Raw genomic sequence first — 57671 nt, forward strand, 5'->3', positions numbered from 1 at the left:
TAGTTCGCCTTCAACTCCGCTTCGATCACCTGGATCTGATCGCGAACTTTTGCAGCTTGTTCGTAGAGTTCTTCATCGACTGCCGATTTGAGTTCGTTTCTCAAACGAATCAATTCATGCTGCCGACGACTGTTCTCGGAAACCTCGGGAGGGAACTTCCCGACGTGCTGCGTCTCACCATGGATACTTTCCAGCAGCGGAACAATTTCGCTGTGAAATACTTCGTAATCACGTGGGCAACCGAGTCGCCCCTGGCTACGAAACTGCTTGAAAGTAATCCCACAAGAGGGGCAAGTCTTGGCTCCAACCTCGGGCTGATCATCTTCGAGCACTGGATCTTTCGATGGAGCTGGAGAATACGTGGCTGAATATTCTTCAGGAATCCCGCCAACTTCAACAGTACTCAAGTATTCCTGAGCGCAAGTCTCGCACAGATGCAACGAAATCGACTTCCCCGACTTGATCTCGGTGATGTGAAGTGTGGCCTGTTTAGTACAACGCAAACATTTTTTCACAGCAGACCACCTCAAACGCACATCAAATCATGTCTTGAATTGAATTCAACTGACTCAAGTGCTCCAGACTTCGACAAGTAAACCCTACATCCATTTTAAGATGGGCGCATTATGTGTCAATTGCGGGCATCTTCCGCCAAGAAGAGAAGATAAAGCGATTTGACAAACCGGACCGTGCTGACGACAAAGTAGAAGATGTTGTTACGCTGGCAGTTCCGGCGAAATTCCTTCTTTTTCGTACTCAGAGATCCAATCGGCTCGTGGCTCAACAAACATCTTTCGACGAAAGTTCTCGAGTTGTTGTCGTGGGAGGCGGACTCGCAGGAATTGCTGCTGCTGTCCGACTCGCCCAGAACCATCTCCCAGTGACGCTTCTGGAATCGCGACAGTTTCTCGGCGGGAGAGCCACTTCCTACACCGACGTAGAATCTGGGACAACCATCGACAATTGCCAACATGTCAGCATGGGCTGTTGTACGAATTTGCGTCATCTCTGCAAAACGCTCGGTTTGGCAGATATTCTGCAGACCGAGCAGACCCTGTATTTCATTTGCCCTCACGGGAACTGCACCCCGTTTTCAGCAGATCCGCTCCCTGCCCCGCTGCACTTAACCCGGGGTTTCTGGAACCTTCCCTACCTGTCATTTCGCGACAAACTTTCGTTTGCCACATGTGTTCGTAAGCTGGCAACGAGTCGAAGGGACGATCTACGTGGACAGAATTTTGAGCAATGGCTGCGAGATCAACGCCAAAGCGATCACCTGATCCGAAACGTGTGGGAAGTGGTTCTCGTCAGTGCACTCAGTGAATCGCTGGACCGCATCGACGCAGCCTACGCTCATAAAGTTTTTGTTGATGGGTTTCTTCTCAATACAGAAGGATGGAAGGTTGAAGTTCCTCAAATCAAACTGGATGAATTGTACTCCGATCGAACTGCCAACTGGCTTCAACAGGCAGGCGTAACGATTCACAGGCAGGCAAGAGTTACTTCAATCGACATTCGGAATGACTTCGTTCATTCAGTTCAATTGCCATCCGGGGAGCAGTTCGGCGGCAGCGACTTCATTATCGCAGTCCCCCATCACCAGTTAACGGGCATTCTACCGGAGATCCCAGCCCTCACACCGCTGATTGATCAGGCATCGCGGATTGAAACTGCACCGATTACGAGTGTTCACCTTTGGTTTGACCGCGCGATCACATCCTTACCACATGCTGTTCTTCTCGAACGCATGGGACAATGGATGTTCAATCGCGGACCTGCCACGACCCCCGCTGGTCCGGGATTCCTATATCAGGTCGTCATCAGCGCGAGCCGAAACCTCGCAACCCTTCGTCAAACTGATGTGACAGACGCTGTCACGCAGGAATTGAAAGCAATCTGGCCAGAGTCTCGCGAAGCTCGGCTGATTCACAGTCGCATGATCACAGAACGCAGAGCCGTTTTCTCTGCTGTTCCGGGAATTGATCAATTCCGCCCTGCACAGCAATCAGCAATCTCGAATCTGCAGGTCGCTGGAGACTGGACGCAGACGGGATGGCCTTCGACCATGGAAGGTGCTGTTCGAAGTGGTTATCTGGCTGCTGCGAACGTGCTGGAGAAACGGGGAATTCAGGTGAATCGAGTCGAACCCGACCTACCTAATGATTGGCTCGCAAGACTTCTGTGGAGAATTCGGTAACCTCTTACAATCCGAATTCCTCCGGTCCAATTTCGCTGCTCATTGACAGCGTCCATTTCGAACGCATTGAACACGACTCAGGATTGCGGTCGTTTCCAGCTGAAAGCCTCAAATGTCACATCAGGATGCAAATCGTCAGGCGTGGGACGACCTTGCCAAAGCCAACAGCAACTTCGCTAATGTGGCAACCGACGCTGAATGTGCCCAACCATTGTTGACGCTCGACCGTCGTGGCTGGCTTCCAGGATCTGTCGAAGGTCTCGACGTTTTGTGCTTGGCATCTGGCGGTGGATGGCAATCGATTTTGTACGCTTCCGCAGGAGCACGGGTCACTGTTCTCGATATCAGCCCGGAAATGCTTAAACGGGATGAAGTGGAAGCCAAACGTCGGAACCTGAAGGTCAACGTCGTCCGTGGTGTCATGGAAGACCTCTCACAATTCGGGGAGGCCTCCTTCGATATCGTCCATCACCCGGTCAGCACCTGTTACATCCCACGTATTCGGGATGTCTACCAGCAAATTGGCTACGTGCTACGCGACAACGGACTCTATATCAGCCAACATAAACAGCCCGGAAGCTTGCAGGTTGTCGAACGAGATTCACAAAATCGCTACATCATTGGCATCCCCTATTACCACACAGACCCACTTCCGCTTGTCCCCGACAGGGCCTACCGTGAGCCCGGGGCGGAGGAGTATCTCCATCGATGGGAGCAGCTGATTGGGGACCTGTGCCGATCCGGATTTGTGATTGAAGATGTCGTCGAGCCGAAGCGCGGCGATCCGGCAGCCCGTCCCGGTCACTTTCGCCATCGCGGTATGTTTGTCGCCCCCTACGTACGCATCAAGGCACGTCGAATTCGCACAAAGCCCCCCGAACCACGCTCTGCGATCTGGGTTCCTGAAAACGCAGAATAGAGAAGATAGAGCATTTTCCCACAGCGAAGATCAGGGAAGAAAAAGCAAAATCGGCCTATTCCGAATTGTTCCCCTCCCCTCGCTGAATGCCCATCCCAGCAATACCGAAATTGCGGTAGTTTGAATCCGGTCTTCAGCAAAAACGGCTCGCGGATGCCACAACATTCGGTTTCATCAGCAGTTAAGAAATCAAAAGGGGGATCACCCTCGCCAAACACTGACTATTTCGAGCGATTTGTGACTGGAGATGCGGGAGACTCTCCTCGTATACTTCCAGCACAGCTTGTGTGACGGTGTCCAATCACTGCCGCGCAAGCCGAAACTGTCTACCGGGACCTCAATGGAATTGAGTGCCGTCCCGGTGACTGGACCTGAAAGCCAACGGCTTTCAAACAAAATCGACGCTGCCTGATTCTTTTGTCGTCCTCACGGAACTGATGAAAGGAAATGGCAATCGAGAAGGGAAGCTCAGATGAGTCGAACGATTGCGCCCGAAGTCCCCGCGTCTGCACCTGACTTGTGCCCGCTGGATTTCACTCAATCAATGGCTAGGCTCTGCCACGATATCACCGAACGCCATGAAGCGTTTGCGCACATCGATATCTCACGCGTCGCGATCTGCTTTACGCAAACCCGATCCCGCACGCTCCACGGGCTACAGGCGAAGCTCACTCCAATGCGTTTTGAAGATGGTTCACTCACCACTACGCGCCGTGGAAAACAATACACCATTCAGCGACTGATGCTCGGCAAGCGTGAGATGTCCTACATTCTGACATTCTATCTGCCACGATTTTTCGATCAGTCGTTCTCGGAAAAGTTCATCACCATTCTCCACGAGCTGTATCACATCAGTCCGCTGTTCAATGGTGACATCCGACGATTCAGTGGTCGTTGCCACGTCCACACCGAAAGCCAGCACGAATACGATGAGAAGATGGCAGAGTTTGCTCGCGAATACCTCAAGATGAATCCGCCAGCACATCTCTACGATTTCCTGAAAATGGACTACGACGAAATCGTCGAGCAATATGGCGGGGTGATGGGGCTTCAGGTTCCAATTCCCAAGCTGATCCCGCTCGAAGTCCGCCCAGCGATGCCAGCCAAAGTTGCGTAGATCCTGGCCAGACGCTTTCATCCGCAGCGACAAAGGCGGACTGAGTCGTTGACCAGTCCACGCTGCGGAACTGGTCGTACGGATGACCCCGAAGTGACGCAGGCTACTCCTGCTTCTCGTCGACGTTGTTCAATTGATTGAGCATGCGTGTGAATTCGGGCAGCAGGGATTGCAGCCCGATCCAGGCATCTTTGTGAAGACGCACGAAATCTCCGTGCGTTGTGTGGATGTCGTCTGTGGGGAGCGTGAGCAGGTTCAGAAGATTCGTCCGATAGTACTCAAGCAGATCGACTAGTTCGGCTGTCTGTAACGGGGTGAGTTGTTCAGGAACTGGTGGAGTCCCTGTCGGAAATGCGACGTTCAAATCGCTCGCTTCCAGAAGAGCTGCGGAGTCTTCACCACTTTCATTTCTGGCGGCCTCATTCACCTGATTGAGGCGTTTACGCAGATTCTGGTACTCCTCGGGCCCGCCCATGAGAAGTACACACCGACCGATCATGATCAAATCGCCGTTTCGCAACACTCTCAAGCGAATGGGATGCCCGTTGACTCGTGTGCCGTTCGTACTATCGAGGTCGGTCAGAATGACGCGGCCAGCTTCTTCCTGAATTTTCGCATGAAATCGACTGATGCGCTCATCGTTGAGCTGAATGTCGTTGTCGTCTTCCCGGCCTATCGTCACTGGCGGTGTGAGATCACGGAAGATACGTCCGGCTTCAATACCTTCAACAACCTGAAAGGAAACTTGAGTCATGGAAGAATCTTGACGTTGTGGACAGGCTGGGCCTGTCCATGTGAAGCGAGAAAAAGACGATCGTGAACCCGTTTCGTACGACGTGAATGTATTTAAAACGGTCAGATCTCTAAAGCGCAATGGATCGTGTCGAGCAGATGAGCACGGCGCGGCGGTTTACGGATCACGCTGAAGGTCTCCAGTTCGCGGGCCTGAATCTCGATTTCTGCAGTAACGTCGGAACTCATTAAGATGCAAGGAAGTTCCAAATGATGTTCGCGGAACCAGCGGATGGCATCCAGACCAGTGAGGATTTCCATATTCATGTCGAACAGCGCGAGGTCGACCGGGGTCGTCCTCACAACATCAATCGCTTGTTCCCCCGATGGAACCTGAATCACTTCGAAATACGGACTGAGAATCGCAGCAACGGTCTGACGAAATGCAACGTCGTCGTCTGCAAGAAGCAATCTCGCACTTTCGCGTCGTCCAGCTACCACCGTCTCACTCCTGTCGTTCCAAAATCGAAATCATCCTCTGATTCGAAATAAGCTCCTGAGAAAAGTCCGCCGTAAAAATCTCGATAAATTCTAGCGTGAACTTCTCGTAAGTCGCCATGTCAATTTGACAAACCTTTTAAAATCAGGAACGGAGGCCCGGTTGAAAAGGTGAGTCTTCTAAAATTTCGCGGTTTTCGCGGCAATCAATCGGTGACGAGGTCACCAAGTATCAAGACCTGACCAACTCGCACTGAAGTTCCTTGATACTTTGGCTGTTTCAACTCGTTTTCCGGGTCTTTCAAGCGGAAGGCGACGGGAGAGCGATCTGGTTGTTCAGGGTGAATCTCGACCGTCACCGTATGAACAGCGTCCTGTTGAAGGCCATGAGCAATCGGGAGAGTGGCAATTCGAGAGTAGGTGCAAAAACTATCGAATCGCGGAACGGGGGTCGGTTGTGTGATACCGTCGACCGTGATGATCAATTGTCCTCCATCTGGCGCCAGGATGTCATAGAGCATGCAGGTCGAGCCTCGAAACTGAAACTCCAATCGACTTCCGGGTTCAGATGCTTCCCAGAGCGGGCCTGTCCGATTTGCGAAATATCGAGTGAGTTCTGCGTCCACTGGAAGCTCGACCCAGTCACCCGTCATCATTTCTGTGGTCACCGGAACCATCTTCGCTTGTTCCCAATTGTCTTGAATGAAAGGGAGTTGCAAGGACGATTCGTGACTGAAAGGCTCGTGCTTCGGTTCCCAGAGCTCGAACGCTTCGCGAACGAGATCCGCATAAATCTGATGGCCGGCGTCAAGAGGATGGACACCATCTGTTGAGAAATGGATCTTTCCATCAGTCGGTGCTTCGGGAGCAGCGAACACGAGTTTTTGATCACTTTGCAACGCGACGATCCGTTTGGCAAAGTCGATCGATGGAATGCCGTAGTGCTCTGCGAGCTGCTCCATTGCGGAGGTGGAACGGGGAGCCCCCCCCTCTCGATAAGCGTCTTCATAACCTGTTCGAAACGTGTAGACAAAACAGAGGTCAGTTTCGGGAGACTTCTTCCAGGTCTGTCGCACAATTCCTTCCATCGCCCGCCAGATTTGCTCGGGAGAGGCCCCTCCATCGTTCACAGCAAACTCTACGAATAGCAAGTCTGGTTCATAGCGGAGAATGTCGTGTTGAAGGCGAAACACGCCGAGATCACTTCCGGTCCCGCCAATCGCTCCGTTGATCTCAACGATCTGAGCATTCGGCCATTCCGTGTTGAGCCAGCTTTGTAGCTGCACTCGCCACCCTTCTGCCGCAGTGATTGATCCTCCGAGGAAGCCCACTTTGACCGGTCCACCGGCACGCAATTTCGCAAAGAAGTTTCCAAGACCTTTGCGGGGGGTATAGAGTTCCGTTTTAATCGGCTGAAACACTGGAGCGGCTTGTGGAGCGGAAGCATGCTTCTCAATGAACTCCACAATCGGCGTCGAATCTTCGAGTCCGTGCGGGTGATGTTTGACGCCCGGCTTGACGATTAACTGAATCTCGCCTCCCAACTCCTTGTATCTGTCGGCGAGGAGCCCCGTGTTTTCCTCCCACGGAACAACTTCGTCAGCGTCCCCGTAGACATGCAACAACGGAACTTTCGCCTGAGCCAGTGGAGTCAGGTTGTCCACGGGATTTTTGTCGTACGCCAAGGCCTGATCCTCCATCTTGAAGCCATACTCTTCAAAGACGAGCTTCCAATCCTGAGGACTTCCTGGGCCGACTCCCAATCCTCCGGGCCAGCTTTTAAAGTCGCAAACCGGTGCATCACCATAGATGCAGGCGACTTTCTCTGGATTCGCTGCAGCCCAGTTGTAGCAATAGAGTCCACCACGACTCAGCCCCACCAAAGCAACCTTCGGCGCGAGGCGATAGGTACTTGTCAGTTCCGCGTAACACTGGTTCCAAAACCCAACCGCTCGTGGAGAGCCGAGCATGTTGGGGACTGACATGTAAACGATATGAAACCCCTTGCCGAGCAGGGCGATATCCGGGGCTGGCTTATGACCAAAAAACTCGCCGTGCCAGACCCAGGGTCGACCCGGAGCACATTCTTTCGGGGCGACGACAAGTACCGGTTTCCCAGCGATCTCAAAGTCGAATCGGTCATACCCATTCCAGTCTGACTTCTCACCCGGAAACGGAGGCACATCATTGGCTTCGATCGATGTGACGATGAAAAGTGCGCAGAAGATCGAGAGAAGGGCCGGAAAACGCATGCGGATGCCTCTGGGTGCAACATGGATGTTGTGACCTCTGACCAAGTCAGCCAGATCATGAGAAGCATAACCAACAGCAAATGCGTTTCAAACAGACGTCGAGGATGTCGCTGACTGCTCAGTTCTCGACGCGAACCGGATTCACTTTCCGCATGTCCACCACGCGAATGAGAATCAACCGTTCGAGTCCCGAAGATATGTCACTGCGAAAAAAGCATGACGCGAGGCCATCTGGAGTCGCGGGGTCGAGGCCAATTGCAACAACTTCACCAGTGTTCAATTCAGCCGAGATGCGGTGCTGATAGAACGGGAGGTGGCTCTGGGTCTCGTTCAACTGCCACGATTGATCTGTTGCAATTGGTCGAAGCAACTTCGAACCGTGTCGCACCTCAGGAAGAATCGTGAGTTTCGCCCAGTTGTCATCCACTCGTTTTGCAGTAACTCGCAACAGACACTGCGCGTTATTGAGCTCATTGATCCGCGCTTCTGCGTCTCCCTTGAGGACCAGCGGAGTTCCATCGGGAACCGAAGAAACCATTACGACTGCTTCCTGCCCAGAAGGAACAGTATACCGCTGCGGGGCGATGCGCCGGTTGGGGTCTTCTTCATCAGACATCTTCAGGAGAGATTGCAGCTGTCTCGGAAGACGGGAAGAGGCCATTCCGAACCTGAACCCTTCTGCTTTCAGGTTAGCCCGATTTTCCGAGTTCACTGCGGAAACTCCCGAGAGTGAACTCCACAATCCATCTCCAATGAGCGGGTCTCCAATACGTCGGTCGATGAAGATCACTTCAAGATCGATCGTGTCCCGGGAATCGACGATCGGAGGAAGAATGGGCTTACTCGTCGACAGAATGGACGGGTCCGGCTGAATCAACGTGCATCCGTCCTGCCCAATCATCATGATCAGCAGCACGAGAGTCGTGAATCTTTTGGACAAGATGGACATTTGGAATCGATACGGAATCGATGACTGAACTTGAAGTTTCGTGATCTGGATGAAGTCTAGCGCAGCATTGATCACAGGATTTGGCCACAATTCCGGCGAAACTAAGACGATGCCGATTGCAGGTCAATCGGGGTGGTTCCCCAAGAGCCTCTTTTTCATCGTGACCGGCAGCTGATGCCGGATTTCAGCTGTCATTTCTGCAGCACTCCTAAGCTGAATCGCAATCAGCAACTCCAACATGTCCTTTTGTTCAGGGCGAGTTCAACGCACTCCGAGGAGGGATATCAGAGAAAATTTTGTCGAAAAAACCTGAACAGAAAATATGAAAAATCTGCGTCTACGTTCGGACTCCACCCCGGCGTATACTTTCAATGACATTTGAACCGGATGGTTGGAAGTCGCTTGGTCAACGTGAAACAGAAAGGCCGGGATCGTGAACATCGACAGCACCAGGCCAAAAATCTCTGAGACCTCCTATCGGTTCTTCAATCGACAGCTGCATCCAGAGTTGTTCAACCCCGCAGTGACGGGTCGGATTCGGACATCCCGCTTCTCAGCGTTGATCGGAATCTGTGAAGGGGGACATTTCCTGCAGGTTTCGTCTGACGGGAAGTCGATCACGGAAATCACTTCAGCGGGTGATCAAGTTTTCTCCGCAAACTCGCTCCAACAGACCTTCTTCTTCAACAACGAAGAGGAAATCCTTTTCGAAACCAAAACACCGCTCGACTATCATTTCGCAGGTCAAGTGGATGCTGTCGATCCGACGGTCTTTACCCGAGTGCAATTAGAACTTGAGATGGCTGCTTCAAAAGCATTCATCTCCCAGCAATTCCCTGCGAAGAATCGAATTCTCCCTGGCCCATTGAGCCTGATTCAGGTGTCGGGGAGCGAGCGAATGCTGATCGTCCACTCATTCCACACTTATCCTGAAGAGCTTGTAGTCTTGCGGACCCAGACGCTCGTTGAATTCCCCTAATTACTTCAGTTGAATCGACTTTGCCAACGCATTGCGTTCAAGGACTTTGCAGTAGCTCTAGGAGTCGGTCTATTTGACGCTGAGTGATTGGGACAGGCGTCCCTTGAGTAGGCACGCGGGGCACCAATCGGGAGACAATTTCAGCGATCAACCCCGGGATCCCAGTGCCGTTCTGAGCAGAGACGGCATGGCTTCCCGGGACAGAGCCAACATGGTCGACGTCTGGGACTAGGTCGCACTTGTTCCAGACCACGATCGGAGACGAGAGAGTTTCAATCAACGCTTGATCGTCGTCGAGTTTTCCGGTGGTTGCATCGAGGACGACGACGACGAGATCTGCTTCAGAGATCCGTAGCTGTGCTTTTGCGATTCCCGCTGCTTCCAAATTCCCTTCGATCTGACGTAACCCTGCCGTGTCACTGAGCTCCACGGGCCAGCCATCGAAGGCGGATTCGACTGCAACAACATCGCGGGTAGTGCCCGGCATGTCATAAACGACAGATCTCGTGTACCCGACGAGTGCATTGATCAGACTCGATTTGCCGACATTCGGGCGTCCACAGAGAACCACTTTCCACGGGGTGGTGAAATGTCGTCCAAAGGAACTCCAGCTCAACATGGTTTCAATGAGCGGAGTTCGTTCCGGAATCGACTGTGATTCCAGTTGATTGAAGAGTTCTGGCAGGAGAGACGCCTGTTCAAGAAGATGATGAGCCGTGCGTTCTGTGGTCGCCCGCGTGAGAGCCTCTAGACATTCCACATCAATAGCAGAGCCCGGCATCCATTCCTGCGGTTCAACAATCTTTCCACCGAGTCGCTGAACGTCTCCCAGAATTCGATCGACAGCAGCCATTCCGCCGTGGCAATGGATCTCCACGACCGAGTCTGATTTACGGACAGCCACGACATCTTCTTGAGGATCACTCCCCCAATACCCGTAGCAGATCCGATCGAGCTTCTGGAACTCTAACCCGATGCCGTTGACGGGGCGAAACTCTGAATTGACCCGTTGAAGGTCTCCTCGCAGCCCTATTACAGCGACAGCCCCACGCCCAATGGGAGTCAATTGACAGGCGACCAGCTCAGAGGCGGTTGCAGTCTCAGCTTGAGAAGACGCCTGCGGTTCGAGGGTGAATGAATTCGAATCGCACACAGATCACTCACTCCTTTGCGATTGCAACAGACGGGCGACGATCGCCAATCCCTGCAGTGCCAGATCCCATTCCACTCGCGTGTAATCCAGATACGGAGCGAGGATCCCGGAGGCTCCCCCTGTTAGTAGAATCATCGGTTTTTCATCGACTGATTCAAGCCATTCCGCAGAACGGGCCAGCATCTCCTTCACAGCGCCGAGGTGGCCCCAATAGAGTCCACTTGCGATGGCAGCCTCAGTATTTCGGCCAACAACAGCAGGCTCATTCTTGAGCAGTTCCCAGACATCGACATGCGGGAGTGTCGTCGTCTCTTCATGCAATGATTTCGCCCCGAGCAAAATTCCCGGAAGAATCGCCCCTCCCCTGAAGATTCCGCCGGCATCGACAACGTCAACGGTAATCGCGGTTCCGGAATCGACGATGAGTGCCGGTTGATTCTTGTTTCTCAGTAAATTGGCAGCGACACAATTGAGCAAGCGGTCGATTCCAACTTTCTGTGGAAAGTCGACGTCCACCTTCAGAGGAATGCAACTTTTGTCGCTCAGCAGGTACGGGGCAGGAAGGTCAGCGGGCCAGTTCTCAAATGCTTCGGCAGCGCGCACAGCGTTCGTACCTGTGATGATCACAGCGGCGGGGGGATTTTCATCGCACCAGCGACGAACGGATGCCCAGTCAATCGGCTTCCCGTAGATGGCGGCAGTGGATTGAACAGTCACCGGGAGGTTTATTTCCGAGTCCTGGCGACAGAGTGCCACTTTGATGCGCGTATGTCCCGCATCGGCCAGAAGACTGTAGTAACTCAACTGAAAACTCCGCTTGGTTCAATCGCGAGCGCATTGCAAACCGCGTCACGCCTGTTGTCAATCCGCTCTGACACTCCTTCTCTTCAGGAGCCGCTTCACAGCCGTGGCTCCCATCCTGGAGAAGAGGTCGTTTGATCACGGAACCGATCCCGTCAATCCCGCATCAGGATACTCATCTGATCGCAACACAACCAGATTGGCGGTCGAGCTTCTGGCTGATCGACGCCCAGTGGCCTGATCTCGCCCGATCGACGATTCTTTCTGCGAGAACAGTGTTGGATCTCCTCAGAATCAGTGAATTCGAGTGGGAATTGTTGCATCTGACTGGGGGAGTTGTATTCAAATGGCTACAATTTTCGATCAGCGAAGACTTTTTTACTTGAATGGAGAATGTTCACGGATGGCTCCACTTCCCGAAGCATACCAGTCCTTAGTGGGTCGACTGCGCGAATTGGCAATCCTGCGTTCCTGCGGAGCAGTGTTGGGTTGGGATGAACAGACAAATCTTCCCCCAAACGGAGCGGAGCTGCGTGCGAATCAGCTCGCCCTGCTGGCTGGTCTCACCCATGACCGCGCGACCAATCCACAATTGGGTGAATTGCTGGCTCAACTGACGGATGAACAGCAGCTAGGCGGCCACGATTCACTGGCTGCCTCCAACGTGCGTGATGCGCGCCGCAACTTCACTCGAGCGACCCGCCTGCCGAAGAAACTCGTTGAAGAACTCTCTCGAGTCTCGACACTGTCGCAACAGGCGTGGGTGCAAGCCCGCAAAAAATCCGACTTTAAAATGTTTCAGCCTTGGCTTGAACAGATGGTCGTTCTCAAGCGGGAGGAAGCCGATGCTCAGGGAAGCTCCACTGGGCTGCGTTACGACGCACTGCTCGACGATTATGAGCCGGGAGTGACTGCTGCCCAGCTACAGGAAGTGTTCACGCCTCTACGGGATGAACTGGTGAAATTAGTCACAGCGATTCGGGAATCCGGAAAGCTGTTCGACATCTCGATCGTAGAGCGAAAATTCTGTGTCGACGCTCAAAAAGAGCTGAGCCTGAAAGTCGGAAAAGCAATTGGCTTTGACTTCGATTCCGGTCGTCTGGACATCGCAGCCCATCCGTTCTGCTCGGGTTTTGGTCCCGGCGATTGCCGCTTGACCACTCGTTACGATGAGAACCATTTCAACGGCGCATTCTTCGGAACGCTGCACGAAGCAGGGCATGGAATTTACGAGCAAGGTCTCAATCCGAATGAATTCGGACTGGGAAGCGGCGAGGCCTGCTCTCTCGGAATTCACGAATCTCAGTCGCGGATGTGGGAAAATCTTGTCGGAAGGAGTCTGTCGTTCTGGCAACACTTCTATCCAACAGTCCAATCGAAGTTCCCCAACTCGCTGGGAGATGTCTCACTGAATCAGTTCTATCAGGCAATCAACGACGTTCGTCCAAGCTGGATTCGCGTTGAAGCTGACGAAGTGACCTATAACCTGCACATCATGCTGCGATTCGAGATCGAACAGGCGTTGATCAGTGGAGATCTGAACGTCGCTGATCTTCCGGGCGTTTGGAACGAAACGTTCACTCGCTACTTCGGCATGACTCCTCCAAGTGACGCGCTGGGGTGCATGCAGGATGTTCACTGGAGTGCGGGACTCATGGGATATTTCCCGACGTACTCACTCGGGAATATGTACGCAAGCCAGTTCTACGAGCAGGCGACTGTCGATCTGGGAGACTTGAACGCGCAATTCGCAAATGGAGAGTTTCAAGCTCTTCGCGAATGGCTGCGAACAAACATTCATCAGCATGGACGCCGTTATTCAGCTGGAGAACTCGTCCAGAGAGTGACTGGGAAGCCACTTTCCTCCGCACCGCTTCTGCGACATCTGCAAACGAAGTTCGGTGGGCTGTATCAGGTCTGATCGACTCCGATTCCGCAGACGAGATCAAAATGAACGAGGGGAGCCGTGATGATCACCGCTCCCCTGCTTTTTTGTTCTGTGTTGAGAAACAAAGCACGTCGCTGAATCAGGCGTGTTCCTCTTCCGGTGAGAAATTGGCCTCGACCTGAGAGATCGGATGGCGTCCCGAAAGCTGCACGGACCCACACAGAGCAGCGATGATGAACAAGGCTGTCACGTAGACAAACTTCCCGATAAAATTATGGACCTTCAAGCCGAACAGGTGATGAAGATTCCCTTCTGGGAAGGCGATCGACGCCCAGATCAGCACCGCTAACATCCCCAAAAGCACAGCACTTGTCAGGGCTCCATTCATGATCACCGGATACAGCTTGCGCCAATCGACGATCACCAGCCAAAATACGATCCATGCAAACAGCGGAGTCCAAGGAAGAAGCAAGGACGTCAAAGCATTTCCAAGACCGATCAGCGCCCAAACAACTGAGGAGAGTTGTTCCAGAACTGCAGGTTCTTGAATGGTTTCTGCGATGACTGGCATAATCACTTTCCTGAGAAGACTTCAACTTGCAAGCTCCATTCCTTCCAACCGTTCCGGATGATCACTGGCAATTCGGAACGATCTGTGAGCATAGCGCATGCCCAATTCGCTTCAACAATTGGAGCAGGTTTGGTTCAGCGTGACTCATTTTCATTCGTGTTGCAACATGAGTCCATCGCAACACCTTGCATTTCTACAAAAGTGCCCGAGACCAACAAAAAGAAGCCGCAGATCCCCGAGGAAAACTGCGGCTTCTTGAAATTCACTGAGTCGCTCAAATTAGAGAGTTCCGTTCCAGTGCTGGAATCGTTTGATCAATTCCTCTTTAGTGTCCTTCAGGCTTGGATCATCCCAAAGCGGCTTTAGAGTGTACTGTTTTGGAACCTCATGTCCGAGAAGAGTGAGTACCTGTTCCCAGATGATCAATGCCTTCAATGTTTCCTCGATAATCTCTTCTTCATCGGTGACAACAACGTTGTAATCAGGGCTGACCTGATACTGCTGAATCACTTCAGCCATTGCGGCCAGACCGACCTCGAGATTGGTGAGTGACCCTTCGAAGTCTTGAACGTCACGGTAAAGGCGGCGACCTTCGGCCAGATGGAATCGGGCCAGAGTCATACTTTCTCGACCTTCGATATTGCAGTGCGTCTTCCAGTAAGGGTAGGAGGTCATCTTGCGATATCGGTCTTGCCAGTCTTTCTTCTGTTCGAAGGTGACATTCTCTGCCTTCCCGAGTTCTTCCAGTTCTTTCAGACCAGCTTCATCGTTCTCCAGAACGAGCATTCCGAATCCGGCTGACATGAACTTCTGCCGACCATAGGTATTCACCCATTCATCGTATGCCTGATCCCACGACCTGCGAACAGCTTTGGACCATTCCTGATAGGCTGTTTTCAGTTGGGCTGGAGTCATGCTATCCAGATTCCCCGCCACACCTGCTTTTTGAACTTTCTGTGCGTAGCTCATCAGCGACCGGTATGGGTAGGCAATGAACAGAGCCAAATCCATTGTGTTTTGCTGAACACCTTTGTTTTCCAGAACCTTGTTCGCAGTGAAATACCAATCACGTGCTACGAGGTAATGGTCGATCCCTTGCGGATTGATCTCTTCATCCGGCCCACCATTCCACAACTCGGTGTCGGGATCGTGCAGGAAGAACTCTGAGTAGGCCTCTTTTTCATCGGCAACACCGAGTTTCGTTCCAAGGAATGTTCCCATGTCGAAAGGGAGTTCCGGAATCAGCCGATTTCGGGCGACACCACGCTGGAGAAACTTAGCTCCGCGTTTAACCCAGAAATACCGGTCCGAAACCGCATCGCATTCCGCTGAAACGTTGTAAGCGAGTGTCCACGCCTGAAACCGCCAGACAGTCTTGAAGTGAGGCTGAAGTAGAATGATGGATTCCACAGTTTCAGCCAGTTCTGAGAACTTCTTTCGGTCTTTGAGATAGTCCGCCTGATTCCACAGTACGCTGGCTGCTACCCCACGCATCCCGAGCAGCACGAGATTCATTGTCGCGCTGGTTGGATCAACGTCACCCAGGCTTGATTCACCCAGATCGTTAGCAGTTCGCAAGCCGGCAAGCGTGTAGGAATTGGTGGCAGTAGCTGCCCCGGCCGATTTTCCACCGGGAGCCCCGAGATAGATAATCGGGATCAATAGTATCAACGCAATTCCGGCGTAAACCGCTTTGCGCTGTTGAACAGTAAGTGCGTTCATTTGTGCTCCAGTTCTCGAAGTTGCAGACTGAAGTATCCGAGAATCGTCATCGGAATTAAAAATGCCAGCGTAATCAACAAGCTGGGAAGTAGCATTGCATTCCAGGGAACATCAAACCCGTTGGCCGGAAATTCGCTGGTACTAAAATATCGTAGGTCTGGAATCACAGCGCTGACAAGTCGCATCATCCCGAAGACCCCTTGATCGATGAATTTGATCGCGTCCGTTCCGATGTTGTCCGGCAATGGACTCTGCTGGTTCATCTGAGTCACGATTCGGTAGATCGATTCAAACATTCCCCCGCCGAGAACTTCCTGATTCTTCGCCAGCGCATCGAATGTCTTGTCGATCTGGTCTCGGAAGACGAAGCCGACAAACACCAGACTTCCAGTCAGAATCGTCGCGACAGGACCTTTGACGAACGTACTGCTCGATGTCCCGATGATCACAATGAGCATCAAGAGCAACCACAGTCCAAAGCAGCTCTTGGCGTATGAGGTCAGGAAATAGCCGTCTGGAAGTCGAACAAACAGGTCGTGTTGTGCCACTCCAATGTACTGCTGGGGTTCCAGTGCGGTCACTTCCAGCCTGAGCTTGCCGTCATCAAGGAGATCGTCCAGAAGGTTGACGCTCTTCTCCAGAGCAGCCACCTCGAAGGTGTCGCGATAAGTCAAATCGAGCGGAACGGTCACGAGTGCCGATTGAACGTCGACATTATGCTCTTCCACTTCATACGTCCCGATGGGGACTCTTAAATTCTTCGCAGGGTTGATGACCGCCAGATTGTACCGCAACTGTTGACGAACATCCCCCTTGTAGGTTCGGAACGCTTCGAACGATTGCTCGATTCGCAGTTCTTTTGCACGTCGAATCGCACCGACATCCAGATTCTCGAAAGTCCAGATAGCGGCAGCTTTTGTGCCCCCTTCGATGAAGCTACGGTATTCCCAGATGTCTCCGACATTGATCCCCGTCGGGGCCTTGTCTCCATTACGGTCAAGAAATTCCAGGTTCGAGCTGTAGAACGGCACGCGAGCAATCAGCTGTGATTTTGCATTTTCAGGCACTTTGGAAATGATCCAGAAATACCCGACGATCGACGTTCCGAGCAGAACAAGTGAAATCACCCACGCGTAACCGAGCATTCGGCCGAGGAGAATTTCGCTGCGGCGAACCGGCTTTGTCACGACAGTGTGAATCGAACGTGCTTTCACGTCCGCTGGGATTCCCCAGCAGGCGACAAGCAATGTCATCAGAATCAATAGGAAGCTCATGGACGTCAACACGAAGATGACGTACGGCTTCGCCGGCTTTTCAACGTCCGCACGCCCGAGGAACCAGCCCCCGAACATAAACAGGAGCAAAAAGATGAAGCCGATCATGAACGCTTTACGTCGTGAGGCTTCTTTGAATGTCAGCAACGCGTTGGCATAGATGCGGTTCCAGGAAAGGAAGACCAGATCTTTGAATCCACGCTGAATCGTGTCGACGGCAATCTTGGTCCCTTTGGAACCATAAGCAGCAATAGAAGCAACAAATCCCAGGATAATTGCCAGTACGCCGCATACCCCCAAGGTCAGCAGCCACTGCAAAATTGCAGGACCTATCTCAAATATCTGTTTTTCGTAAACCATCAGTGAGCCTCAATCAACAAGAAGATGTCTGGAGGAACGGGGATTGACCGGAAGCCTTAGGACTTCTGGGAATCGGGACGTTCTCCGGGCTCAAATCGGCGTCCGGGGCGGGCTTCACTTTCTTCAACCGCACGGAGGAACAACTCTTCCAGCGTTGAGGTCGGGTGAGAGACCTTCTTCAGCTTGGCACCATGCTTCTGCAATGCTGCTTCCACATCTGCAATCGCGGCTGGTGACAGTTCGTTGGTCAGGATCTGCGTTTCCTCTTTCGATTCGAGCAGTTCCTGCACACTTCCAATGACCTTCAGTTGGCCTCGGTACAGAATTGCGATTCGGTCGCAAACGTCTTGGACGTCGTCGAGATTGTGGCTGCACATCACGACGGTCTTTCCCTGATTCCGAAGATCCAGGATCATATTCTTCATGTCTCGAGTCCCTTTCGGGTCGAAACCGCTGGTTGGCTCGTCAAGAATCACGAGTTCAGGATCATTGATCAATGCCTGTGCCAAACCGATTCGGCGAGTCATCCCTTTCGAGTATTCTTTGAGCTGGCGTTTCCGAGCCTTTTCATCGATACCGACCTTCTTGACAAGCGCATCGCAGCGGGCGCGTCTCTCGGCACCAGACATCTTGAACAAGCGACCGTAGAAGTCGAGTGTTTCATCTGCATTCAAGAAGCGGTAGAGGTAAGACTCTTCCGGGAGATACCCGATTCTTTCGTTTTTCTCGACGTCGTGTGCAGGACGACCGAGGATGCTGACGGAACCTTCGGTCGGAAAGAGGAGACCGAGAAGCAGCTTCAGAGTGGTGGTCTTACCGGATCCGTTTGGTCCCAGCAGGCCGAAAATTTCCCCGCGTTTGACATCCAGGCTGAGGGAGTTCACCGCGGTCACCTTTGGACGACCCCAGAAGTCGCGGTAAGTTTTAGTCAGGTTACGAATCTCAATCACATTTTCAGACACGTGCGCTGTTCCCCCTAGCTAACTGCTCGGTCGACGATGATGAGATCATTGACCAAACCTACTTACGTTTGGATGGAAATATCTGGACAATTGCACGACAAGCTCTCGACAAAAATGTGAGAGGCCTGCTGGGTATTGACATTCCCCGCATAAAATCAGGGTGATGAAGACCCTACTGTACGTATCCCACTGCCAGCTTTCAAGAAATGTGCAACAAGACTTTATGACGAATCTAAAAGCGGATTCGCCCCCCCCGTCTCCATGTAAAAACGCTGTGAAGATCCGACGAAATCTCCGATTTTCCAGCGAGTTAGACAAAAATCCCTTGCAAAGTGTTGCCGCCACGACTCTACCAAGGCGGTCGTCAAAACTTCTCCATTCCGGAGAGATTGCCGATAGCCCCTGATGACTCGGGGAAAGGCCCCATTCCACGCTCTCCTAGAGAGCGGGATTTGACCTGTAGCTCGCACCTCCGGCAGAAGTGACGCAGCAACTGGTTTCGACGGTTGCTCGTCCCTATACTGGCATTCTTACCAATGAATTAATGGATTAGAGGTCTCCCGGTTGCTTTGGAGTTTTCAGTGATAGGCGGCCCACTTCTTGTACGCGAACTGTTGACGCTCCCGCGTCAACCACGGCATTTCGGTCTGCGTAGTGGATATGTCGCTGCCCTGAGTATTCTGATTTACACCGGAATGCAGGTAACGGCTGGACTCTCCCCCTTGCAAAGTGTGGGAGACATTTCGAGTTTCGGCGCCTACATCTTCAGCGTGCTGTGCACGTTTCAATTAGCGCTCGTGACAGGTGCTTCGCTCCTTTTCTCGGCTGGAAACGTGGCTCAGGAAAAGGACCGCCGAACACTCATTCTGCTTCTGATGACCGATTTGAGAGCTACTGAACTCGTGATCGGAAAATCGATCGCCAGTATCTTGCCCGTTCTCATCCTCATCGCTGTTTCGCTCCCTGTCTTATGCTGCCTGCGGATGCTCGGGGGTATCACCACTTCACAAGTGCTCTGGGTGCAAGTGATTTGTTTAGTCACCTGTTTCGCTGCATCGGCATGGGGAACGCTTGTTGCCTATTGGCGGGAAAAGACGTTCCAGATTTTAGCTGTTTCGTTTCTTGGTGCAGGACTCTTCATCGGACTCGCTGAAACCATCAGCGTCATCGCGGGACCTGAGACAATTCTGGGAACGCTCGCGGGAAGTTGCGATCCGTTTCGGGCACTCAGCAATATCCTGCATCCGTTAGCATCCAATCCGAATTCGGTCGAACCTGTCGTTGAAGCCTGGAATTCAGTATTCACGCTTGGCGGTCTGACGATCGCCATTTGGACATTCACCAGTGTCATGGTGCGAGTCTGGAACCCATCTCGTGCCATGTTCCTTCAGGCTCAGGAAGCGGCTCCAGAATCTGAAGAAGTAGCCGCCCCGACAACATCGAACACCAAAGGGCGAACGATCTGGCAACAGCCAATTCTCTGGCGGGAAATCTGCACTCAGGCGTATGGAAGAAAAGTCGGAATCATCAAGGCAGCGTACGTGCTTTTCGCACTATTCTGTCTGCTTTGGGTAAGCCGCACTCCATCGGATGCCCCGTTGGTGTTTGGAGCACTCTCCAGCAGCGGCTTGGTTCTGGTTGTCCTGTCGCTAGTGACCTTCATTCTTGTGAACGCTCAATCAGTCACCTCACTCACATCTGAACGGGATGGGCAGACACTTGAGCTGTTACTCGTTACGGAAGTGTCGGCCCAGGAATTTGTCTTTGGGAAGTTGCTCGGAGTTCTCTTTAACACAAAAGAGCTGATTGCAATTCCCATCCTGATGGCAATGATGAGCTTCTTTCGCGGTGAGTTCGGCGTAGGACCGCTGATCTGCATCCTGCTGGCTTATTCCACGTTGGTGCTGTTCTCTGCAATGCTTGGCCTGCACTCCGGATTTTCCTTCACAGCGTCAAAGTCAGCGATCATCAACAGCTTGGGAACGATGTTCTTTCTGTTTGTCGGGATCTTTGTTTGCATGATGCTCATCGTTGAGGCGAGAACCTCCTTCATTCTGCAGCTTATCCCGTTCCTTGGATTCATCTGCGGAGGAGCGTTCGGTCTCTGGAGATCGTTGACTCATCAGAATCCAGCACAGGCGTTGACTCTCGCTGCGTGGGGATTACCGTTCCTGACGTTCTACGCTGTCGTCAGCTTTCTGCTTCAGGAAGCACCGGAGTCGTGCATCGCAGTCTTGCTGGCCTATGGAGGAACGACCATTGCCATGCTTGTTCCAGCGATCAGTGCATTTGATGAAGCATTGGGTCGAACGTCGAGTGACCGGGGATGATGGAGATCCTGGAATCAATACCGGCCTGGCTGCCAGCCGCATTGTTAATGTCGGTGCTGATCATTCTGTCAGGCCTCCCGTCAGCCTGTGAAACGGCGCTCTTCTACCTATCGCGTGAAGAATTGCGGCGAATGCAAACGGGTGGACCAGCGGAGCGGCAAGTGGCCGTCCTCATGCGCGACCCTGACCGCATGCTCTCTGTTCTGCTTTTTCTGAATCTATTCATCAACCTCGTTTACTTTGCAGTCAGTCTGATTGCAGCCAGACGCCTGGTGATGACAGGTCATGCCAGCGCCGCTGCAACGCTCGCATTAATCGGTTTTTTCGGACTGATCTTCTTCGGGGAAGTCGCCCCCAAGAATCTCGCTGTGAAGTACAGACGAGTTATTGCGATTTGGTCCAGCGGTCCACTGACTGTCGCCCAGAAAATTCTTGGCCCGATCCTTCCTGTCCTCAAAGCAATCACACTGGCGATGCGGCGAGTCTTTTTTCCCAATCTGAAACAGGAACCGTACCTGGAAGTCGAAGACATCGAACGCGCAGTCGAAACCTCTGAACTGGGTGTCGAAATCGCGTTACTCGAGCAGGAAATGCTTGGTCGCATTCTGGAAATTTCCGACATGACCGTCGAAGAAATTATGCGACCGCGCGGTTCGTACCATGTCTGGCAACCCCCAGTAAGCCTCGTGGACCTCAAAGCCCGCGGGACGATTCCCGAGGTCATGCTTTTTGCTGGAGAAGATGGCGACAACGTCTCCAAAGCATTGATGCTTTACGATCTCGATTCACTCCCCGCGCGCAATCTGGAATCGGTCGCAGATCAGGTCATCTACGTTCCATGGAGCGCTACGGTCGCTGACGCACTTGCACTGTTACGGGCGGGCACTGTCAGCGTCGCTGTCGTCGTAAATGAATACGGGGAAACGGTTGGCATTGTCACCGAAGATGACGTGTTAGACTCCATGTTCAATCCAGCCAGTAGCCGTGGGCGACGTATGCTCGAGAGAGAGCCCGTCGTCATCCACACGAACGGTCTTGTCATCGCCGACGGGCTAGCGACCTTGCGGTATCTGGCAGAACGCCTCGACATCAAGTTCGAGAACAAAGACGACTCTCCAGTGACGATCGTTGCCTTGCTCTACGAAGAGCTGGAACGCTTCCCGGTAATTGGTGATCAGTGCGTCTGGGAACAATATCAATTGAACGTGATCAAGGCTGGCGAGCCGGGTGACCCTCTACAGGTCAGCCTAACAAAAATCCCTGTTGCTGAATCCTAGAGCATTCGCTGAATCTCGACGGATGCTGATTCAAAATCTGATCCTTAGAAAGAGAAACAGAATGCCGTCACCGTACGTCCGCCCGCGAATGGCAATACTCGTTCTCTCGTTGATTTTCATGGCAGCCCCCCTTCTCGCTCATGACACCTGGGTGGAAACCAACGCGTCTGTGATCCGGGCTGGCGATGCCGTCTTCATCGATCTGAAACTCGGGAACCATGGGAACGACCATCGCGATTTCAAACTGGCAAGCAAACTGAATCTCGATGGTGCTACTTTTCAGGTTCACCTTCCGAATGGTGCTCAATTCAATCTAATCGATCAGGTGCGTGATCTTGGCTACGCTCCGAACGAAGGTTACTGGAGCAGCCGGTTCGTGACCGGGGCAGCTGGCACCTATGTTGTCTCTCACCAAATGGACAAAGTGGTCAGTCATGGGCGGCCGGTACGTTCGGTACGAAGTGCAAAATGTTTCTTCCTTGCCAGCGCACTGCTCGACCGTCTGCAGGACGAAACGAACCTCTGGAAGGAACCCTTGGGTCATCCACTGGAAATTGTTCCTGTCTCACATCCGGTTCTACTCACAGGGCCCGGGGTTCCCATCGAAGTCAAGGTGCTACGAAACGGCACCCCTGCTGTCGATGCCCGTGTGGCGTTCATCCCCCAGGGAGTCACACTGAGTGAGGGGTTTGACGAGACTTACGAACGAAAGACAAATGCCGAGGGAATTGCCTCATTTACTCCTCGCGTCGGAAATCGGTATCTGATCGTCACACACGAGCGACGCGACGACGAAACGTCAGATAACTACGACGCCACGCTCTACGCAGCGACTCTCGAAATTCTCATCCCGGATATCTGTCCATGCTGCCAATGAGGGCAAGAGACAATCTCGCCAAACACCCCAGATTGCCCATTCATTGAAATGTCAGACAAGCGGAGAGAAAGTTGGTACGCTCGTAACGGTCGAGAGTAAAAACTTGGACGAACTGTTTCAAAACCGATGTTCAAACTCAAGTTCAAACCTGATATGAACAGCTAGCGGCACTGTGTACTCACATTTGGAATGGAATATGTCCTCCCCTCGGATTCGCCTGATATTTGCGATTCATAATCACCAGCCTGTCGGGAATTTTGATGGGGTCTTTGAACAGGCATACCGTGACGCTTACGAGCCATTTTTCGATGTCCTCGACGAGTTCCCCGAAATTCCAATCACTGCACACTTCTCAGGAAGCCTGCTCGAATGGCTGGAAGTGCACCGACCGCATTACGTCGACCGGATTCGAGTGCTCGTCGCGCAAGGCCGTCTCGAAATTCTTGGCGGTCCTTACTTCGAGCCGATCCTCGCATCGATTCCCCGACGTGACCGTATCGGTCAGATTCGGGCGTATACCCAGCATCTTGCCAATTTGTTTGAAACAAACATTCGCGGGATGTGGGTGCCAGAGCGTGTTTGGGAACCGACGTTCGCCAGCGACATTGTCGAAGCCGGTATCGAGTACACGATTCTTGACGACTCGCATTTCCGCTGGGCAGGACTAAGCGAAGACAAACTTCACGGCTACTACATTACAGAGAACGAAGGACGAATTCTCAAAGTTTTCCCGGACGATGAACCTCTCCGCTATGCAATCCCCTGGGCGAAGCCACTCGAAGCGATTGCTTACCTCAAGAAGATTGGTGACCGTCATCCAGGAACAATCGTTTCCTTTGGAGATGACGGCGAGAAATTCGGATCATGGCCCGGAACTCAGGAGCACGTCTACGAAAAGGGATGGCTCCGAGATTTCTTTACTGCGTTAAAGGAGAATTCGAGCTGGCTCCGTGTCGTGACCATGGCGCAGGCGGTCGACCAGGTTCCTCCACAGGGGAAAATTTATCTCCCCAATGCCAGCTATCGCGAAATGACGGAATGGGCACTTCCGACAGATCAGCAATTGAACTATCAGCGGGTGAATTCCGAGCTCTCAGAGAATCCCGACTGGCCTGACATCAAACCGTTTATTCGCGCTGGGTTTTGGCGAAATTTCCTCGTGAAATACCCGGAAAGCAATGAAATGTACTGCCGCTCGCGTGAAGTGAGCGAGCGTGTCAACGCGCTGACAGATTCAACGGCAGCAAGAGAAAACGCAGATCTTCTCCATAGTGCCCGGATGGACCTGTACCGCGGGCAATGCAACTGCCCTTTCTGGCATGGAGCGTTCGGCGGGTTGTATCTTCCGCATCTCCGAAATGCGATTTACCACCATCTGATTGCGGCCGACAATGCTGTCGAGCAGCTACACAGGCGCCCTGCACGATGGGTGGATATCGCAGCTGACGACTACAATCTTGATGCCCGCAAAGAAGTCAGAATGTCTGGTGATCGCATGATCGCCTACCTTGCTCCGGCGCGCGGGGGACATCTTTACGAACTTGATTTGCGTTCAACAAAAGTGAACCTGCTCGCTACGCTGAACCGTAGACCTGAACCGTATCACCAAACCGTCCTGGAGTCTGCTGCGGCAGCGGCTGATGTCGACGACATCGCGTTTCTGAAACACGAAGGGGTTCGCTTTAAACAGTCGAATCTCGATCAGAAAATTGCGTATGATCGTTGGCCCAGAAAATCGCTGGTCGATCATTTCTTGCGGCCGGATGTCGATCTCGAAGAGTTCCAGACAGGTAACGGGGGGATTGGCGACTTTGTACTTGGCGTCTACGAAACCCGACTTCGCCGATCGGACGAGCGGGTCGAAACGGTGATGACTCGCGAAGGACGCGTCGGAGAACATTGGGTACGCGTCGAAAAAACTGTCTCACTCGAAAGCTCCAACGGCAGCCAGTTGGAAATTACTTACGAGCTGAGCCAACTCCCGGCAGGTGTTCCAATTCACTTTGCAGTCGAGTTCAACTTCGCAGCGATGCCCGCTGGTTTGAGCGATCGCTATTATTACAACAGTCATGGAGAACAACTCGGGCAGCTGGAAACGGTACAGTCATTACCAGCAGGAATGAGAATCGGCCTGGTTGATGAATGGCTGGGTATCGATGCTTCTCTTGAACTGACGCAGCCAGCGGAATTCTGGACTTTTCCAATCGAAACGGTCAGCCAGAGCGAAGGTGGTTTCGAACTCGTCCACCAAAGCAGCACCGTTGTACCGCACTGGAAGTTTACAGCTGACCATGCAGGCCGCTGGCAGGTTCGAATTCAGCTGACCGCGGATACTTCCATCGCCCAAGCACGCAAACTCGCGGAACTCGCTTCATTGAAACATTAAGCTGAGATTGTCGTCGGGTACATCAACTCGATGATGTCATCGCAGGAAAAAAGGGGGTTCAAACCGAGAGGCTGAACACCCCCAATAAGGTCGTGTCTGGAAGAGATCGCCAACAGAACGCGACACAGAAGCAGTCACTTGAAGTGTAGACTCACCTGTCTATCAATCCAGGGTCGGATCATTACAGAAATCGCTTTCAAGCGAACTGGTTTCTGGTTTGACGACAACAACCGCGGGCTGACTGATGGAGTACAGACATCGATTTCAGTTTGACCCGAAATCGATGTCTGCTATTCCAGCATCGCACAAGACTCAGCTTGTTCAGTATCGCCCATTTCCGGTGAGTCGCTCTCAGAACTCGCCGACGACAACGCCGTCATCACGAATAGAAATGTGTCGGAGCGTGTCGAGATTGATGTTGTCGCTCAAGAATGACACATGGCCGTCTGCAAAGACTGCATGGACCCCTCCAGTATGAGCTGAGTTCAGAGGATTGTTCGGCCCGAAGTTAATGCTGATCCCGGGTCGGTCATAGCTCACAGAGTTCGGCGCATACATCACTGTCGTGATATTAAACGCACGATCTCTTCCGTAAGCGTCTCCAGAAAGCGCCCCCATCAACCAGGAGTGTGTTCCTGATCCTCCGATCATCGCTCGGTTCCCAACGATACAGTGCGAGCAATTGGATTGAGCTGCCGACATAATCGCGGTGTTGCCCGATACGAGGGAACCGCCCGCCTCGCTGATCACAATCGTGTTGGATGTTCCATCCGTAACATCTTTCATTTTGACAGTCGAATTTGGAATGAGAATTCCTCCAATGGCCATCGTTCCATTATTCGCAGCCCCTACTGAGTCGCAGCAAGTAAACGCATTATTGATCAGCCGACTTTCCGGAAAGGCCGCCGTTGGCGAGCCGCCGGAAATTCCGATGTAGGTCGATTTCTTTTCCCAGCCGGAAGGCTGTGCCATTGCGGACGAAGGGCAAACCAAAACGGAAATCGGCCCCGCTTGATTAACGACATCCGAATTCCCATCGCCTCCCCATCCTGGTTGGTTTCCAGTTACAACAAGCCTGTTGTAGACGGCCGACTGGTCCAGACCTGGCAACAACCCCATCCAGAATGATGGACCAATCCAAAGTCCATTTCCACCGCGGGCACCGATGGGAAACGAACTTGACGTATCATGATAGTTATGAAGTGCGAGCCCGAATTGCTTCAGGTTATTCTTGCACTGGCTCCGCCTTGCAGCCTCTCGAGCCTGTTGAACTGCTGGCAAAAGCAACGCGATAAGTACCGCGATAATTGCGATCACAACCAGCAATTCAATGAGGGTAAATCCGGACCTTGATTTGCACATTTTAGTCATCAATTCACCTTACTTACAGTTAAAAACTCAAGGCTACATAAACCTAATGGCAATTGGCAGAATGGAGAGACCTAAACGATACTGGAGCTGTATCGCAATCACTTTTGGCAGAAAGCTGACAAACGATGCGTTGAAATCAACCTGAGCAAGCCACCCAAGTGAGATGATTAGTCCTTAATTCATTAGCGGAAAAAGATAAACAAACGAACATCGAACAACACAGATATTCATCCAGATTTTCAATGAATTACGATCTTACAGAGTATGTGAGACATGAAACGCTGGATTCGGTCTTGAACTCATAGCGAAAAGCGAACTGAGCTCGAGGGAAACGAGGCTGCCCCGTTCCCCTCGAGTGGTGCAGAGACTGAGCCGACAAACGCCCCCTTCTTGGAGCATTCGCATTCGCTCGTCGTTACTCACTGAGATCCAAAAAACTGTGACTAATCGTTCCCAGACCTAGCAATCGGATCGGAGAGATACGTTCTCGTTCCGGGATTCGATGTCAGTGTGATGGTGATGCACCAACTTCAGATTCGGCAGCAGAGAACATGACACAAAAAATTTCACACTCAGTGGACCGCGACACTAAATTGAGATGTCAAACGTTTTCGCATCGTTGCCGAGTTCGACTTCCAATGGTGTGCTTTCCTTGGAGAGGTATTTTTTATCAACTGGAAACTTCACTGGTTTCGCTTTGGGATCAGTGATCGTCATCCCCTCTTTTTCAATCGTCGCAAGTGGCGGTTTAGCGAGAACCACTTTGTACTTCCCATGAGCAATTGGGACACCAGCGACAGGCTGATAGCTGTAATTCCCGCTCTCATCCACTCGTGTCATAAACACATCCTCGCTAGCTGTGTTGTAGAAGGAGATCCCCGTCCCAGCGGGAAGAGGATTCCCATCCGCTTCTGTTTTCCCAGAGACCCCTCCAACTTGGGTGACGCTGGAAGAACAACCAGCCATGAACAGAGACGACATGAAGATCGCAATCAGGATGCGATGAGATAGCATTGTGGAATTCCGTTACTGAGGGACGACAACAAACCGGGAGCTCTCGATGCTCCCTAGAATTCAAGGCATTCAGCTTCACATAAGTCTGTGAAGTGATGAGAGTTTCTAAATTTGCAAAGTGGACCACTGAGGAAGAGAAAAATGGGAAGTAATCGCCTGTATAGGAAGTAAGGGCCTAGCCAAACGTTCGAATTTCATCTACGAGTGCAACACGATCACAAAGTGTGGCCGTTTTGGCGGCTGAAACAATTTTGAGTCGATCGAATAGGTCGATATGCAAGACGCCAATTTCCCCCGCTGACCCAGGAAATTGTGGCAGCGAATGTTGAACAATCGCGTTCCAACGTTGTTGTCAATCGCCGCCGCAATACCACACACTCTCTTGAGAGGCTCGTTAGAACTCTCCAATAGGAACGCCGTCATCACGAATTGCGAGATGGCGAAGCGTATCCATATTGACGTTGTCACTGATAAACGAAACATGGCCGTCAGCGAAGACTGCATGGACTCCACCGGTGTGCGCTGAAGTCAGCGGATTGTTTGGCCCCCAGTTGATGTTAATACCGGGCTGGTCATAACTTTTAGTGTTTGGAGGATACCGAACCGTCGTGAGATTGAATGCGCGATCCCTTCCATAAGCATCACCGGATAGTGCTCCCATCGTCCATGCGTGTGGTCCGGACCCTCCGATGAAGATTCGATTCCCTGTAATCGTATGAGGATCGTTGGCCGCCAAGTGACTGAGTGCCGTCTGATTCGCACTCACCAAGCTCCCGCCAGATTCACTGATAACCATCGTATTTGAAGTTCCGTCGGTGATGTCTTTCATCGACTTGCTCGAATTGGGAATAAGTACGCCGCCAATCGCTGAGATTCCATCACCCGTTGCGCCCGAATGACTACAGCAGGTGTTCGCATCCGAAATCAGCCGGCTTTCCGGAAACTGAGTCGTTGCGGTTCCCCCGGAAATTCCGATATACGCCGACCTCTTCTGCCAGTGCGAAGGTTGTCCCATCGCTGAAGATGGGCAGTTCATGACCGAAAGTGATCCAGCCTGCGCAACAAGATCGGCGTTTCCATCCCCTCCGTATCCCGGCTGATTTCCACCTGCGACGAAGCGATTGAATACCCCTGCTTGGTCCAGTGCTGGAAGAATTCCGACCCAGAAAGACGGTCCAATCCAGATGCCGTTTCCCCCACGGGATCCAATTGGGAAGCAACTGGCCGTGTCATGATAATTGTGGAGCGCCAATCCAATCTGCTTGAGATTATTCTTACATTGACTACGTCGAGCCGCTTCTCTTGCTTGCTGCACTGCAGGAAGAAGCAGCGCAATCAGCACCGCAATGATCGCAATCACAACTAGTAGCTCAATCAGTGTAAAACCGAGTCGTTTGCTCCACGTCTTCATGGCTCAAATGTCTCCTTCAAGTCGTAATAAAGGTCAAAAAGACATCGCCTAGCAAATCTGAATGAAATTTATCCAAACCAACAAAATGCAAATGGGTAAAAATTTAATATACAATCGCATTTCACGACTGTCGAATCATCATATTACCACCCTTGGATGCCAACACATACTCTTTTTGGGGACAAATTAATCAAAAAACACTCCGTCAAAATATCGAATTCACACCAACAAGCAGACAATAAAAGACAAATTCAAGTAAACCGGAGACCCAAAACACAAAATCCAACAAATAGCTTCAATTAGCGCACATCCACCCCAGGAAAATCCGATATAATTCGAAACTAAAAACTCAGCTCTTCGAGAGCGAGTATCCGTGCATTGAGGTGCATCAACATAAAAAAATCCCCCGCAGAGATGCTCTACGGGGGATTGATAAAGATCCGACGTCAGGAGGCGAGTATTACTCGTCTTTTCCGGCTTCCAGCACTGATAGAAATGCCTTCTGGGGAATCTCCACCATACCGAATTGCTTCATGCGTTTCTTACCCTCTTTCTGCTTCTGCAGAAGTTTCCGCTTACGGGAGATGTCGCCCCCATAGCACTTGGCGGTCACGTTCTTACGGAGAGCAGAAATCGTTTCACGGGCGATCACGCGAGCACCAATGGCTGCCTGAATCGCAACTTCGAACTGGTGCTTTGGAATCTCTTCCTTCAACTTCTTCACCAATGCGCGCCCACGTCGATCTGCAGTCGAACGGTGAACGATGGTTGCGAGCGCTTCGACGAGCGTTCCCTTAACGAGAATGTCGAGCTTCACGAGGTCGGCGGGACGGAAGCCGATGACTTCGTAGTCCATCGTCCCATAGCCTCGGGTGATCGACTTCAGCTTGTCATACATGTCGTAAATGATCTCAGCCAACGGAAGTTCGTAGCTGAGCTGGGCCCGTTCAGGGCCGAGAAACTCTGTCCCCTTGTATTCCCCTCGCCGATCCGCACAGAGCTGCATAATCGGGCCGATATTGGAACTCGGAAGAATGAAGTTGACTTTCGCGATCGGTTCGCGGAATTCTTCAATCTGTCCCGCATCCGGCACGTCAGCCGGGTTGTCGATAATCTGAACGTCACCATTCGGCTTCAGGATGTGGTAAGTCACGTTCGGAGCGGTTTGGATCAGGTCGACATCCGCTTCCTGCTCCAGACGCTGCTGGATGATCTCCATGTGCAGCATTCCGAGGAATCCGCACCGAAATCCGAATCCGAGGGCATCGCTGGTCTCAGGAGTGAACGAGAAGCTGGCATCGTTGAGCGCCATCTTATCAAGTTCGAATCGCAGCTTTTCGAAGTCCGTCGCGTCAATCGGGTACATCCCGCAGAACACCATCTGCTTGGGCTGCTTATAACCCGGCAATGCTACGGCGGCCTGATTCCCTTGTTGTGTAACGGTGTCACCGATGTGGACGTTGCCGAGGTTCTTGATCCCGGCGATCACGTAACCGGCCTGCCCCGGTCCGAGCTCTTCCGATTCCACCATAAATGGCCGAAACTGTCCGACTTCCAGCACTTCATGAACCGTGGCCGCTTTCATGAAACGGATCCGGTCTCGCTTTCGAATTGTTCCATCGATCACACGGACGTACGTAATGACTCCACGGTAATCATCGTATTTGCTGTCGAAAACCAGAGCCCGGAGAGGTGCATCCGGGTCTCCTTTTGGCGCAGGAATTCGCTCGATGATCGCTTCGATACACGCTTCAATTCCGATCCCTGCTTTGGCACTGACCTGAAGAGCGCTTGAAGCATCGAGGCCGATCACTGTCTCGATTTCGTCGCAAACTTCCGGAATACGGGTCACCGGCAAGTCGATCTTGTTGATCACAGGAATGATCTCAAGATTCGATTCGATCGCAGCGTAGGCATTTGCAACAGTTTGCGCCTGAACCCCCTGAAAGGCGTCGACGACGAGGAGTGCTCCTTCGCACGCTGCCAGCGACCGGGAAACTTCGTAATGAAAGTCGACGTGCCCCGGCGTATCAATAAAATTCAACTGATACGTTTCGCCTTTATATTTGTAGTCGATCGCGACCGCTCGCGCTTTGACGGTAATTCCTCGCTCCTTTTCGACGTCCAGATCGTCGAGCAGTTGAGAATGGAATTCACGTTCATCGATCGCACCACTTTTCAGAAGCAGCTGGTCAGAAAGCGTGCTTTTGCCATGGTCGATGTGGGCAATGATAGAAAAGTTGCGAATCAGTTCCGTCTTCATCAGTGTCGGTCTTGCACGGGCGATATGCGGTCAATGACGCCGTTTCCGCGAGAAGCCAACCACCCGGTTCGAAGATGTTGTTCCGTCTTAGAACGAACCTTGCGGATCGGTGAATTGCCCATCAGCCGAAAAAGGACGCCGAATTTTCCAGATAGGCGACACCGTGTCGCTGGAAATTTCTGTATGGGGACTCTGCAGCGAGCGGGCCGAAATCAATTCACGGTTCCGTTTTCTACAGAACCCACATCATAGCTGTTTTCTAAAAAAACGGATATGAGAGTCCGTCTTTCCAAGAAGATTTTCAAACAGGGGAGTGCTGAAGGTCGGTTCTGAATGCCGGAATCCCAGGAATTCTCCTGGAACGCTTCGAGGTGTATCGATCGATTTTCAGCAAAAAAGCGGTCGATCACATTCGTGGACAATTTCCATAACCGACTACGGGAGTGTGAATTACAACCAATCCACACAACACCCACAGATATCTGAGCCGTCTCCAAAAGCTCAGGCTTGCCACGATTACAGGAACGAAAGCGGACCTGACTTTTCTGATCCATTCGCCTGCTCCTCCACTCTGGGAGTCTGCTCGATGACTGCATCTAAACGCAATTCAGCGGCGCTGCGATGCTGGAGTCTTCGGATCTCTTTCATTCGGTAGATGCACAAACACGAGAGAAACAGCGAGACGGATCCAACACTCGCAGCTTCAATCAATAGGCGTTCTCCGTACCAGAATTCCGACGTTAGCAGTATGCCTGTCATCGCCCAACCCAAAGCGTTGATCGTCAACATTGTCTTGAGTGATGTCGACTTCTTCTCGCAAGTGGATGTCACCACCGCGGTCCGCGCTGACTGATTCGCCAGTTTGCGAAACGAATCCAGATTCACTCGCAATGCCTGCTTTTCTGACTCATCCAGCTTTCTTGTCCTTCTGGCAATCACTTCCTCGCCAACTTCGACCTCTGCTGGAGGCTGAGTAACAGGTGCGGGCCGCACGTTCTGCTTCGGTGCAGCGTCGGTGGACGCCGCAGAACTGGACGGATTCCCACCCTGTCTCGATCGGGCAATCAATCGCTCCATGTAGTCAGCGACAGAGATTTCTCCCTCATCTTCAGTTGAACGGCTTAATGCCGGCTCCGGTTGCGGGGTCGGTTCGACAGCCCGAGAACGGCGACGTTCGACGACTGTTTCTTGAACAATGCTTGATTCTTCGACCTGCTTGTCGACCTCTTGCCGAACTTCTTCTTCCACGGATGGGGCAACATCTTCAGCCGCCTCCGCGGAGATGCGATCAGCTTCTTCACGTTCCGCCTGAAGCCGCCTTCGTCTGGCTGCTCGGCTTTCTTCAGCAGGTTCGCTCGTATCAGTGTTCATTCCGAACAGACTGGCAAGCTGTTGCCTCAACTTGATTGCAGCTTCTTCTTCCGAGTCAGTCGACTCAATCTCCGCACGATCGGTTGGAAGTTCTCCTGCTTCAACTCGTTTGTCGCTCGCCAGTTCCTGACGAATTACCTCCGAGATTTCGTCTGCTGCCGCCACGTCCTCTGCGATCTGACTATCCGATCTCAGCTCGCCGGCATGAGACGTTCCAAACACGCTCAGATTCCTATCGTTGAACATGTTGGAGGAATCGATATTGAATTCGGAGAGTTCCACTTCCCGTCGTTCCAACTCCAGTGCCCGAGATTTGAGATTGGTGGCAATCTCGTGCAGACGCTCATTCTCCGCGAGCAAACGAGCTTCCAGTGCTTCAAGTGCCAACTGCCGCTCGTTGATTTGATCCTGATCCGGATGTACTGAGTCTGGAACAGCGGAAGTCGACGAAGTCATCAGGTTTGTTTGCTGATCTTCGATCAGAGCCCTCAACGCTTCCAGTTCATCTCGATCAGCCTTAATTGCCGAATTGACTGATGCAACCTTTGCCTCCCAGTTCTCCTCGCGCTGCTTGAGTTTCTGTTCGTTTGAAGCACGCTCAAATTCATCCTGTCGCTTCCGCTCCTCAGCATCGGCGAGCAGAGATTCGTACTTGATGCGGAGCGAGGCCAACTCCTCAGCAATCTCGTGGGAGTCATTTCGCCGATCGACAGTCTCATGAGTCTGGGACGCCAGGTGTTTCAATCCATGCTGGGCGAATTCGACTTCCTGCCGCATCTGAGAGAGCGTTTCCGCTTCGCCCTGCAATTCAAGTTGTTTGGCTCGCAAGGACTCCTCCTGTGAATAGAAGAGAGCTTGCGAAGTACGGAGTTGTTCACGGTCGTAGGCATCCCGTTGACGCTCTGCTTCGATCTCGCCGCGTAATCGGTTGAGATTCTGAAGCTCAGCATCGTAGTCGGCTCGACTGCTTTCCAACTTTTCACGCTCATCGCGAACTGCATCAGTTTCGGCGTGAATTTGAGCACGTTGAGCGTCCAACTCAGCCAATTGTTCATCCAAAGACTGCTTCGAGCGATCCAACTCGATTTGTCGCTCGGCGAAACGTTCTTTCTCTGCAGTGAGCAGTGCCTGCTCAGCTGCAATCTCATCGCGAAGCTGCTGCAGTGCCTGGCTGTCGGTGCCGAACTCTTTGCAGGCTTGTTGCCACTGTTCCTGCTCAATTCGAAATGATGCCGAATCCGCTTGGAGAGACGCCGTCTGATCATTGAGCACGCCAAGTTGATGCTCCAAAGTGCGTTTTTCGTTGTCGTGATCAGCCTGCAGTTGATAAAAGCGAGTCTTCTCTTCTTCGAGTAAATTCCGCTCAGAATCAAATGCAGCGCGCAGCTGATCGAGCTCGACCTGCAGTCGTTTCAATCGCTCAGTTTCTGCGGTCAGCTGAAGCTGCTCAGCGTCGATGTTCGCTCGCAGCGGAGCCATTTCCGCCGCATAGTTGTTGAGATGCTCCTGCTCAAGTTGAAGTCGTACGCGTCCCTCGTTGAGCTCAGCCTGCAAATGGCGAACTTCTTCCATTTCTTGAGAGAGTTGTGCGCGCTGCTCCTCGAAAGCAGCCTTTTCTTGTTCCAGATTCTGGCTGAAGGCGTCGAGCTGACTCTGCTTGTCCGAGGCAAACAGGTTGAATTCCGTTTGCGATCCATTCAGGCTGAGTCGTTCGGCCTGCATTGCCTCGAGAGATTGACTGAAATCGCGGTATTTCAGAGAGAGTTCTGCCTCTCTGCGATGAATTGCGGCCTGGATCTCTTCAAGATCCATCTCTCTTGCAATCACGGCGACTTCACGAGAGTGAAGCCCCAACTCGCTCTCGGCGAGATGACGTTCGCGCTGCTCCAAAGCGACATTGCGCTCGTCGAGAAGGTTGGCCGTGATCCGAGCGAGTTGCAATCGCTCTTCGACGAGAGCCTCTTCCGCTGCGACAGCCGCTTCATGTTTTTGAACTTCAGCCTGCAAACGATTCACATTGTGTTCGCGCAGATCCAGCCCCCTGGCACGTTCTGAGAGAAGTGCGTTGCTCTCTGAAATCGAACGACGTGCCTCTGCGGCATAGTCCTCAAACTGCTGAATCTCAAAGAGCTTTTGCTCCGTTTCATTATGGGCAGCGTGAAGTCTCTCCAATTCAAGATCAATCTCATGTCGCTTTTCTTTGATGGTCGCTAGCTGAATATCGACTTGCTGACCTGCCTGCTCGACGGCCAAACTCCTCGCATCCAGGAGTTGCAATTTATCAGTCGCAATTGCATCTGCTTCAGTGACGCGGCGGGACCAGTGGCTGAGACGTTCTTCCTCCTCCTCCACCTGCTGCATTCGCTGCGAGGCTTTTGACTCCAAATCGCGGATAAGAGTTTCTTTCGCCTTACAGGCTTCTGCCCATTCTGCCTGACTCTGTTCGATCTCAGATTGCAACAACTGAAGTTCCTGTTGCTGCTGCTGGACGGATGCGAAGTTTGACTCCAGTTCAAGTCGCTTTTCTTCAAGCTCGGATTCTCGCGAGCGCAGCAACTGATCCTGCGAAGCGTGTCGCTCTTCAAGGAGACGTGCTGAGTCACGTTTCTCCCCTTCAAGGACCTGTTCTAAAGTCGATAATTCTTCATCCCGCCCTTTCAACTGTCGAAAGAATTGATTCAAAGCAGCAGAGCGGTCAGCAAGTTCCGCATGTCGCTCCGACAGTTCCTGTTCATAGGCTGTGAGTTGTTTTTTCCGGACCTCGATATCGTGTGAATTCTTCTGGAGTGACTCGCGAAGTTTCGCATCGATATGCCGCTTGGTCTCAAATTCCTTCCACTGAAAATCGAGCTCGCGCGCACGGTGCTGGATGCTCATTCGTTCTTTAGAGAACTCCTCTCGCAGACCCCGTTCCTGCTGCAATGCTGTATCCAGATGCCCTTGAATCACTTCCAGCAATTCATTCAACTGGGCTTCTCGACGAATGAGTTGAGCATCGTTTCTCGGCATGGGAGGTTCGACGCGACTCTCGAATCGTGAATCAGGGGTAAAAGCGTGCGGAACGCTGAAATCATGTTCTTCCACAGCCTGTGTGATCGGACCGACTGTGTACTCGATCGGACCAATCACCAGTCGGTCCCCATGACGCAATGCCGCTTCGACAGCAAGGCCGTCATTCACCCACGTCCGGTTGGACAGAGCCTTGATAATACTTCGGTGATTCCCAACGATGAAAGTGCAGTGCCGCGGAGCGATTCCATCGATCGGAACGACGACCTGACAATCCTCGGCAGAGCCGAAGGTGTATTGGCCCGGAATGAGATCGATCGAATCGACTTCCCTGCCTTGATGAACCGGCGTAAGTCGAATTCCTAAATCGACCTGAATCGCATCTGCGGATGGCCCTAACGAGGAAGTTCGAACAGGATTCCGAACATCACCAACATGCATTTCAGACACGATTTTCTCTGACATCGAACCATTTCCAAGCAGACGATTCGTTCGATCAATAGTTTGTTCACTATTTTCAACGCCACTTACCTATTGTTATCTAGCTCACAGTTTGCAGAGCGTCAAAAAGTCCGCAGGGAGTCGGGCTGCGTTTTCACGAATTCACCGGCCCCGGACTCGTAAGAATTGTGCAGGACCCAGACCTTTAAGCCAGTCCTAATCGGCAATACGCGAGCAAACAGACCGTATTTCCACTACGCCGATTGAAGGCGAAACCAAGCCTGAGAGATTAAGGGAGGTCCTCCCTCCGCCAGCTGAACCAGAACGCCACAAACCGTAACCAACAACACCCAAACAATTTGCAACCAGACACAATCTGCAACAAGACACTGCAAAGACAGATATTCGCTACAACCCTCATAATAAGATGAAAATTAAAAATCATCATAGGTTGATCATTAGCGAGGCGGCGTCTTACAGAACTCTCAGAACCAAGAGAATCCGCCACGCTTCCGCGCACTGATCAATCGAGTCGTGATAACGGGACATGCGGTGGCAGCGCACTCTCAGCCACGTTACAGTGAATCATCTGTCAATAGGCATTTGAACTCCCTTGGAATTCCTGCCAGCGAAAATCGACCAATCAGGCAGTCGAACACGCATTGCCTCTGCCAGATTGGACCTGATATCGGGAGAGTGAAGAAACACTCTCATTTTCATCATCTTTTCAAATAGGGAAACACTCAGTTGAACGCTCGGATCGCATTGTTGCCAGGAGATGGAATCGGCCCTGAAGTCGTGAGTCAGGCCAAATTGGTTCTGGATCTGGTTGCGAGGAAATACGGACATCAATTTGAATTTTCCGAACATCCGATCGGCGGAAACGCAATCGACGACTTTGGGGATCCACTTCCTCAAGCCACTCTGGACGCTTGCCGTCAATCAGACGCAGTGTTGCTGGGTGCCGTCGGGGGTCCGAAATGGGACGATCCGAACGCCAAAACACGTCCGGAAGCCGGCTTGCTGAAAATCCGTAAAGAACTCGGGTTGTTCGCAAATTTGCGGCCGATTAAAGCTCTCGAATGCCTCGTCGACGCCTCCCCTTTGAAGCGGGAAGTTGTGCAGGGAACAGACATCCTTTTCGTTCGAGAACTGACCGGCGGCATCTACTTCGGTGAGTCCGGTCTGAAGAAGAACGACGATGGAAGCGAAACCGCCTTCAGCACAATGACCTACTCGACTCACGAAATTGAACGTGTTGTTCGAGTGGCAGCCAAGGCTGCTCAAGGTCGCGGTGGTCGCGTGACATCCGTCGACAAAGCCAACGTTCTGGAAGTTTCCCGTCTATGGCGAAGAACGGCAGAGCGAGTCATCAAGACCGAGTTTCCTGATGTGAAATTCGATACAGTTCTGGTCGACGCGATGGCAATGCACTTGATTTCCAAGCCAACTGCTTTTGACGTGGTCGTGACCAGCAACCTGTTCGGTGACATCCTCACCGATGAAGGATCGATGTTGCCGGGATCAATGGGATTGCTTCCGTCCGCCTCTGTTGGATCCGATGGTCCTGGACTCTACGAGCCAATTCACGGGACGGCACCAGATATCGCCGGACAGGGAATTGCCAATCCATTGGCCACAATTCTCGCATCCGCAATGCTGTTGCGTCATTCGCTGAAGCTGGAGGAAGAAGCCACAGCAATCGAAGCAGCGGTTCAGAAAGTCCTCGATGCCGGGTTCCGCACGAAGGACATTGCCCCGAAAGGGACACCAAGTATCGGGACTGTAGAAATGGGCCAGAAAGTTCTGGCAGCGTTGGCTTAACGCCACTCATGGAGCGTTCCCGATTCCTGTCGGGAACGCTCCATGTTTCTCAATGATGTGAATGGGAGGTCTGTCATGGTGCGTCTGATCGCATGTCTTGCATTATTGGTGTTCGCAGGATGCAAGCCTGCATCTGAAGGAAAATCCCTGCCGGACCGCCCAAGTTCTGGCACTTTCACCACTGAGTCAGCTGTTCCCGAATCTGCCTCCGCATCGAATCCAGTCGATGGAATCCAGGTCAAAATCGCCAATTGGGAAGAGACACTCGCACTCGTCGAACAGAACAAGGGGAAGGTCGTTGTTGTCGACGTCTGGGCAACCTATTGCCCCCCTTGTATCGCGGAGTTTCCGAATCTGATTCGGCTCCATCGAGAGTTTGGAGACAGGATTGCCTGCATTTCAGTTTCTCTCGATTATGAGGGAATTGCAGATGAACCGGTGGAGTCGTATCTGCCCAAAGTAGAGAAGTTTCTGGTTAAGAACGAGGCAGACATCCACAATATTCTGCTGTCTGACAGCTCAGACGTCTTCTTCAAGGAAAAGGTCGATCAGCAGTCGATCCCAATTGTGCTTGTCTTCGATCAACACGGACAACTGGCTGGCCAGTTTCCAGACGTGGAGAACCCGGAAGAATTTACCTATCAGGATCAGATCATTCCGCTAGTCGAAAAGCTGATGAAGTGACCTGAGTCACTTCCAGTTCCTTCTGTGAATATCCGATCACACCATTCTGGTAGTGCCAATCCAAACACACTGTGAGGTGCGAGCCTGACGTGGCAGGGTCCATGATAACTGATGAAGAAACGATGGTCCCGCAAGGGGAGAGGCGAGCAGACGAGCAATGTTCAATTGACGAACAGTGCTCGAACATCGCTGCACGACTGCTGATTCCGACAGATTCAGTGTTGGAAAAGGCCCTTCCCCCCGGCCCGGAGGTGACACCGACACTTTGGGGACGGGTGAAGAGTTGCCTGAACCTGAAGCATTGGCTGAACACCATCCTTCACCTGGACGACTCGCCTCATTCGATCGCACTCGGAACAGCAATCGGAGTCTTTGTCGGGATCACGCCAACCGGCGGCTTCCAGATGGCGCTCGTCCTGCTGATCGCATTCTGCACGAAGAAATTCTTCCGATTTAACCGCATCGCTGGGTTAATTGGCGTTTATATCTCGAACCCGCTGACCACAATTCCACTGTGTTGGTATTCTTACCGGATCGGAACACTATTCTATCCAAACAAGACGACCTGGTTGGAATTCAAGGAGATGTTTCATTTCGCCAGCATCAGCGACAGTTGTTCATCACTTAAACTGATCATTGTAAACGTGGGGCTTCCACTCGCTGTCGGCTCTGTCATTCTCGGGGCAATCTTTGCCATCGTCAGCTACCCCGTCGTTCTCTATCTGGCGAGTTCCATTCAAAAGCGACGGAAGGAGAACGTCCAGTTCTCCAAACCACTTTCTGACGCCATCGCCTCGAGTTGATCAGCAGTTCTCAATGAGCACTCTGCAAGTACTGGAATTCCATTCCAGATGAATTCCGGCGTGCAGAGTTGAAAGTCCCGTAAAAAGCAAGAAGATGCAGCGATTCTGCAGTTTTTCAACTTGCTTCAGGCGATCTTTTCCATGGCGCATATTCAGTCCGACTACCTGGAAGTCCGGTACACCAAAGACAAGGGACGCGGCGTTTTCGCCAAGAAAGATATCCCGGAAGGGACACCGTTCGAGCGTGTGCCACTGATCATCGTCACCTGGGACAAGATCGTTGAATCCGAGCTTGGATACTACGCCTACTGTTGGTCGGAAACCAAGGCGGCGCTCGCAATGGGCTACGGTTCGCTTTACAACCACAGTTTCAAGCCGAACGCGTACTACGAAGATATCGGGCGTCAAACGAAAGTTTTCACCGCCTATCGCGACATCAAAGCGGGTGAAGAAGTCACCATCAACTACAACGGCGATCCGGAAGATCAATCCAACGATCTCGGTTTCGAAGTGATCGACTGAATTGCATCCTCCGAGAGTGTGGCATTCCGGCGGCGAGAAATGCAGCGTTTGAACGAGTGTGTGGCACCGATCGCCGCCACACACCTGAGACAGGGGCTCACCTCGTGTCACAGATCGTCCTGAAGCCTCTCCTGACAGCCACAGATAAGTGAGAGAGAGGCTTGGACCTGAGGCGAATCAGTATCCGTCACGTTCATCGACTTGCCGACTTCGCGGTCGGCAGACGTCAGTGACTGTGCTGAACTGAAATCGTTCGCCCTGTATTTCTGGCAGTGGTGACCTGAATCCCACACGCTTTTCCATCCAGCCAAACCCGCAAGCGACGAATCAATTCATAGGCTGCGGCTTCGCTGGGAGAAAACATGGCAATTGTTGGCCCCCAGGATGATTGAGCCATTCCGGTTTCTTCCACATTGGGGAACGTCTGCAGCAATTTCCGCATCAGCGGTGAGGCAAACACTCCCCCCTGAGTCGGTCCAAAAAACTCACCAACATGACATCCGAATTCGGAGAGCGCCGAAGCAAACGCGGAAAACTGCTTGAGTTGAAGTGCTGGAAGAATTTCCGTGAGCGCGAGACGGCACAGTCGTCCTGTTGTCGATTCGGGCATCGACCCTAATTGTCGGAACGCCTGAATCTCCAGAGATCCGTGGAGTCCTTTCGCATCGGCTGGTTGGAGGAGAACAACTCGCCATTCCGCAGGAAATTCCACCCGGGCAGCGAGGTCTCCCAAAGAGCCGTCTCCAGAATGCCCAGCATCGATTAAAAAGCCACCCGTTTCATACCCGTTCAATCCAATGGCAGACCGATCGCCTCGAGCGGCACCAAGGGCGAGGCTTGGAAACTCAACTGATTCGCCATTCAAAATCATCAGCGATTCGAGCATCGCCATCGCCAACTGCGTCCCGGAGCCAAGACCTGAATGCGCGACGATCTCCTCGGAAAGATCAATCTGAACTGGCCGATTCAACTGAGGATGCTGCTGAAGTAATCGAGCAAGGATTGAATCAGCACGAGTGGAAGCTATTCCGTACTTGTGGCGTGGAATTGGGGAGGTCGCCGTCAGTTCCACCCCGGGCTTTTCGATCATCATCCCCACCCCTCCGAATTGTCGCCCGGATGCAGGTAGGTATGAAAGCGGTCCGAAATGGAGCCGGGATCCCGTACGGATTGAAACTGAGGCTGGCAAGTTCATTGAGTGCTGGACGGAGTGGCCGATCTAAACATGAATGCGTATCAATGCGAGTGAATTTTGTCGAAGATCGCTGAGGAACGCAATTCGAGGCAACACGTTCCTCACTGAGAAGGAGGAACCACCGGCGGAACTCTCAACTTACGTAGCGATTTAGTCAGCCAGCGATCCAACTGGTTGGCGAACGCCTGCTTCTCCTTCGCCCCGTAACTTTTCGGTCCACCCGAAATTTCGCCGCTCGCCCGGAGTTCATCGAGCAGATCACGGACCGCCAGACGCTCGCCGATCGTCTGCCTGTCGTAGAGATGCCCGCGGGGGTCGAGTGCTTCCCCTCCTTTCGCAACGACATTGGCAGCGAGGGGGATGTCAGCGGTGATGACCAGATCGCCTGGCTGAAGTAATTCCACGATTTTCTGGTCTGCGACATTGGCTCCAGAGCCGACGAGCAGAGTATTGAGAAACTCAGATCGCGGAGGGTGCATCGGCTGGTTTGCGACGAGTGTCATGCTCACCTGTCGGCGAACAGCGGTTCGAAACAGGATTTCCTTGGCGTCACCCGGGCAGGCATCAGCATCAATCCAGATTTGCATATATAGTAGATTTGTCTTGGGAGGAAAAGGATCAATTCTTCACTGCCGGTCACCACTCTTCTGGCTCACGAAATTCTACCGGGAAAGACCTCCCCTGTCTCTGGTTTCTCTCGTAAACCTATACGATCCAGAAGAGATCGCCCCGTAAAAAATCTCCACTTCCTTAAACGACTGAACTACTAAATATGCAGTAGAGAATTCGAACGTGAATGGATGGCAAAACATCACAAAATTCTCAAAAAACCGATTGGAGTGGGAATGTGATGTTGGAATTCTGTTGATCACTCTTTACCGTGCAATTTCAACGCTTTTATTACCCGCTGGATTTGTCTGCTCCTCACGGAAACGAGGAGAAATGGCATTCTCGCCGGATCACTTCTTGAAAATTCGTTAGAAGTTCAGCCGATGGATCATGACCTCCCCCTCATCACAACGATCGCATCGGCATTCTTTTTCGCTTGGCTGTTTGGTTTATTAACCCAGTGGATGCGTCTCTCCCCCATCGTCGGGTATCTGATCGCAGGTGTCGTGATTGGCCCGTATACTCCGGGCATTATCGCGGACGTGGCGTTGGCGCATCAGCTTGCGGAAATTGGTGTGATCCTGCTGATGTTTGGAGTGGGCCTACATTTTCACCTAAAAGATTTGATGGCCGTTAAAGGGGTGGCCATCCCCGGGGCGGTCGGACAAGTTCTCGTTGCGACTCTTGCTTCGGTCTTCATCTTCTATGAGATGGGGATGCCGGTAAAAGAAGCTGTCGTCGTCGGCCTCGCACTCTCCGTTGCGAGTACCGTGGTGCTGATGCGGGTGCTGATGGATGCCAACGTGATTCACGCTCCGGAAGGGCACGTTTCAGTTGGATGGTTGCTTGTTGAAGACTTACTGACAGTGATTGTGTTGGTCATCATTCCGGCAGTCGGGGTGGCTGCAGGGGGAGGTGATGCACATGGACACGAAGCGGCGACAGAGGCAGTTCACCCGCTGATTCCGATTGGAATCGCGTTGTTGAAACTGGTGATCCTCGGGGTAATCGTCATGGTGCTGGGGATGCGTCTGATTCCCTGGGCACTGGAAAAGGTTGCTCGTCTTCGCTCTCGCGAACTGTTCACTCTCACAGTTCTCGTTTTCTCAGTGGCCGTCGCTGCCGGAGCCTATTGGGCCTTCGGAGCATCCATGGCATTGGGAGCGTTTCTGGCAGGGATGATGGTCGCACAATCTCCAGTGAGTCATCAGGCAGCTGCGGATGCGTTGCCGTTGCGTGACGCTTTTGCGGTGATCTTTTTCGTCTCGGTGGGCATGGTGTTCAACCCGATTTTCCTGATTGAACAACCACTCATGATCCTCGCCGCTTTGTTCATCATTCTCGTGATCAAGCCTTTGGCGGCATTGTTGATTGTGGCTGTTCTGGGATGGTCGATCCGTACCGCACTGACTGTCGCAATTGCTCTCTCGCAGGTCGGGGAATTCTCCTTCATTCTGTCGGACGTTGCTGCTCGATTCGGATTGATGTCAGAAGCGTCGCATAGCGTGCTCGTCGCTGCTGCGATTCTCACAATCACAATTAACCCTCTCATCTTCCGATTCGTGCCTGATATTGAGAACTGGCTGCGTCGCAGACCGAAATTGTGGCGAATTCTCAATTACCGCACCGATCAACGCATGCGTCGCGCAAACCTCAATGTCTCACAGGAAATCGCGTCGCAGGCGCCAGAAACTCGACTCGCCGTCGTCATCGGTTATGGACCGGTCGGACGATCCGTCAATCACATGCTTCGCGAAGCGGGGCTGCAAACTGTGATTATCGACATGAACATGGACGCTGTGACGGAAACGAATCGGAACGGTCAGCTCGCAGTCTATGGGGACGGTTCCCGGGAGGCTGTGCTCGAAAAGGCTGGAGTTGGACGAGCTTCACATCTGGTTGTCACGCTGCCTCAGTCATCAGACATCAGCACGATTATTCACGCTGCCCGCAGCCTGAATCCTAAAATTCGTGTTTTGGTTCGTGCCCGATACCTGCAGGACCGCGTTCATCTGGAAGAGGCTGGCGCATCAGCTGCCGTGTTTGAAGAAGGAGAAGCAGCTGTCGCGTTGTCGCGCCTCGTTCTCGCCGACTTTGGGGCAAGCCGCGAGGTGGTCGAGAAGACGGTTCGTGAACTCCGACTCCGCTTGCTGTTGGAAAATGTCTCCAATCTCAGCCAGCAACGTGTTGATCAATTGATGGTTCCATGGCCAAGAGTGAAGCGACTGGGCACGAACACTCCAATTGAAAGCGTGCGAGCTCAAATTTCGCAGGAACATTTCTCCCGCTGGCCAGTTGTTGAATCCAACGGCGAAGTGATTGGATATTTGCTTGCGAAAGATCTGGTCGGACTCACAAGCTCGGGGACATCATGGACTGAACTTGTTCGGCCCATTTGCAAAGTCAGTGTCGACATGGATGTTCATTCCTTGCTGACGCAACTGCAATCGGAAGGACTTTCAGTCTGTCTGGTTGAAAGCCTCAACCGCCCTGTCGGGCTGATCACGATTGAAGATATTCTCGAACAGGTTGTGGGGCGAATCGAGGATGAGTATCCGCGACGTCCAGAAGTCTCCGTGCCAGATGCACTGCGACGTGGGGCGATCAAACTGGACTTGTCTTCTGACAATGCTCACGACGTGATCTTTGAATTGGCGGGGATCATTCCGCGCGGAGCAGTCCCTGATGATTCGCACATCGCCTCACTGGCGATTGCCCGCGAGCATGAGATCTCGACAGATGTCGGAATGGGAATTGCCATCCCTCACGCAAACTGTCCGGGGCTTGAGCGACCAGTGATTGCCTTCGGGATCAGTCGCGAGGGTGTGTCGTTCAATACGCATTCTTCGGAGCCTGTCCGGTTTGTATTCCTGTTAGTTACACCGGAAGAACATCCGGAAATGCGAGTGGTCCTCTTGAGCAAGATTGCCCGAGCCGTTGGGACAGTCGAGCAGCGAGAGGCATTGCTCGAAGCAACATCCGAAACGGACGTCATCGACATTATCACCAGATAGTCGATCTCGACTGCGAACACGCCCAAAAATACTCATTTTCCGGGCGTGGTGATCGAATAAAAAGAGCACGACCAATCAAGGTCGTGCTCTTCCGTTTTATACGAGACAGTTTGTCGCGCTGGTTGAGGAGGCGATGAATGCCCTCTCCATTACATGTCGTAATACATTGCGAATTCCCACGGATGAGGGCGTTCTCGCAGTGCATCAACTTCGTGCTTTTCTTTGTACCAGATCCAGGTGTCGATCACGTCCTCTGTAAAGACGTCTCCTCGCAACAAGAAATCGTTGTCCTTACGCAAAGCCTGAAGCGCCTCTTCCAGCGACACTGGAACCTTGGGATACTCGGAGAGTTCTTCAGGCGTCAAATCGTAGATGTCTCTGTCGAGCGGATCGCCCGGGTCAATGCGATTTTGAATCCCATCGATCGCCGCCATCAGCACCGCTGACATTGCCAGATACGGATTGCAGGTCGGGTCTGGGAATCGGTACTCGAACCTCTTGGTATCCACAGAAGATGTTTGTGCAGGAATTCGTACTGCTGCAGAACGATTTCGATAGCTGTAAGTCAGGTTGACTGGAGCATCGAATCCGGGGACAAGCCGCTTATAGCTGTTGGTCGTCGGACAACAAAACGCTGCCAGTGCGGGGGTGTGTTTAAGAATTCCGCCCATTGCGTAGATCGCTAATTCGCTCAACCCTCCGTAACCGGAGCCCGCAAACAAGGTTTGCCCATGCTTCCAAAGCGAGAAATGCATGTGCAGCCCGGAACCGTTTTCATTCCAGACAGGTTTGGGCATGAACGTCGCTGTTTTTCCATGCCGGGCGGCGACATTTCGAGCGATGTACTTGAACCGCAACATGCTGTCAGCGGCGTGTAGCAGCGAGGAATATTTCAGATCGAGCTCACATTGACCTGCTGTAGCGACTTCGTGGTGTTGGCCTTCGATCTCAACACCGCATGCCAGACATGTCAGCATGATTTCCGTGCGAAGATCCTGCAGCGTATCGGCCGGCGGGAGTGCAAAATACCCTTCGCGACGCCGAATTCGGGCTCCCTGATTCTGGGTTCCCTGACTTCTTCCGCGATTCCAATCTCCCTCGATACTATCGATGTGGTAGTAAGATTCGTGTTCGTTGTAATCGAAACGAATGTCGTCAAAGACAAAGAACTCGGGCTCCAGTCCGAAATTGGCGAGATCTGCGATTCCCGTCAATCGCATGTACGCTTCCGCTTTCCTCGCCACATTTCGAGGATCACGAGGATAATCAGTGCGAGTGATGGGATCCTGAACGTTACATGTCATCGACAGAGTCGACTTCATGAACGGGTCGATCATTGCAGTTTCGGCCTGTGGGACGACGAGCATGTCACTTTCGTTGATGGACTGCCATCCCCGAATCGACGACCCATCAAACGTCATCCCGTCTTCAAAACTTCGTTCCGTCAGGACCTGAGAAGGAATTGTGAAGTGCTTCTGAGTTCCGGGAAAATCCATAAACCGCAGGTCAATGGCCTGAATTTCGTTCTGGCGGCAGAGCGCCAGTACTTCCCGAGGAGTCATATCAAATGTCCTGAGTCTCAATGATGTCTTCAAGTCAGCGCCCCACCGGCTCGTTGTAGCGCCGGCCAAATGGGGTCTCAGCTATTCTGACTAGTCATCGGCTCCGCCGCTAGCTCCTTTGATCAGGTCTTTGGATTCGACCAACTTCCCTTTGATTTCGTCGAGAACCTCAGGATTCTCCTCCAGATATGTTCTCGCCTTTTCACGGCCCTGCCCCAGCCGGGTTTCTCCGTAGTTGAACCACGCTCCGCTCTTCTGAACGATGTTGACCGCAGTGGCCATGTCCAGAATATCACCCTCCATGCTGATTCCTCTGGTCCCCAGCATGTCAAATTCCGCAACACGGAATGGAGGAGCCACTTTGTTCTTCACGACCTTCGCCTTCATGCGAATTCCGATCGTTTCATCCCCATCCTTCAAGGTCGCAATACGGCGAATGTCCAGCCGACAGGAACTATAAAACTTCAGCGCACGTCCCCCGGGAGTCGTTTCCGGGCTACCAAACATCACACCAATTTTTTCACGGATCTGATTGATAAAGATGACGGTCGTTTTTGCTTTCGCGATCACCCCGGTCAGTTTTCGCATCGCCTGACTCATCATGCGAGCCTGCAGACCGACGTGCTTGTCGCCGATTTCGCCATCAAGCTCTGCCTTGGGGACAAGTGCAGCCACAGAGTCAATGACGATGATGTCCACAGCATTGGATTTGATCAGCATTTCTGCGATCTGGAGGCCTTCTTCACCATAGCTCGGCTGGCTGACAAGCAGTTCCTCCAGATTCACTCCGAGACGCTTGGCCCAAGCAGGATCCAACGCGTGCTCCGCATCGATAAATGCAGCGATTCCACCCGCTTTCTGTGCGTTCGCAACGGCGTGGAGAGCCAAGGTCGTTTTACCGCTCGATTCAGGCCCGAAAAGCTCGATGATTCGACCTCGTGGAAGTCCGGAGCCACCGAGACAAAGGTCCAACGAGAATGAACCGGTGGAAATTCCATCAACGGAGGCTGCCGGTTGGTCCGACAACCTCATGATGGAACCTTCGCCGAAGCTCTTCTGAATTTGCCCAAGTGCATTCTGGAGAACGCCATTGGATTCTTTTGAGCTGGATGAATCCGATTTCTTCGCGATCTTTGCCTTGGCCATGATTCTGCATTTCTCCAAAACGTTCGTTGGCCTGAATGCCCTTGTTCAACAGTGTACTCGAAGACAAATTCCTTGCCCCGAAATACTGAACATCAGAACACAACTATAACAATGAACCAGTTCAATTCAATGTTAAAAGAAGACAAGGAAATTGACGTTCCATTTCCTACTTTCTCCTTCGCTGGAATCACATACCGCAGCGATTTCCGAGCCACAGTTGCCCGAAAATCCCACGCATTTCCCCAAAACTCTCTATTTCATTTCGAAGTCAATCGACTTGCTTTCCCCCGTAACCTCAGCTGAGAACCCGCTGGTTGTGCCACTACGATACTTTTGAGGAATATTTGGCATATCCTTCGGGACGAGGGCGGGTGTCGCTTTCGCCATCGCTTTCTCGATTTTTGCCGGAGAAATGGACACCTGATAGGTCGCTGCAGGGAGTGGACGAAGGGTTTCGTAGGTTCCGTCAGGATTGATAGGTGCTGTTCCACCAACACTCTTCTCCGGACTGTAAAAATTGACGCTCCCTTCTTCGACAGCCACCCCTTTGTAAGTGACTTTCCCCGTCACTTTGACCCCCTCAATGCTGTCTCCACCTCCACCGCATCCTAGTGCGAAAAGAGAAAAGCAGAGAACTGGAACCGCCCAACGGCGACCATCACTTAATCCGAGTCTATTGTTCATGATGAAGGGTTCTGTCTTCTGAGTATTGGATTCACCGCAAATCGCGGAGTGAATGCCGGTTGCAAAATATCCTCCAGTCGACGCATTTCTATTGGTCGCCTGGAGGCAATCGTCGCTCACTGTATTGCAGAAATTTCGCTTGAATTTCGCTTGTGAGTATTTTGGCTGCCGACGACTCGACAAATACGGTGCTCACATGGCTTGCCAGAAATTCGACATTTCTCAAATCACAAAAATGTGGAGAGATGCGGGGCTCGATGGACACGACAAATTTCGCCTCACCTCGGAATGATGTGCGGAAAACCGAGGGATCGCCATGCACAGTCACGCCGTTCACGCCACTGCATTAGAATTCACCGATAACTTTTCCATCGGCGCGGCCGGCGAGTGCTTTGGCCGTCCCCATATCAGTGTTTGATGACAGGAAACGAACCGCACCGTCACACAAGAGGATGTGGATTCCACCAACATGAGCCGAAACGAGTAACGTGTTGCAATTCGCTTCGCCGGAAGAATTTGGCTGTGTTCCATCGCGGGAGGCGAGACTGTATCGCAGCGTTGTTCGACCATAACAGCGTGAATCCGAGTCCCAGACGTTCGAATTTGGATCCCCGATAAACGACCCGTTCCCTGCCCCTGAGGATCGAGGATCCATGTTGTTGCCCGCCCCGTCTTTCACGAAGTCGGACTGCTCGCCAACCATAAATGTGTTGGACGAACCATCGGTGATGTCTTTAAATCCGATTTTGGAATTCTGGAAGAAGATTCCGCCCGCTGATGCAATTCCACTGCTGCTTGCTGTCGCCCGTGCTCCTTGATCCAAATCTGAGCCAGCAATGAACACATAACTTGCCATGACGATATTAAACCCGTTCGGTGATGCTGAATTCGGCAAAACGCTACTTGGGCAGAGCATGTATGCTGGCTTGAGCCCATTGAGAACCGGGCCATTTGGCATTCCCGGCCCATTCCCACTCACTGGCCAGTTGTCTGGATGCCCAATCCATGACCAACCGTCTGTAAAGACGAGTTGATTGTAGGCGGCAGCCTGGTCTGCGTTAGGAAGGATCGACGCCCACGGATTTGTTGAATGATATGAACAAACCGAGCCGGGAGGGAAGGTGTTGAACGCATCGTGGTAGTTGTGCATTGCCAGTCCAATTTGCTTCAAATTGTTTTTACACTGGCTTCGCCTTGCAGCCTCTCGAGCCTGTTGAACGGCAGGGAGCAGAAGTGCGATTAAAACTGCGATAATTGCAATGACAACAAGGAGTTCAATCAATGTGAAGCCGCGATAATTTCGAGTCGCGGTCAAGTTTTTCTGGCGCATTGGGGTTGGATTCTCGGTCTTGGGGCTATCGCTAATGGGAGGACGAAACACGAACAAAGCACACGTTCGAGCGATTTCAATCGCCACTGCATACATTGCATTCGATATTATCCGTAGCGTATTATGCAAAACGTGAATTAATATTCAAGCATATGTGGATCTCTCTTCGCTGCGTTGTGCGCAGATGCGGACAGATCGAGCTAGTGCCTCTGACGAGGGTGGGAATTACATCACATCTGCCGTCGCTGAATATCTTTGTTCCCAGCGGACAGTTGAGCATGCGGCACGCCTGAGATAGACTCCCAGATCTGCCGAGACTGGGCTCAGTTCTGGTGAACCTCGAATCATCGGGTTTGTCATGGAGAACGTGGCACCTCTGCCCGTCCAGAAGACGCAGATGAAATCGATGGACAATTGGGTTTCGAATTGCCCACCTGAACTGCTCAGGTGCGGTTTCGGCGAATCGGAAGGCCGCCTACCGCAGGCCTTTCCTGAAAAGTGTGAATTTATGAGACATATTCTCTCTGCACTCGTGATGAACCAGCCTGGCGTGTTGGCTCATATCTCAGGCATGCTTGCATCACGTGCATTCAACATTGACAGCCTGGCAGTTGGTCCGACTGAAAACGCTGAGTTTTCTCGCATGACATTCGTCGTGACCGGCAGCAGCCAGGAATTGAATCAGGTTCGTAAGCAACTTGAAAAGATCGTGACTGTCGTCAAGGTCGTCGACTACCTCGAAGAGGAGCATGTCGAACGTGACCTGATGCTGATCAAGGTTCGCACTGAAAGTGTTCTAGTGCGCAGCCAGTTGAAAGAACTCGTCGACATTTTCCGAGGTCGGATCGTCGACGTTTCAGCGGATCATGTCATGATCGAGATCTCCGGGCAGGAGCGGAAAGTCGAAGCCTTTATCGACGCTGTTCGCCCATTCGGCATTCTCGAAATGGCACGAACAGGTCGGATTGCACTGGCCCGTACGTTGACCATGTCGGCGAATGCTGAAGTGCTTGACCCAACACTGCAGGCTGAGGCGAGATAATCTCGTCGGATGAGTATCGGTGTTGATGCCAGGTTCACACTTGGAGCGAGCACCGGAGAATTCAACGTGTCCGCGCGAATCGCTGGTAGGCGCGGGGCTCAATACAGGTGGCGACCACCTGTTCGAGTCAACCTATTCAACCACCAAACCCAAACACTTTTTCCTGAAGGCTCACTTACAATGCCCGTCACGATTTATTACGACGATGATGCAGACCTGTCCCTCCTCAAAGGGAAAACCATTGCGATTCTGGGATACGGCAGCCAGGGGCATGCTCAGGCTCAGAACCTCCGCGACAGTGGCTGCGAAGTCATCATCGGGCAGCGTCCAGGTAGCCCTAACTACGACCTCGCTGTCAGCCACGGCTTCAAGCCTGTTTCAGCTGCTGATGCTGCAAAAGCTGGCGATCTGATCAACATTCTTCTCCCAGACGAAGTTCAGGGAGACGTTTTCCGCAATGACGTTCTGCCGAACCTGAAGCCAGGCAATCTGCTGCTCTGCTCACACGGTTTCAACATTCACTTCGGCCAGATCACTCCACCAGCTGGCGTTGACGCAGGTCTGGTCGCTCCAAAGGGGCCTGGTCACCTCGTCCGCAGCGAATACGTCAAAGGGGGCGGTGTCCCTGGTCTCATCGCGATGTACCCAGGTGCATCTGAGTCGGCTAAAAAACTGGCTCTCGCTTACGCAAAAGGGATCGGTGCAACTCGCGGTGGTGTGATCGAAACAACCTTCGCTGAAGAAACTGAAACCGACCTCTTCGGTGAGCAGGCTGTTCTGTGCGGGGGCGTCAGCGCTCTCGTCAAAGCCGGCTTCGAAACACTGGTTGAAGCTGGTTACCAGCCAGAAATGGCATACTTCGAGTGTATGCACGAACTCAAGCTGATCGTTGACCTGTTCTATCAGGGCGGTCTGAATTACATGCGTTACAGCGTGTCGAACACAGCTGAGTACGGCGACTACTCAACAGGACCACGCATCGTTACCGAAGAAACAAAGAAGGTGATGAAGCAAGTTCTTCTTGAGATCCAGAACGGAACATTCGCCCGTAACTGGTTGCTCGAGAACAAAGTCAATCAGGCTGGCTTCAAAGCGATTCGCCGCCGTGAGCGCGAGCACCAGATCGAGCAGGTTGGTCGCGAACTCCGCAGCATGATGACCTGGATTGATTCCAAAGAAGTGTAATCCCGGTCAATTGACCGAGGTTTCACCCTGAACCACTGCGAGCCGGAAGCCCATGTTTCCGGCTCGCTTTATTTTTTCAGGGGAGCATTGGAATTGCATAAATGTCGTGACAGGAGAGTATTGAAAACCAGATTGACTTCATAGAATCGAACCCCCCTTGAATCGAATCCCATCGAGCAATGAGTGAATTGAAAGATGATTGATAACCTCGCCGACAAACGTGTCACTGTGATGGGATTGGGGCTTTTCGGCGGAGGAGTCGGGGTCGTCAACTTTCTCCTATCCAAAGGTGCGCTGGTGACAGTGACAGACCTTCGGACAGCTGAAGCATTGGAATCTTCATTGCAGATGATTCCTGTCGACAAGCTCGAGAAAACGACCTTTGGAGAACATCAGGATCAGGATTTTTTGAATGCTGATCTGATCGTCGTCAGCCCTGCTGTTCCGGCTGGAGAGAACCGCTTCCTCCAACTCGCTCGCGATAGGGGGATTCCTCTCACAAGCGAAATCGCCCTTTTCTGGAGCAACTGCGCAGCGAAGAAGATTGTTGTTACAGGGACCGTCGGTAAATCGACGACAGCCTTGCTGATTCATACGTTCCTCGTGAATGCTGGAATCAGATCAACGGTTGGAGGGAATCTCGGAGGCTCGTTACTTCACCGCGTTTCAGAGATGACATCGGATGAGTACGTAGTACTCGAACTCAGCAGTTTTCAATTGGCGGCACTGGCAGAACTCAAGATTCAGCCGGACGTGAGCGTGGTAACAAACTTCGCTCCAAACCACATTGACTGGCATCAAACGCTGGACCATTACCGAGAGTCGAAACAGGAAGCCATCTGCTGGCAATCTGCCGAGCAAATAGCAGTGCTGAACGCCGACGATCCAGACTCTTCGCTGTGGCCAACCGATGCCCGGGTAGTCTGGTTCGGAAAGGAAGTCTGGCAGGATCGCAACGGCGTCAAGATTAACGAAGACAACATTATCGTTCGTTCCAATGTCGGCGCGTGGAAGATTGCGGAGACAGATCTCGCTCCGTGGTTACGAAATGAACACGGAATGGCGAACGTGGCAGCAGCCTTGGGTGCGGTAACAGTGGGGCTTGAAATCTCGCTGGAGAAGTTCGGAGACATGCTGTCGAAAGTCCAGGGACTTGACCATCGCTTCGAAAGACTTGAGAGCGTCCAGGGGCGAGACCTCATCAACGACTCCAAAGCGACAACCCCCGAATCCACACTGGCCGCACTGAACAATAAAGCCATTACGACTCCTTTGATTTTAATCGCCGGCGGCAAGGATAAAGGGATTGATCTCGATGCACTGGCGAAAAGGATTGCAGAGAGAGCAAAAGCGGTCGCATTGATTGGCGAAACCGCAGGACATTTGAAAGATATGATTCTGGAGTATGCCCGGGGGACGTCCCTCAATGCAGAGAGTGTCCGGGTACTCGCGTCGCTGCCTGAGGCATTCGACTGGGCATGGGGAGAATCCCGTGAGGGGGACACGATTCTGCTCTCCCCAGCTTGTGCCAGTCACGGAGAATTCACGAACTACGAACAGCGAGGAAGATGCTTCGTGGAATGTGCAGCGAAATTGCGTGGATAAGACATTTCGCTCGGACGCTTGGTCGTTCAGTAGTGCCCGACACATTGTGATGGCACCCATTCCTTGATCAACACGCTACTTCCGCGGAGCAGTGGCTTGACTCAAGTGATTTCGGTAAATCTGTCGACCCCGAAAGGGATGTCGACGGCAACTCGACCGATTCCCGTAAGTTGCGAGTTCGTTTATGGGTGACTATTCTCAGAGCGCCCCTGAACGCTCAATCAATGAAGAGTTGAAGCAATTGCAACGGGATTGATTGATACTGAAATTGTGAGCGGTTCGGACAAATTCCGATCGAACCATCATCTGTTTGTGTCTTGAAGAGGAAGAATTTCAATGGACCATGTGAACGGGAAGCTCAACCGAAAACTGAAGATGGGTCTTGTTGGAGGGGGACAGGGTTCATTTATTGGTCGCGTGCACAACATCGCTGCGATTCTCGACAATCGCGCTGAACTGATCGCCGGAGCACTTTCCTCCAATGCAGAGCGATCCAAAGCATCCGCTCCTTTTTACGACATCAAACCTGATCGTGCATACGGCTCCTACATCGAGATGCTGGATGAAGAAGCGAAGCGTCCTGAAGGAGATCGCATCGACTTCGTGACAGTTGCAACTCCAAACCACATGCACTTTCCGGTCGCCAAAGCTGCGATCGAACGTGGTGTCAACGTCATGTGCGATAAGCCAGTCACCTTCACACTCGAAGAGGCTGAAGAGCTGGCCAAGCTTATCGAAAAGCACAAGGTTGTGTTTGCTGTAACTCACAACTACACCGGCTACCCGCTGGTGCGTCAGGCTCGTGAAATGATCCTGAACGGAGAACTCGGGGAAGTTCAGGCGATTCGGAGCAGCTACATTCAAGGTTGGTTGCGAACTCGACTTGAAACAGAAGATTCAAAGCAGGCAGGTTGGCGTACAGATCCCACGAAATCAGGCATCGCGGGAGCATTCGGTGACATTGCGACACACGCCTACAACCTTGTCCGTTACACCACCGGTTTGCTGCCAGAAGAAGTCTCCTGCACACTGAAAATTTTCGAACCAGGTCGCCAGCTGGATGACTATGGTCACGCTGTGATCAAGTTTGCGAATGGTGGACTGGGAACCGTCACTGCCAGCCAGATTTCGCATGGTCGCGAGAACGATCTTTCGATTGATATCGACGGCACCAAAGCTGCGATTTCGTGGCGACAGGAAGAGCCTAACCACATGTATGTTCGTCGGAATGGCGAACCGTGGCAGGTTTATACCCGCAATCCAGGGGCACCGTTCACATCTCCATTATCGGCTGCGTCGTCACGCTTGCCGGGTGGGCATCCGGAGGCGTTTTTTGAGGCTTTCGCGAATGTGTACCGGTTTGCGTATGATGCCATGATTCAGCGAGCAACCGGAGAATCGTTTGAGTCCCTCAACACGATCTACCCAAATATTTATGACGGCATTGATGGAATGAACTTCATTCAGCAGTGCGTCGCCAGCAGCCAGCAGAATTCCGGATGGGTCCCGCTGAAGCATGAAGCCTGCCGAAAATAAGCGTCGACAGAGCTTACTTTCATTCTAAAATGATCGTCCTCCCTTGCCCTGAAGAAGAGCTGGGAGGATGTTTCATTTTGTGTCGTTGCGGGATAGAACGTCCAGTCCTGAAGAACGGTCTGAGAGGTGCCAGCGATGGTGTGTTCAGCCATGTCGAAATTGGTCGCTCAGCTCTTTTTCAGTAATTGTAGGTCCAATTCAAGATGACGAATGTCCCCCCTGATGACGAGACCGGTAAGCCCGGTGATGAAGAGGATCAGACTGTGCAAGGACAGGTGCGGCACAGTCACCTGAGCGCTCGGGTTCCAGATGAAATTGGAACAGGAGTGTTCAGCAATGGCGTGATGATTCTGACTGGGCCTTTCGAAATCGTTCTCGACTTCGTGCTCCGGATGGGTGAACAACAGCGAGTCACCGCGCGCGTTGTCATGCCTCATTTGGTCTGTCAGCAGTTTGTCGTGGCGCTGCAGGACAACATCGTCAACTATGAAATGCGGTTTGGCCCATTGGCTCCGATTCCCAAGTTACTCCCCGAACCCGAAGTTGAGTCGAGCGATCAGCCTCGCTCAGAAACTGACACGGGGATTTCTGGAGAATTGCCCGCATTCCATCCTGAAAATCTGCCGGAACAGCATCCCTCTCCGCCGCCGATCGAGGAAATCTACGACGACCTCAAACTGCCGGATCGAATGTTGAGTGGACGCTATGCCAATGGAGTGCTGATTCGTCACTCAGCTACTGAATTCTGTTTTGACTTCATCACGAATCTGTATCCACGTTCGGCGGTTTCCAATCGAGTCTACTTGAGTGTGCCTCATATTGCCCCCTTCTTAAAATCTCTAACCCGTGCCTTACAACCTCCCGGTCCTCAGGCGTAAGCGATTCTGATCCGACAACTTCCATAGCAATCAGGCTGAATCATAAGATGGCTGAAGTGGCGCGAGAAATTCGGATCGGGATTGTCACCGTGTCAGATCGGGCAAGTCGAGGCGAATATGCAGACCGCGGTGGACCGGCAATTCTCGAATATTTTCAGCAGGTCCTCACGTCAGCCTGGGTTCCTGTCAGCAGAGTCATCTCCGATGATCAGGAACTCATCGAGAAAACGCTCGTCGAACTCAGCGATGAACAGGGTTGCTGCCTGATTGTCACGACAGGTGGCACAGGTCCCGCCCTTCGCGATGTCACCCCAGAGGCAACCGAAGCGGTCTGCTTAAAAGTGCTTCCCGGGTTTGGTGAGCTGATGCGATCTGTCTCACTCACCAAAGTCCCCACGGCGATCTTGTCTCGCCAAACCGCTGGAGTTCGCGGGAACTCCTTGATTATTAACCTGCCCGGTCAGCCGAAGGCCATTGCAGAGTGCCTCGATGCAGTGATGCCCGCGGTTCCTTACTGCATTGACCTGATCGAGGGTCCTTTTCTTGAGACCAGTGCGGAACGCATCACTGCTTTTCGGCCAAAGAAGTAGGCAAGCAATCTGCTGCCACATCAGCTTGCCGGTTTTATGTGCAAGATTTGCAATGAGTTGCGGGATTTAGCGTCACTCATTTGTAGGTTTTACACGTGTCGAAATTGACCTGGCGCTTTTGTGAAACTGTTCCATTCCGGCAGATATTGCCGCATTTCAAGGTCTTGGGTATAGTCCCGCCGTTAAGACCAGCAGATCTTGCCGGTTTTGGTCCAGCCCTTGCTGTGACAAGGTTGTGGGTAGGTCAGCACGGAATCGCTAGCTACTCGTTACTTTCCAACATCCCTTCATCTGGTTAGTTGAGTGCATGGAAGCAATAGCCAAAAGAGTCGGGGCATTTCTTGCCCTTTGTCTCCTGACCACTGCTGCTCAGGCTGCAACGTACAAAACAGCGAATTTCGTTGTCACGGCCACGTCGGATGATGTCGCTCGCCGGGTTGCAAACTGCGCCGAATACTGGCGGAATGAGCTTGCAATCCAGTGGCTGGGCAAGGCACTTCCCAACAACTGGTCTCACCCCTGCCCGATCACCGTACAGGTGACGAACGGCGGCGCCGGCGGACAGACCACCTTCACCTTTGAAAATGGTGAAGTCTACGGTTGGAAGATGCAGGTGGAAGGTTCTCTCGAGCGAATCCTCGATTCCGTGATTCCGCACGAAGTCAATCACACCATCTTTGCATCGCATTTCCGTCGCCCCATGCCACGCTGGGCGGATGAAGGGGCAGCTTCGCTGATTGAACACGAATCGGAACAGGCCCAACAGATTCATCGCCTCAACCGTGTGATGAACACACCCAAACAAATTCCACTGAAGGATCTGCTTGCAATTCGTGAATACCCTGCCGATATGCAGGACGTGTTGACGCTGTATGCAGAAGGATTCTCACTGGCATCGTTTCTGGTTGGACTTCGCGGTGAGGACGGACGCCGCGTCTACATGAACTTTCTTGAAGACGCTCACAGAAACGGTTGGGAAGCAGCGATCAAACGGAACTACGGTTACGAAAGCGTCGCACAACTCGAGCAGTACTGGTCGAAATGGATTCTGGCTGGCTCGCCTCCACTGCAGCCAATTGGAACCAGCATCGCAAGCAACGAAACTCCTGCTACAGAAGCGACAGCACGCGTTGCCGTTGCCGCTCATCAGGCTGATCTGACTGATGCACCTCTGGCGAATTACGGTGAGAACAACAATGTTGTCATCCGTTCACAAAGTCCTCAAGAAGAGACACCTGTCAAAGCCACCTCTTCTCGTCTGAGTCCTGACCCTCTCCCTGCGATTCAGCGACCATTGCGAAGCGTCCGCCAAACTGAACTTTCCGCGATGTCCAATGA

The 57671-nt window shown here is 52.3% G+C and carries 43 protein-coding genes (2 of these 43 running past the window's edge); 21 read left to right on the forward strand and 22 right to left on the reverse strand.

The genetic code is table 11. The features are described 5' to 3' along the window. On the reverse strand, positions 1 to 503 hold the 5' portion of the coding sequence (locus tag SH668x_RS15520) for a UvrB/UvrC motif-containing protein (protein WP_437185977.1). It extends 1 nt beyond the left edge of the window; the window shows 503 of its 504 coding nt (coding positions 1-503); the start codon lies at positions 501 to 503; the stop codon is cut by the window's left edge — 2 of its three bases fall inside, at positions 1 to 2. 272 nt (positions 504 to 775) lie between these two features. Here SH668x_RS15520 and hpnE point away from each other — a divergent pair, with 272 nt between their 5' ends. The 3 genes from hpnE (at position 776) to SH668x_RS15535 (ending at position 4233) form a co-directional block, all read left to right on the forward strand. Continuing rightward, entirely contained in the window at positions 776 to 2197 is a 1422-nt protein-coding gene (hpnE, locus tag SH668x_RS15525) for a hydroxysqualene dehydroxylase HpnE (RefSeq protein WP_437185978.1), read from the forward strand. 112 nt (positions 2198 to 2309) lie between these two features. Then, entirely contained in the window at positions 2310 to 3116 is an 807-nt protein-coding gene (locus SH668x_RS15530) for a class I SAM-dependent methyltransferase (protein ID WP_437185979.1), read from the forward strand. Positions 3117 to 3588: 472 nt separating this feature from the next. Next, a complete protein-coding gene (locus SH668x_RS15535) occupies positions 3589 to 4233 on the forward strand; it encodes a hypothetical protein (RefSeq protein ID WP_437185980.1) in 645 nt (214 codons plus the stop codon). A 103-nt stretch (positions 4234 to 4336) separates the two neighbouring features. Here SH668x_RS15535 and SH668x_RS15540 read toward each other — a convergent pair whose 3' ends face one another. The 4 genes from SH668x_RS15540 to SH668x_RS15555 form a co-directional block, all read right to left on the reverse strand. Further along, positions 4337 to 4987, reverse strand: a complete 651-nt coding sequence (locus SH668x_RS15540; protein WP_437185981.1) for an FHA domain-containing protein — start codon at positions 4985 to 4987, stop codon at positions 4337 to 4339. A 101-nt stretch (positions 4988 to 5088) separates the two neighbouring features. Further along, positions 5089 to 5466, reverse strand: coding sequence for a response regulator (locus tag SH668x_RS15545; RefSeq protein WP_437185982.1), 378 nt, complete (start codon positions 5464 to 5466; stop codon positions 5089 to 5091). A gap of 203 nt (positions 5467 to 5669) precedes the next feature. Beyond that, positions 5670 to 7715, reverse strand: a complete 2046-nt coding sequence (locus tag SH668x_RS15550; protein ID WP_437185983.1) for an SGNH/GDSL hydrolase family protein — start codon at positions 7713 to 7715, stop codon at positions 5670 to 5672. Positions 7716 to 7833: 118 nt separating this feature from the next. Continuing rightward, entirely contained in the window at positions 7834 to 8664 is an 831-nt protein-coding gene (locus tag SH668x_RS15555) for a hypothetical protein (RefSeq protein WP_437185984.1), read from the reverse strand. A 433-nt stretch (positions 8665 to 9097) separates the two neighbouring features. Between SH668x_RS15555 and SH668x_RS15560 the strand changes: the two genes are divergently transcribed. After that, positions 9098 to 9643, forward strand: coding sequence for a DUF2617 family protein (locus SH668x_RS15560; RefSeq protein ID WP_437185985.1), 546 nt, complete (start codon positions 9098 to 9100; stop codon positions 9641 to 9643). A gap of 37 nt (positions 9644 to 9680) precedes the next feature. Here SH668x_RS15560 and SH668x_RS15565 read toward each other — a convergent pair whose 3' ends face one another. Further along, entirely contained in the window at positions 9681 to 10796 is a 1116-nt protein-coding gene (locus SH668x_RS15565; RefSeq protein WP_437185986.1) for a GTPase, read from the reverse strand. A gap of 3 nt (positions 10797 to 10799) precedes the next feature. Then, entirely contained in the window at positions 10800 to 11600 is an 801-nt protein-coding gene (locus tag SH668x_RS15570; protein WP_437185987.1) for a type III pantothenate kinase, read from the reverse strand. Positions 11601 to 12000: 400 nt separating this feature from the next. On the opposite strand from SH668x_RS15570, the gene SH668x_RS15575 reads away from it, so the two are divergent. Next, positions 12001 to 13518: a carboxypeptidase M32 gene (locus SH668x_RS15575; protein WP_437185988.1), complete on the forward strand. Its 1518-nt coding sequence runs from the start codon at positions 12001 to 12003 to the stop codon at positions 13516 to 13518. Between the two features lie 106 nt (positions 13519 to 13624). Here the strand turns inward: SH668x_RS15575 and SH668x_RS15580 are convergent, their stop codons facing one another. From SH668x_RS15580 to SH668x_RS15595, 4 genes are all read right to left on the reverse strand, one after another. Further along, positions 13625 to 14056 carry a hypothetical protein gene (locus tag SH668x_RS15580; protein ID WP_437185989.1) on the reverse strand — a complete coding sequence of 144 codons (432 nt, stop codon included), beginning with the start codon at positions 14054 to 14056 and terminating at the stop codon, positions 13625 to 13627. A gap of 279 nt (positions 14057 to 14335) precedes the next feature. After that, entirely contained in the window at positions 14336 to 15778 is a 1443-nt protein-coding gene (locus SH668x_RS15585; protein ID WP_437185990.1) for a hypothetical protein, read from the reverse strand. Continuing rightward, positions 15775 to 17412, reverse strand: coding sequence for an ABC transporter permease (locus SH668x_RS15590; protein WP_437185991.1), 1638 nt, complete (start codon positions 17410 to 17412; stop codon positions 15775 to 15777). The genes SH668x_RS15585 and SH668x_RS15590 overlap by 4 nt, the downstream gene beginning before the upstream one ends. 56 nt (positions 17413 to 17468) lie before the next feature. Then, positions 17469 to 18374 carry an ABC transporter ATP-binding protein gene (locus tag SH668x_RS15595; RefSeq protein ID WP_437185992.1) on the reverse strand — a complete coding sequence of 302 codons (906 nt, stop codon included), beginning with the start codon at positions 18372 to 18374 and terminating at the stop codon, positions 17469 to 17471. A gap of 581 nt (positions 18375 to 18955) precedes the next feature. Here SH668x_RS15595 and SH668x_RS15600 point away from each other — a divergent pair. The 4 genes from SH668x_RS15600 to SH668x_RS15615 all read left to right on the forward strand — a co-directional run bounded on the left by SH668x_RS15600 (position 18956) and on the right by SH668x_RS15615 (position 25244). Then, positions 18956 to 20704 carry an ABC transporter permease gene (locus SH668x_RS15600; RefSeq protein WP_437185993.1) on the forward strand — a complete coding sequence of 583 codons (1749 nt, stop codon included), beginning with the start codon at positions 18956 to 18958 and terminating at the stop codon, positions 20702 to 20704. Further along, positions 20701 to 21981, forward strand: coding sequence for a CNNM domain-containing protein (locus SH668x_RS15605; RefSeq protein WP_437185994.1), 1281 nt, complete (start codon positions 20701 to 20703; stop codon positions 21979 to 21981). Before SH668x_RS15600 ends, SH668x_RS15605 begins: the two co-directional genes overlap by 4 nt. Positions 21982 to 22042: 61 nt before the next feature. Beyond that, the gene (locus SH668x_RS15610) at positions 22043 to 22858 is read left to right on the forward strand and encodes a DUF4198 domain-containing protein (protein WP_437185995.1); all 816 of its coding nucleotides are present in this window, start codon (positions 22043 to 22045) and stop codon (positions 22856 to 22858) included. Between the two features lie 196 nt (positions 22859 to 23054). Further along, positions 23055 to 25244 (forward strand): alpha-amylase/4-alpha-glucanotransferase domain-containing protein, encoded by a 2190-nt coding sequence (locus SH668x_RS15615; RefSeq protein WP_437185996.1) that lies wholly within the window; start codon positions 23055 to 23057, stop codon positions 25242 to 25244. Between the two features lie 351 nt (positions 25245 to 25595). On the opposite strand, the gene SH668x_RS15620 is transcribed toward SH668x_RS15615, so the two are convergent. The 5 genes from SH668x_RS15620 to SH668x_RS15640 all read right to left on the reverse strand — a co-directional run bounded on the left by SH668x_RS15620 (position 25596) and on the right by SH668x_RS15640 (position 36148). Further along, a complete protein-coding gene (locus SH668x_RS15620) occupies positions 25596 to 26615 on the reverse strand; it encodes a DUF1559 family PulG-like putative transporter (RefSeq protein ID WP_437185997.1) in 1020 nt (339 codons plus the stop codon). Positions 26616 to 27203: 588 nt separating this feature from the next. Then, positions 27204 to 27629 (reverse strand): carboxypeptidase-like regulatory domain-containing protein, encoded by a 426-nt coding sequence (locus SH668x_RS15625; protein ID WP_437185998.1) that lies wholly within the window; start codon positions 27627 to 27629, stop codon positions 27204 to 27206. Between the two features lie 394 nt (positions 27630 to 28023). Beyond that, a complete protein-coding gene (locus tag SH668x_RS15630; protein WP_437185999.1) occupies positions 28024 to 29040 on the reverse strand; it encodes a DUF1559 family PulG-like putative transporter in 1017 nt (338 codons plus the stop codon). A 460-nt stretch (positions 29041 to 29500) separates the two neighbouring features. Beyond that, entirely contained in the window at positions 29501 to 31303 is a 1803-nt protein-coding gene (gene lepA / locus SH668x_RS15635; protein WP_437186000.1) for a translation elongation factor 4, read from the reverse strand. 516 nt (positions 31304 to 31819) lie between these two features. After that, positions 31820 to 36148, reverse strand: coding sequence for an FHA domain-containing protein (locus SH668x_RS15640; RefSeq protein WP_437186001.1), 4329 nt, complete (start codon positions 36146 to 36148; stop codon positions 31820 to 31822). Positions 36149 to 36871: 723 nt separating this feature from the next. Here SH668x_RS15640 and leuB point away from each other — a divergent pair. From leuB to SH668x_RS15660, 4 genes are all read left to right on the forward strand, one after another. Then, the gene (gene leuB / locus SH668x_RS15645) at positions 36872 to 37948 is read left to right on the forward strand and encodes a 3-isopropylmalate dehydrogenase (protein ID WP_437186002.1); all 1077 of its coding nucleotides are present in this window, start codon (positions 36872 to 36874) and stop codon (positions 37946 to 37948) included. Between the two features lie 75 nt (positions 37949 to 38023). After that, the gene (locus SH668x_RS15650) at positions 38024 to 38632 is read left to right on the forward strand and encodes a TlpA family protein disulfide reductase (protein WP_437186003.1); all 609 of its coding nucleotides are present in this window, start codon (positions 38024 to 38026) and stop codon (positions 38630 to 38632) included. Positions 38633 to 38733: 101 nt separating this feature from the next. Beyond that, positions 38734 to 39435: a DUF2062 domain-containing protein gene (locus tag SH668x_RS15655; RefSeq protein ID WP_437186004.1), complete on the forward strand. Its 702-nt coding sequence runs from the start codon at positions 38734 to 38736 to the stop codon at positions 39433 to 39435. A gap of 141 nt (positions 39436 to 39576) precedes the next feature. After that, complete coding sequence (locus tag SH668x_RS15660) at positions 39577 to 39957, forward strand: SET domain-containing protein (RefSeq protein ID WP_437186005.1); 381 nt, start codon at positions 39577 to 39579, stop codon at positions 39955 to 39957. A 226-nt stretch (positions 39958 to 40183) separates the two neighbouring features. On the opposite strand, the gene SH668x_RS15665 is transcribed toward SH668x_RS15660, so the two are convergent. Next, positions 40184 to 41050: a GHMP family kinase ATP-binding protein gene (locus tag SH668x_RS15665; RefSeq protein ID WP_437186006.1), complete on the reverse strand. Its 867-nt coding sequence runs from the start codon at positions 41048 to 41050 to the stop codon at positions 40184 to 40186. A 203-nt stretch (positions 41051 to 41253) separates the two neighbouring features. Further along, positions 41254 to 41739, reverse strand: a complete 486-nt coding sequence (locus SH668x_RS15670; protein WP_437186007.1) for a YaiI/YqxD family protein — start codon at positions 41737 to 41739, stop codon at positions 41254 to 41256. A gap of 405 nt (positions 41740 to 42144) precedes the next feature. Between SH668x_RS15670 and SH668x_RS15675 the strand changes: the two genes are divergently transcribed. Beyond that, on the forward strand, positions 42145 to 44775 hold the full coding sequence (locus SH668x_RS15675) for a cation:proton antiporter domain-containing protein (protein WP_437186008.1): 2631 nt from the start codon (positions 42145 to 42147) through the stop codon (positions 44773 to 44775). A gap of 149 nt (positions 44776 to 44924) precedes the next feature. Here the strand turns inward: SH668x_RS15675 and glnA are convergent, their stop codons facing one another. From glnA to SH668x_RS15695, 4 genes are all read right to left on the reverse strand, one after another. Continuing rightward, complete coding sequence (gene glnA, locus SH668x_RS15680; protein WP_437186009.1) at positions 44925 to 46337, reverse strand: type I glutamate--ammonia ligase; 1413 nt, start codon at positions 46335 to 46337, stop codon at positions 44925 to 44927. Positions 46338 to 46427: 90 nt separating this feature from the next. Beyond that, positions 46428 to 47483 (reverse strand): recombinase RecA, encoded by a 1056-nt coding sequence (gene recA, locus SH668x_RS15685; RefSeq protein ID WP_437186010.1) that lies wholly within the window; start codon positions 47481 to 47483, stop codon positions 46428 to 46430. 252 nt (positions 47484 to 47735) lie between these two features. Then, positions 47736 to 48167 (reverse strand): hypothetical protein, encoded by a 432-nt coding sequence (locus tag SH668x_RS15690; protein ID WP_437186011.1) that lies wholly within the window; start codon positions 48165 to 48167, stop codon positions 47736 to 47738. Between the two features lie 346 nt (positions 48168 to 48513). Continuing rightward, a complete protein-coding gene (locus tag SH668x_RS15695; protein ID WP_437186012.1) occupies positions 48514 to 49497 on the reverse strand; it encodes a DUF1559 family PulG-like putative transporter in 984 nt (327 codons plus the stop codon). A 508-nt stretch (positions 49498 to 50005) separates the two neighbouring features. Here SH668x_RS15695 and ilvN point away from each other — a divergent pair. The 7 genes from ilvN to SH668x_RS15730 all read left to right on the forward strand — a co-directional run. Next, a complete protein-coding gene (ilvN, locus tag SH668x_RS15700) occupies positions 50006 to 50539 on the forward strand; it encodes an acetolactate synthase small subunit (protein WP_437186013.1) in 534 nt (177 codons plus the stop codon). A gap of 180 nt (positions 50540 to 50719) precedes the next feature. Then, positions 50720 to 51724, forward strand: a complete 1005-nt coding sequence (ilvC, locus tag SH668x_RS15705) for a ketol-acid reductoisomerase (RefSeq protein ID WP_437186014.1) — start codon at positions 50720 to 50722, stop codon at positions 51722 to 51724. Positions 51725 to 51919: 195 nt separating this feature from the next. After that, positions 51920 to 53329, forward strand: a complete 1410-nt coding sequence (gene murD, locus SH668x_RS15710) for a UDP-N-acetylmuramoyl-L-alanine--D-glutamate ligase (protein ID WP_437186015.1) — start codon at positions 51920 to 51922, stop codon at positions 53327 to 53329. Positions 53330 to 53665: 336 nt separating this feature from the next. Further along, complete coding sequence (locus tag SH668x_RS15715) at positions 53666 to 54865, forward strand: Gfo/Idh/MocA family protein (RefSeq protein ID WP_437186016.1); 1200 nt, start codon at positions 53666 to 53668, stop codon at positions 54863 to 54865. 203 nt (positions 54866 to 55068) lie between these two features. Then, positions 55069 to 55743, forward strand: a complete 675-nt coding sequence (locus SH668x_RS15720; protein ID WP_437186017.1) for a DUF3467 domain-containing protein — start codon at positions 55069 to 55071, stop codon at positions 55741 to 55743. Positions 55744 to 55790: 47 nt separating this feature from the next. Then, positions 55791 to 56333, forward strand: a complete 543-nt coding sequence (gene mog, locus SH668x_RS15725) for a molybdopterin adenylyltransferase (protein WP_437186018.1) — start codon at positions 55791 to 55793, stop codon at positions 56331 to 56333. Between the two features lie 307 nt (positions 56334 to 56640). Next, a protein-coding gene (locus SH668x_RS15730) for a hypothetical protein (protein WP_437186019.1) crosses the window boundary here: on the forward strand, positions 56641 to 57671 show its 5' portion. 187 nt of this gene lie beyond the right edge of the window; the window shows 1031 of its 1218 coding nt (coding positions 1-1031); its start codon is at positions 56641 to 56643; the stop codon falls past the right edge of the window.

This window comes from Planctomicrobium mucosum, assembly GCF_051466335.1.
Classification (GTDB): Bacteria; Planctomycetota; Planctomycetia; order Planctomycetales; family Planctomycetaceae; genus Planctomicrobium.

Coding starts and splice junctions, on each gene's coding strand:
- SH668x_RS15675 (WP_437186008.1), top strand. CDS start 42,145: ATGGATCATGACCTCCCCCTCATCACAACGATCGCATCGGCATTCTTT.
- murD (WP_437186015.1), top strand. CDS start 51,920: ATGATTGATAACCTCGCCGACAAACGTGTCACTGTGATGGGATTGGGG.
- SH668x_RS15610 (WP_437185995.1), top strand. CDS start 22,043: ATGCCGTCACCGTACGTCCGCCCGCGAATGGCAATACTCGTTCTCTCG.
- SH668x_RS15605 (WP_437185994.1), top strand. CDS start 20,701: ATGATGGAGATCCTGGAATCAATACCGGCCTGGCTGCCAGCCGCATTG.
- mog (WP_437186018.1), top strand. CDS start 55,791: ATGGCTGAAGTGGCGCGAGAAATTCGGATCGGGATTGTCACCGTGTCA.
- ilvC (WP_437186014.1), top strand. CDS start 50,720: ATGCCCGTCACGATTTATTACGACGATGATGCAGACCTGTCCCTCCTC.
- lepA (WP_437186000.1), bottom strand. CDS start 31,303: ATGAAGACGGAACTGATTCGCAACTTTTCTATCATTGCCCACATCGAC.
- SH668x_RS15530 (WP_437185979.1), top strand. CDS start 2,310: ATGTCACATCAGGATGCAAATCGTCAGGCGTGGGACGACCTTGCCAAA.
- SH668x_RS15695 (WP_437186012.1), bottom strand. CDS start 49,497: ATGCGCCAGAAAAACTTGACCGCGACTCGAAATTATCGCGGCTTCACA.
- SH668x_RS15620 (WP_437185997.1), bottom strand. CDS start 26,615: ATGACTAAAATGTGCAAATCAAGGTCCGGATTTACCCTCATTGAATTG.
- SH668x_RS15590 (WP_437185991.1), bottom strand. CDS start 17,412: ATGGTTTACGAAAAACAGATATTTGAGATAGGTCCTGCAATTTTGCAG.
- SH668x_RS15650 (WP_437186003.1), top strand. CDS start 38,024: ATGGTGCGTCTGATCGCATGTCTTGCATTATTGGTGTTCGCAGGATGC.
- SH668x_RS15715 (WP_437186016.1), top strand. CDS start 53,666: ATGGACCATGTGAACGGGAAGCTCAACCGAAAACTGAAGATGGGTCTT.
- SH668x_RS15550 (WP_437185983.1), bottom strand. CDS start 7,715: ATGCGTTTTCCGGCCCTTCTCTCGATCTTCTGCGCACTTTTCATCGTC.
- SH668x_RS15665 (WP_437186006.1), bottom strand. CDS start 41,050: ATGATGATCGAAAAGCCCGGGGTGGAACTGACGGCGACCTCCCCAATT.
- SH668x_RS15690 (WP_437186011.1), bottom strand. CDS start 48,167: ATGAACAATAGACTCGGATTAAGTGATGGTCGCCGTTGGGCGGTTCCA.
- SH668x_RS15575 (WP_437185988.1), top strand. CDS start 12,001: ATGGCTCCACTTCCCGAAGCATACCAGTCCTTAGTGGGTCGACTGCGC.
- SH668x_RS15580 (WP_437185989.1), bottom strand. CDS start 14,056: ATGCCAGTCATCGCAGAAACCATTCAAGAACCTGCAGTTCTGGAACAA.
- SH668x_RS15585 (WP_437185990.1), bottom strand. CDS start 15,778: ATGAACGCACTTACTGTTCAACAGCGCAAAGCGGTTTACGCCGGAATT.
- SH668x_RS15630 (WP_437185999.1), bottom strand. CDS start 29,040: ATGAAGACGTGGAGCAAACGACTCGGTTTTACACTGATTGAGCTACTA.
- SH668x_RS15540 (WP_437185981.1), bottom strand. CDS start 4,987: ATGACTCAAGTTTCCTTTCAGGTTGTTGAAGGTATTGAAGCCGGACGT.
- SH668x_RS15625 (WP_437185998.1), bottom strand. CDS start 27,629: ATGCTATCTCATCGCATCCTGATTGCGATCTTCATGTCGTCTCTGTTC.
- SH668x_RS15615 (WP_437185996.1), top strand. CDS start 23,055: ATGTCCTCCCCTCGGATTCGCCTGATATTTGCGATTCATAATCACCAG.
- SH668x_RS15555 (WP_437185984.1), bottom strand. CDS start 8,664: ATGTCCATCTTGTCCAAAAGATTCACGACTCTCGTGCTGCTGATCATG.
- glnA (WP_437186009.1), bottom strand. CDS start 46,337: ATGACTCCTCGGGAAGTACTGGCGCTCTGCCGCCAGAACGAAATTCAG.
- SH668x_RS15535 (WP_437185980.1), top strand. CDS start 3,589: ATGAGTCGAACGATTGCGCCCGAAGTCCCCGCGTCTGCACCTGACTTG.
- SH668x_RS15640 (WP_437186001.1), bottom strand. CDS start 36,148: ATGTCAGAGAAAATCGTGTCTGAAATGCATGTTGGTGATGTTCGGAAT.
- ilvN (WP_437186013.1), top strand. CDS start 50,006: ATGAGACATATTCTCTCTGCACTCGTGATGAACCAGCCTGGCGTGTTG.
- SH668x_RS15720 (WP_437186017.1), top strand. CDS start 55,069: ATGACGAATGTCCCCCCTGATGACGAGACCGGTAAGCCCGGTGATGAA.
- SH668x_RS15655 (WP_437186004.1), top strand. CDS start 38,734: ATGATAACTGATGAAGAAACGATGGTCCCGCAAGGGGAGAGGCGAGCA.
- recA (WP_437186010.1), bottom strand. CDS start 47,483: ATGGCCAAGGCAAAGATCGCGAAGAAATCGGATTCATCCAGCTCAAAA.
- SH668x_RS15670 (WP_437186007.1), bottom strand. CDS start 41,739: ATGCAAATCTGGATTGATGCTGATGCCTGCCCGGGTGACGCCAAGGAA.
- SH668x_RS15660 (WP_437186005.1), top strand. CDS start 39,577: ATGGCGCATATTCAGTCCGACTACCTGGAAGTCCGGTACACCAAAGAC.